Annotated in this window: 54 protein-coding genes (2 of these 54 only partly in view); 25 read left to right on the top strand and 29 right to left on the bottom strand. The window is 61.9% G+C overall.

The window, feature by feature from the left end; genetic code table 11:
* Positions 1-790, bottom strand: partial view of a cyanate transporter gene (locus QMZ29_RS12130; RefSeq protein WP_282980711.1) — the 5' portion only. The gene continues 410 nt to the left of window position 1, outside the view; the window shows 790 of its 1,200 coding nt (coding positions 1-790); its start codon is at positions 788-790; its stop codon lies beyond the left edge, outside the window.
* A gap of 126 nt (positions 791-916) precedes the next feature.
* Here QMZ29_RS12130 and QMZ29_RS12125 point away from each other — a divergent pair, with 126 nt between their 5' ends.
* Positions 917-1,771, top strand: a complete 855-nt coding sequence (locus QMZ29_RS12125) for a LysR family transcriptional regulator (protein WP_164099870.1) — start codon at positions 917-919, stop codon at positions 1,769-1,771.
* Between the two features lie 6 nt (positions 1,772-1,777).
* Here the strand turns inward: QMZ29_RS12125 and QMZ29_RS12120 are convergent, their stop codons facing one another.
* Together QMZ29_RS12120 and QMZ29_RS12115 are read right to left on the bottom strand one after the other, a co-directional pair.
* A complete protein-coding gene (locus QMZ29_RS12120; protein ID WP_060434876.1) occupies positions 1,778-2,218 on the bottom strand; it encodes a hypothetical protein in 441 nt (146 codons plus the stop codon).
* Positions 2,169-2,789 (bottom strand): nucleotidyltransferase domain-containing protein, encoded by a 621-nt coding sequence (locus QMZ29_RS12115; protein ID WP_261426324.1) that lies wholly within the window; start codon positions 2,787-2,789, stop codon positions 2,169-2,171. The genes QMZ29_RS12120 and QMZ29_RS12115 overlap by 50 nt, the downstream gene beginning before the upstream one ends.
* A gap of 207 nt (positions 2,790-2,996) precedes the next feature.
* Between QMZ29_RS12115 and QMZ29_RS12110 the strand changes: the two genes are divergently transcribed.
* From QMZ29_RS12110 to QMZ29_RS12100, 3 genes are all read left to right on the top strand, one after another.
* On the top strand, positions 2,997-4,385 hold the full coding sequence (locus QMZ29_RS12110; RefSeq protein WP_261426331.1) for an amidohydrolase family protein: 1,389 nt from the start codon (positions 2,997-2,999) through the stop codon (positions 4,383-4,385).
* A gap of 100 nt (positions 4,386-4,485) precedes the next feature.
* On the top strand, positions 4,486-5,037 hold the full coding sequence (locus QMZ29_RS12105; protein WP_261426335.1) for a cysteine hydrolase family protein: 552 nt from the start codon (positions 4,486-4,488) through the stop codon (positions 5,035-5,037).
* A gap of 2 nt (positions 5,038-5,039) precedes the next feature.
* Positions 5,040-5,963 (top strand): GlxA family transcriptional regulator, encoded by a 924-nt coding sequence (locus QMZ29_RS12100; RefSeq protein WP_141996943.1) that lies wholly within the window; start codon positions 5,040-5,042, stop codon positions 5,961-5,963.
* On the opposite strand, the gene QMZ29_RS12095 is transcribed toward QMZ29_RS12100, so the two are convergent.
* Positions 5,958-6,950, bottom strand: a complete 993-nt coding sequence (locus QMZ29_RS12095) for an acyltransferase (protein WP_197835789.1) — start codon at positions 6,948-6,950, stop codon at positions 5,958-5,960. The genes QMZ29_RS12100 and QMZ29_RS12095 overlap by 6 nt on opposite strands.
* A gap of 217 nt (positions 6,951-7,167) precedes the next feature.
* Here QMZ29_RS12095 and QMZ29_RS12090 point away from each other — a divergent pair, with 217 nt between their 5' ends.
* Positions 7,168-8,415 carry an MFS transporter gene (locus QMZ29_RS12090; RefSeq protein WP_261426343.1) on the top strand — a complete coding sequence of 416 codons (1,248 nt, stop codon included), beginning with the start codon at positions 7,168-7,170 and terminating at the stop codon, positions 8,413-8,415.
* Positions 8,416-8,469: 54 nt separating this feature from the next.
* Here QMZ29_RS12090 and QMZ29_RS12085 read toward each other — a convergent pair whose 3' ends face one another.
* Positions 8,470-9,096, bottom strand: a complete 627-nt coding sequence (locus QMZ29_RS12085) for a LysE family translocator (RefSeq protein WP_173889404.1) — start codon at positions 9,094-9,096, stop codon at positions 8,470-8,472.
* Positions 9,097-9,217: 121 nt separating this feature from the next.
* Between QMZ29_RS12085 and QMZ29_RS12080 the strand changes: the two genes are divergently transcribed.
* Positions 9,218-10,129 (top strand): LysR family transcriptional regulator, encoded by a 912-nt coding sequence (locus QMZ29_RS12080; RefSeq protein ID WP_173889406.1) that lies wholly within the window; start codon positions 9,218-9,220, stop codon positions 10,127-10,129.
* On the opposite strand, the gene selB is transcribed toward QMZ29_RS12080, so the two are convergent.
* From selB to fdnG, 8 genes are all read right to left on the bottom strand, one after another.
* Positions 10,119-11,975, bottom strand: a complete 1,857-nt coding sequence (gene selB / locus QMZ29_RS12075) for a selenocysteine-specific translation elongation factor (protein ID WP_261426345.1) — start codon at positions 11,973-11,975, stop codon at positions 10,119-10,121. The genes QMZ29_RS12080 and selB overlap by 11 nt on opposite strands.
* The gene (gene selA / locus QMZ29_RS12070) at positions 11,972-13,366 is read right to left on the bottom strand and encodes an L-seryl-tRNA(Sec) selenium transferase (protein ID WP_141996937.1); all 1,395 of its coding nucleotides are present in this window, start codon (positions 13,364-13,366) and stop codon (positions 11,972-11,974) included. The genes selB and selA overlap by 4 nt, the downstream gene beginning before the upstream one ends.
* A 69-nt stretch (positions 13,367-13,435) precedes the next feature.
* The gene (locus tag QMZ29_RS12065) at positions 13,436-14,041 is read right to left on the bottom strand and encodes a glutathione S-transferase (protein WP_141996935.1); all 606 of its coding nucleotides are present in this window, start codon (positions 14,039-14,041) and stop codon (positions 13,436-13,438) included.
* Between the two features lie 40 nt (positions 14,042-14,081).
* Positions 14,082-14,729 carry a DcrB/PsbP domain-containing protein gene (locus QMZ29_RS12060; RefSeq protein WP_141996933.1) on the bottom strand — a complete coding sequence of 216 codons (648 nt, stop codon included), beginning with the start codon at positions 14,727-14,729 and terminating at the stop codon, positions 14,082-14,084.
* A gap of 114 nt (positions 14,730-14,843) precedes the next feature.
* Entirely contained in the window at positions 14,844-15,773 is a 930-nt protein-coding gene (gene fdhE, locus QMZ29_RS12055) for a formate dehydrogenase accessory protein FdhE (RefSeq protein WP_043140774.1), read from the bottom strand.
* Positions 15,773-16,408, bottom strand: a complete 636-nt coding sequence (gene fdoI / locus QMZ29_RS12050) for a formate dehydrogenase cytochrome b556 subunit (protein WP_004934017.1) — start codon at positions 16,406-16,408, stop codon at positions 15,773-15,775. Before fdoI ends, fdhE begins: the two co-directional genes overlap by 1 nt.
* On the bottom strand, positions 16,405-17,307 hold the full coding sequence (fdxH, locus tag QMZ29_RS12045; RefSeq protein WP_033649532.1) for a formate dehydrogenase subunit beta: 903 nt from the start codon (positions 17,305-17,307) through the stop codon (positions 16,405-16,407). Before fdxH ends, fdoI begins: the two co-directional genes overlap by 4 nt.
* Positions 17,308-17,319: 12 nt before the next feature.
* Positions 17,320-20,367: a formate dehydrogenase-N subunit alpha gene (fdnG, locus tag QMZ29_RS12040; protein WP_261426357.1), complete on the bottom strand. Its 3,048-nt coding sequence runs from the start codon at positions 20,365-20,367 to the stop codon at positions 17,320-17,322.
* 417 nt (positions 20,368-20,784) lie between these two features.
* Here fdnG and sodA point away from each other — a divergent pair, with 417 nt between their 5' ends.
* The 4 genes from sodA to QMZ29_RS12020 all read left to right on the top strand — a co-directional run bounded on the left by sodA (position 20,785) and on the right by QMZ29_RS12020 (position 25,111).
* The gene (gene sodA / locus QMZ29_RS12035) at positions 20,785-21,405 is read left to right on the top strand and encodes a superoxide dismutase [Mn] (protein WP_004934003.1); all 621 of its coding nucleotides are present in this window, start codon (positions 20,785-20,787) and stop codon (positions 21,403-21,405) included.
* A gap of 125 nt (positions 21,406-21,530) precedes the next feature.
* The gene (locus QMZ29_RS12030; protein ID WP_261426359.1) at positions 21,531-23,459 is read left to right on the top strand and encodes a methyl-accepting chemotaxis protein; all 1,929 of its coding nucleotides are present in this window, start codon (positions 21,531-21,533) and stop codon (positions 23,457-23,459) included.
* A gap of 98 nt (positions 23,460-23,557) precedes the next feature.
* A complete protein-coding gene (gene yiiM / locus QMZ29_RS12025) occupies positions 23,558-24,229 on the top strand; it encodes a 6-hydroxyaminopurine reductase (protein WP_025304787.1) in 672 nt (223 codons plus the stop codon).
* A gap of 102 nt (positions 24,230-24,331) precedes the next feature.
* Positions 24,332-25,111, top strand: coding sequence for a class I SAM-dependent methyltransferase (locus tag QMZ29_RS12020; protein ID WP_043140768.1), 780 nt, complete (start codon positions 24,332-24,334; stop codon positions 25,109-25,111).
* A gap of 11 nt (positions 25,112-25,122) precedes the next feature.
* On the opposite strand, the gene QMZ29_RS12015 is transcribed toward QMZ29_RS12020, so the two are convergent.
* Both QMZ29_RS12015 and QMZ29_RS12010 read right to left on the bottom strand, forming a co-directional pair.
* A complete protein-coding gene (locus tag QMZ29_RS12015) occupies positions 25,123-25,485 on the bottom strand; it encodes a YibL family ribosome-associated protein (protein ID WP_025304785.1) in 363 nt (120 codons plus the stop codon).
* A 73-nt stretch (positions 25,486-25,558) separates the two neighbouring features.
* On the bottom strand, positions 25,559-27,025 hold the full coding sequence (locus tag QMZ29_RS12010) for an aminotransferase-like domain-containing protein (RefSeq protein ID WP_049204677.1): 1,467 nt from the start codon (positions 27,023-27,025) through the stop codon (positions 25,559-25,561).
* Between the two features lie 142 nt (positions 27,026-27,167).
* On the opposite strand from QMZ29_RS12010, the gene QMZ29_RS12005 reads away from it, so the two are divergent.
* Complete coding sequence (locus QMZ29_RS12005; protein ID WP_049204676.1) at positions 27,168-27,776, top strand: LysE family translocator; 609 nt, start codon at positions 27,168-27,170, stop codon at positions 27,774-27,776.
* Here the strand turns inward: QMZ29_RS12005 and QMZ29_RS12000 are convergent.
* From QMZ29_RS12000 to QMZ29_RS11965, 8 genes are all read right to left on the bottom strand, one after another.
* Positions 27,773-28,324 carry an MltR family transcriptional regulator gene (locus tag QMZ29_RS12000; protein WP_016929575.1) on the bottom strand — a complete coding sequence of 184 codons (552 nt, stop codon included), beginning with the start codon at positions 28,322-28,324 and terminating at the stop codon, positions 27,773-27,775. The genes QMZ29_RS12005 and QMZ29_RS12000 overlap by 4 nt on opposite strands.
* 94 nt (positions 28,325-28,418) lie before the next feature.
* Entirely contained in the window at positions 28,419-29,564 is a 1,146-nt protein-coding gene (locus QMZ29_RS11995; RefSeq protein ID WP_230489516.1) for a mannitol-1-phosphate 5-dehydrogenase, read from the bottom strand.
* Positions 29,565-29,622: 58 nt separating this feature from the next.
* Positions 29,623-31,542 (bottom strand): PTS mannitol transporter subunit IICBA, encoded by a 1,920-nt coding sequence (locus QMZ29_RS11990; RefSeq protein ID WP_025304781.1) that lies wholly within the window; start codon positions 31,540-31,542, stop codon positions 29,623-29,625.
* Positions 31,543-32,081: 539 nt separating this feature from the next.
* Positions 32,082-32,801: a DUF3053 domain-containing protein gene (locus QMZ29_RS11985; RefSeq protein WP_025304780.1), complete on the bottom strand. Its 720-nt coding sequence runs from the start codon at positions 32,799-32,801 to the stop codon at positions 32,082-32,084.
* 308 nt (positions 32,802-33,109) lie between these two features.
* Complete coding sequence (gene glyS, locus QMZ29_RS11980; RefSeq protein ID WP_049207117.1) at positions 33,110-35,179, bottom strand: glycine--tRNA ligase subunit beta; 2,070 nt, start codon at positions 35,177-35,179, stop codon at positions 33,110-33,112.
* 9 nt (positions 35,180-35,188) lie between these two features.
* Positions 35,189-36,106, bottom strand: a complete 918-nt coding sequence (gene glyQ, locus QMZ29_RS11975; protein WP_043140757.1) for a glycine--tRNA ligase subunit alpha — start codon at positions 36,104-36,106, stop codon at positions 35,189-35,191.
* 221 nt (positions 36,107-36,327) lie between these two features.
* A complete protein-coding gene (locus tag QMZ29_RS11970) occupies positions 36,328-36,507 on the bottom strand; it encodes a hypothetical protein (RefSeq protein WP_127146956.1) in 180 nt (59 codons plus the stop codon).
* A gap of 330 nt (positions 36,508-36,837) precedes the next feature.
* Positions 36,838-38,826 (bottom strand): autotransporter outer membrane beta-barrel domain-containing protein, encoded by a 1,989-nt coding sequence (locus QMZ29_RS11965; protein WP_197781342.1) that lies wholly within the window; start codon positions 38,824-38,826, stop codon positions 36,838-36,840.
* Between the two features lie 196 nt (positions 38,827-39,022).
* Between QMZ29_RS11965 and QMZ29_RS11960 the strand changes: the two genes are divergently transcribed.
* The 8 genes from QMZ29_RS11960 to ghrB all read left to right on the top strand — a co-directional run bounded on the left by QMZ29_RS11960 (position 39,023) and on the right by ghrB (position 46,464).
* A complete protein-coding gene (locus QMZ29_RS11960; protein WP_025304776.1) occupies positions 39,023-39,589 on the top strand; it encodes a DNA-3-methyladenine glycosylase I in 567 nt (188 codons plus the stop codon).
* Complete coding sequence (locus QMZ29_RS11955; protein WP_043140746.1) at positions 39,586-40,038, top strand: N-acetyltransferase; 453 nt, start codon at positions 39,586-39,588, stop codon at positions 40,036-40,038. The genes QMZ29_RS11960 and QMZ29_RS11955 overlap by 4 nt, the downstream gene beginning before the upstream one ends.
* A gap of 246 nt (positions 40,039-40,284) precedes the next feature.
* Entirely contained in the window at positions 40,285-40,947 is a 663-nt protein-coding gene (locus QMZ29_RS11950) for an OmpA family lipoprotein (RefSeq protein WP_016929583.1), read from the top strand.
* Between the two features lie 124 nt (positions 40,948-41,071).
* Complete coding sequence (locus tag QMZ29_RS11945; protein WP_025304774.1) at positions 41,072-42,106, top strand: LacI family DNA-binding transcriptional regulator; 1,035 nt, start codon at positions 41,072-41,074, stop codon at positions 42,104-42,106.
* A gap of 172 nt (positions 42,107-42,278) precedes the next feature.
* Positions 42,279-43,031: a sugar phosphate isomerase/epimerase family protein gene (locus QMZ29_RS11940; protein WP_261426381.1), complete on the top strand. Its 753-nt coding sequence runs from the start codon at positions 42,279-42,281 to the stop codon at positions 43,029-43,031.
* 7 nt (positions 43,032-43,038) lie between these two features.
* Positions 43,039-44,004: a sugar kinase gene (locus QMZ29_RS11935; RefSeq protein WP_025304772.1), complete on the top strand. Its 966-nt coding sequence runs from the start codon at positions 43,039-43,041 to the stop codon at positions 44,002-44,004.
* Between the two features lie 140 nt (positions 44,005-44,144).
* Positions 44,145-45,413 carry an MFS transporter gene (locus QMZ29_RS11930; protein WP_033639091.1) on the top strand — a complete coding sequence of 423 codons (1,269 nt, stop codon included), beginning with the start codon at positions 44,145-44,147 and terminating at the stop codon, positions 45,411-45,413.
* A 73-nt stretch (positions 45,414-45,486) separates the two neighbouring features.
* The gene (gene ghrB / locus QMZ29_RS11925; RefSeq protein WP_049204664.1) at positions 45,487-46,464 is read left to right on the top strand and encodes a glyoxylate/hydroxypyruvate reductase GhrB; all 978 of its coding nucleotides are present in this window, start codon (positions 45,487-45,489) and stop codon (positions 46,462-46,464) included.
* A gap of 1 nt (position 46,465) precedes the next feature.
* Here ghrB and QMZ29_RS11920 read toward each other — a convergent pair whose 3' ends face one another.
* Positions 46,466-46,618: a hypothetical protein gene (locus QMZ29_RS11920; protein ID WP_162837931.1), complete on the bottom strand. Its 153-nt coding sequence runs from the start codon at positions 46,616-46,618 to the stop codon at positions 46,466-46,468.
* 196 nt (positions 46,619-46,814) lie between these two features.
* On the opposite strand from QMZ29_RS11920, the gene QMZ29_RS11915 reads away from it, so the two are divergent.
* From QMZ29_RS11915 to QMZ29_RS11900, 4 genes are all read left to right on the top strand, one after another.
* Positions 46,815-48,878: an alpha-amylase gene (locus QMZ29_RS11915; RefSeq protein WP_261426383.1), complete on the top strand. Its 2,064-nt coding sequence runs from the start codon at positions 46,815-46,817 to the stop codon at positions 48,876-48,878.
* A 135-nt stretch (positions 48,879-49,013) separates the two neighbouring features.
* Positions 49,014-50,264 carry a valine--pyruvate transaminase gene (locus QMZ29_RS11910; RefSeq protein ID WP_089181469.1) on the top strand — a complete coding sequence of 417 codons (1,251 nt, stop codon included), beginning with the start codon at positions 49,014-49,016 and terminating at the stop codon, positions 50,262-50,264.
* Positions 50,265-50,338: 74 nt separating this feature from the next.
* Complete coding sequence (locus tag QMZ29_RS11905) at positions 50,339-50,560, top strand: ribbon-helix-helix domain-containing protein (RefSeq protein ID WP_025304767.1); 222 nt, start codon at positions 50,339-50,341, stop codon at positions 50,558-50,560.
* Entirely contained in the window at positions 50,560-50,940 is a 381-nt protein-coding gene (locus tag QMZ29_RS11900; RefSeq protein ID WP_025304766.1) for a type II toxin-antitoxin system VapC family toxin, read from the top strand. The genes QMZ29_RS11905 and QMZ29_RS11900 overlap by 1 nt, the downstream gene beginning before the upstream one ends.
* Before the next feature lie 10 nt (positions 50,941-50,950).
* On the opposite strand, the gene QMZ29_RS11895 is transcribed toward QMZ29_RS11900, so the two are convergent.
* From QMZ29_RS11895 to ibpA, 3 genes are all read right to left on the bottom strand, one after another.
* On the bottom strand, positions 50,951-52,609 hold the full coding sequence (locus QMZ29_RS11895; protein WP_049204658.1) for a putative transporter: 1,659 nt from the start codon (positions 52,607-52,609) through the stop codon (positions 50,951-50,953).
* 167 nt (positions 52,610-52,776) lie between these two features.
* A complete protein-coding gene (gene ibpB / locus QMZ29_RS11890; protein WP_004933922.1) occupies positions 52,777-53,205 on the bottom strand; it encodes a small heat shock chaperone IbpB in 429 nt (142 codons plus the stop codon).
* A gap of 106 nt (positions 53,206-53,311) precedes the next feature.
* Positions 53,312-53,725, bottom strand: coding sequence for a small heat shock chaperone IbpA (gene ibpA, locus QMZ29_RS11885; protein ID WP_004933919.1), 414 nt, complete (start codon positions 53,723-53,725; stop codon positions 53,312-53,314).
* A 309-nt stretch (positions 53,726-54,034) separates the two neighbouring features.
* Between ibpA and QMZ29_RS11880 the strand changes: the two genes are divergently transcribed.
* Positions 54,035-54,382, top strand: a complete 348-nt coding sequence (locus QMZ29_RS11880; protein ID WP_016929593.1) for a YceK/YidQ family lipoprotein — start codon at positions 54,035-54,037, stop codon at positions 54,380-54,382.
* Positions 54,383-54,412: 30 nt separating this feature from the next.
* Here the strand turns inward: QMZ29_RS11880 and QMZ29_RS11875 are convergent, their stop codons facing one another.
* Together QMZ29_RS11875 and QMZ29_RS11870 are read right to left on the bottom strand one after the other, a co-directional pair.
* Positions 54,413-55,693 carry a YidR family protein gene (locus QMZ29_RS11875; RefSeq protein ID WP_049204656.1) on the bottom strand — a complete coding sequence of 427 codons (1,281 nt, stop codon included), beginning with the start codon at positions 55,691-55,693 and terminating at the stop codon, positions 54,413-54,415.
* Entirely contained in the window at positions 55,614-56,162 is a 549-nt protein-coding gene (locus QMZ29_RS11870; protein WP_282980776.1) for a hypothetical protein, read from the bottom strand. Before QMZ29_RS11870 ends, QMZ29_RS11875 begins: the two co-directional genes overlap by 80 nt.
* A 17-nt stretch (positions 56,163-56,179) precedes the next feature.
* On the opposite strand from QMZ29_RS11870, the gene QMZ29_RS11865 reads away from it, so the two are divergent.
* A protein-coding gene (locus tag QMZ29_RS11865; protein ID WP_049295018.1) for a threonine/serine dehydratase crosses the window boundary here: on the top strand, positions 56,180-56,765 show its 5' portion. It continues 383 nt past the right edge of the window; 586 of the gene's 969 nt are visible here — the first part of the coding sequence; it begins with the start codon at positions 56,180-56,182; its stop codon lies off the right edge, out of view.

The following is a 56,765-nucleotide window of genomic DNA, read 5'->3' as shown; positions in this document are numbered from 1 at the left end:
CCACGACCTGGCCAAAGGTCATCAACGCCAGCAGCGAACCGCTGGCCTGCGGCTGCCAGCCGAGCTGCATGTAATACGGCGGCAGCCAGGCGATCAGGCTGGTATAACCGCCGTTGATCAGGCCGAAATAGGCGCCGAGCAGCCAGGCGCGCCGGTTGCGCAGCAGGCCTGGCCCGCGGTTTTCGCCCGCCGCGCCCAGGCGAGACAGCCCGCGGCTGACCGGCCACCAGGCCAGCAACGCCACCAGCGCCGGCAACGCCCACCAGGCCAGTGCGCTGTGCCAGTCGTGCCCTACGCTCATCAGCCACGGGGTGATCGCCGCCCCCAACCCACCGCCGCCCATCAGCGCCGCCGACCACAGACCGGCCACCAGCGCCATGCTGTTGAGGAAATGATGCTTGATGATGCCGGGCATCACCGCCTGGATCACCCCGATGCCGAGCCCGCCCAGCACCGCGCTCATCAGCAGTTGCACGCTGCCGGGGGCCAATTCGCGCCAAAGCGCGCCCAGCCCGATCGCCAGCAGGCTCAGCGTCACGGCGCTGCGTTCGCTGAACAGCCGGTTGATCGCGCCGCCCGCCAGCGCCATCAGCCCCATCATCAGCACCGGCAGCGTGGTCAGCAGCGCCGCGCCGCCAAAGCTCAGCCCGGTAGCCCGGCGCAGCGTCGGCAGCAACGGGCCGATCGAGGTCAACAGCGGCCGCATGTTCAGGCCGATCAACACCAGCGCCAGCAACAGGGGGTTGAACCAGCGGCGCGAGGAAGGTGAATTAACAGAATGATTTAACAAGGTATATTCCTGGTACTGCGAAATGAAGAGTGCGGCGTCACAGCGCGATCGCCGCAGCGTTGCGTTACTGTAGGCAACGCCGCTAGTATTGGGAAATTAAATAATAAAATAGCCAACAGTGGGAAAATGAATCGCTACCCGATGTTCAATCCGCAGCTGCTGCTCAGCTTCGTCGCCGTATGCGACAGCAACAGCTTCACCCGCGCCGCAGAGCGGGTGTTTTTGTCGCAGTCCACCGTTAGCCAGCAGGTACGCCGGCTGGAAGAGATGCTGGGCAAGCCGCTGTTTGAGCGCTCCTCGCATCAGGTGCTGCTGACCGAAGAAGGCGTCAAGCTGTTGAGCTACGCGCGCCGCATTATCGCGCTAAATGAAGAAGCCCACGACGCGCTGACCGGCATCTGGCGCGACGGCGTGCTGCGGATCGGCATGCCGGAAGATTTCGCCGTGCCCACCACCGAGCTGCTGGCCGACTTCAGCCGTGAGCACCCGCACCTGCGGCTGGACGTCGCCAGCGGCCTGAGCGCCGATCTGCACAGCGCCTACGCGCGTGAAGAGCTGGATCTGATCCTGGTGAAACAGCGCCGCCGGCAACCGCCGCGCGCCGCGCGGCCGGAACCGCTGCTGTGGCTGGACAGCCTGGCCTTCCCGGCCATCGAGCAATCGCCGGTGCCGCTGGCGGTGTTTCCGCTCAACGGCCTGTACCGCGAAGAGCTGTGCCAGGCGCTGGACACCCTCGGCAAACGCTGGCGCATCGGTTACAGCAGCGCCAGCCTGGCGGCGCTGACCGCCGCTTCCGCCGCCGGGCTGGGCGTCACCCTGCTGCCGGCCGGCTGCCGTCTGCCCGCGCACCGGGTTCTGGGTGAGGCCGAAGGATTACCGCCGATAGACAGCTTCGAACTGGCGCTCTACTACCGCGACGGCGCCCCCGCCGCCACGCTGGCGCTGGCCCAGCGGCTAACGGTGTTTTGCGGGTTGAAATGAGACCACTTACGCCACTATCTGCGGATATTCGCGCTGCAGCCAGTCGATAGTCCGTACCCACAGCGCTTCTGTCTGCTCAAGGCAAGCCTGTACCGCCGCATCCGTCACCAAATCACCGGAGTAATCCGCCACATTGCGCTGTTTTCGCAATGCATCCAGGCAGATCATTGCCTCGCGCGGCAACCCTACAGTGAGCGGCAACGTTTGGATCATGGTCTGGTGATGACCAAGCCTGCTGGTCAGCGTACGGTATCCCTTGGCGTGCAAAGCGGCATTAGCCATTTGCATGACCGCCTTATATGCCATGTCGAAACGGCTCTCATTGCTGAGCTGAGTGATACCCGCATCGCGTCGGTTGCGAGCGGCGGCGGCCAGCAATTTTTTAATCGCCCCCGCGTCAGGCGTTATCACCTCCAGTCCCAGCCCGACCAGATTGTCCAGCGTCATCCTTGTCTCCCGCAATCCAGAGTTGGGGTTTCTGCATAATGTCCTGAATAAACGCGGAGTTCTCGGCCAAAGCCGCTCGCCACTCTTCCGGCGAGTACAGTTTGGGGTTAATTTCCCGACCCAGCGTTGCCTGCAGCGGATAAACCGCCTGAATTACATCCGCAAAAGACAGTTTACCGACGATCAGAACATCGATATCACTGGCCGCCGTCGCTTTGCCGCTGGCGACGGAACCAAAGATGAAAGCCCGTTCAATGTCCTCCCCAAATCCTGCCAGCACCTGCCGTAAGCGCGCAGCCGGGCCGCAGGTCTTGCGGAAAATCGCCGCCAGCTCGGGAAAAATCAGGCAATCGGCGTTAGCCTGATAGCAAATTTGGTTGCCCTGCCGCTTCCTGAGCAAGATGCCGCCTTCAGCCAGCCGGCTCAACTCTTTATGTAAAGTCCCGGCCTGAGTTGCGGTGCGCCGCGCAATTTCTCGCACATGAAACGCCTGCCCGGCTTCAATAAACAGCAGGCTTAGCACTTTTCTACGGTATTCGCTGAACAGTAATTCGAGCATCGGATCGTGCATCACGCTGACCTCAATGTAGCTTTAATGACTACAAATGTAGCCATTAAAGCTGCGAAAGAGCAAGCCAAGAGCACCCTTCCGCCGGCAGACGCCGATCATTACCAAATCGAATAGTCACCAGTGGCAAATGTCGCTGCCAACCGGTCGGTTCCTCTCCTAAATTGGGGGATGTTTTCACTCCCTCACCTCTGGATTAAGGAACCGAACGTGGAAAACCCTCAGCAACCGGGCCGCAGAGCCTTCCTCAGCCAAACCGGCAAACTCACCACCGCCTGCGCGGTGATCGGCCTGACCGGCGGCATGGCGCAGGCCGCGTCACCGGGCGACGGGCAATGTGCGCCAACGCCGATGACCCTGACCGATCGCCACTACTGCCTGAGTGAGGTGCGGCTCGAAGACGGCTTTGAATACGACGGCGAAACGGTGATCGGCACCCGCACCGCGCTGTATACGCTTGAGATCAAAGACGGCAAGATCGCCGCCATTCATGCCGCCAACGCCGCGCTGCCCGCCGGCGTGCCCCGCTATCAGGCGCAGGGCCAGCTGCTGCTGCCGGCGTTTCGCGATATGCACATCCACCTGGACAAAACCTTCTACAGCGGCCCGTGGCAGGCGCCGCGCCCGCGCCAGGGCAAAACCATCATGGACATGATCGCGCTGGAGCAGACGCTGATCCCGAAACTGCTGCCCACCTCACAGCAGCGGGCGGAAAATCTGATCGCCCTGCTGCAGTCCAAAGGCAGCACCGTGGCGCGCAGCCACTGCAATATCGATCCGGTCAGCGGCCTGAAAAGCCTGGAGCACCTGCAGCGCGCGCTGGAAAACCACCGGGCGGACTTCAGCTGTGAAATCGTCGCTTTCCCGCAGCACGGCCTGCTGCACTCCAGGGTCGATGCGCTGATGCGCGAAGCGATGCAGATGGGCGTGCAGTACGTCGGCGGGCTCGATCCGACCAACGTCGACGGCGCGATGGAGAAATCGCTGGACGCCATGTTCCAGATCGCCCTCGATACCGGCAAAGGCGTGGATATCCACCTGCATGAAACCAGCCCGGCCGGGGTCGCCGCCATTAACTACATGATCGCCACCGTGGAGAAAAACCCGGCGCTGCGCGGTAAGGTCACCATCAGCCACGCTTTCGCCCTGACCACCCTGACGCCGGGCGAACTGGCGGAAACCGCCACCCGGCTGGCGGCGCAGCAGATCACCATCGCCTCCACGGTGCCAATCGGCGGCCTGATGATGCCGCTGCCACAGCTCAGTGAGAAAGGGGTGTTCGTGATGACCGGCACCGACAGCGTGATCGACCACTGGTCGCCGTTCGGCACCGGCGACATCCTGGAGAAGGCCAATCTGTACGCCCAGCTGTACCGCGGTTCCGACGAGTATCACCTGTCGCGCGCCATGGCCATCTCCACCGGCGGCGTGCTTCCGCTGGACGATAAGGGGCAGCGCGCCTGGCCGAAAGCCGGCGATGCCGCCGAGTTCGTGCTGGTCAACGCCAGCTGCTCCGCCGAGGCGGTCGCCCGTCTGCCGGCGCGCAACGCCACCTTCCATCAGGGGCGCCTGGTCGCCGGCCAGGTGAGCAAAGCCTAAGGTCGGTCCGCTGTTGTCATCATGATGGCCGTTTTTGGCCTTCTGCCAGAGTCAGTAGCGGCGCAAGATGGTCGCTACACACACTGGCGGAGGGCCGAAAATGTCACAGAGCGCGTTATTGATCATCGATGTCCAGCAATCATTCCAGCACCGTCCATTCTGGCAGGAGGACGATCTGCCAGCGTTTCAACAGGCGCTGACCCGCCTGATTGCGGGCTGCCGACAGCGCGGCGCGGCCCTGGTCGACGTGCTGCACGTTTCGCCGCAGGGGCCTTTCTCGCTGGCTTCAGGCCATGTGCAGCGCCTGCCGTTCCTCACCCACCAGGCGGATATCACCGTGCATAAGCATGTGCACAATGCGCTGACCGAATCCGGCCTCGACGCCTGGCTGCGCGAACGGAATATCAACCACCTGATCGTCTCCGGCATCCGCACCGAGCAGTGCTGCGAAACCACCACCCGGGTGGCGTCCGATCTCGGTTATCGGGTGACTTTCGTCACCGAGGCGACGCTGACCTTCCCGATGCGCCATCCCGACGGCGAAGTCTTTACCCCCGCGCAGTTGAAACGGCATACTGAAACCGTACTGGTCGATCGTTTTGCCCGCATCGCCAGCGTGGATGAGGCGCTGGCGCAACTCGCACAGGAGTAACCATGTCGCAGGCCGTCTATTTTCTGCTGTTGCCCAACGTGTTGTCGCTGGACGTCAGCGGCCCGGCGGAAACCCTGCGCCTCGCCGGGCAGTTCACCCTGCGTTATCTCAGCCCGGCGCCGCAGATCGTCTGCTCCATCGGCATGACGCTGAGCGGCCTGCAGCCGTTGCCCGAGCGCCTGGAAGACGGCGCCATCCTGGTGCTGCCGGGCGTCGGCGATTCGCAGCGCTATTTCGCCGGGGAAGAGGCCGAGCAGGCGCGCCGCTGGCTGGCGACGCTGCGGCCCGACCTGCAGCGGCAGCGCATCACCCTGGTGTGCATCTGTTCCGGCGCGCTGCTGGCGGCGCAGGCCGGGCTGCTCGACGGCTATCAGTGCACTACCCACCACGACGTCATCGAACGTATCCGCCGGCAGGCGCCGGCGGCGCAGGTGAAAGAGAACCGTATCTTCGTCGAAGATCGCGGCGTCTACACCAGCGCGGGCATCACCACCGGCATCGATTTGGCGCTGCACCTGGTCCACCGCCACTGCGGTTCCGGCCGGGCGCGCGACGTCGCCCGCGATATGGTGGTCTATTTCCGCCGCGCCGGGGACGATCCGCAGCTGTCGCCCTGGCTGCGCTACCGCAACCACCTGCACCCGGCGGTGCACCGCGCGCAGGACGTGATGGCCGCCGAGCCGGAGGCCGACTGGTCGGTGCCGCAGATAGCGGAGAAGGCGCACGTCAGCAGCCGCCACCTGGCGCGGCTGTTTCGCAGCCACGTCGGCATCAGCGTGCGGGAATATCATGAGCAGCTGCGGCTGGCGGTGGCGCAACAGCGCCTGCAGCAAGGGTATGGCTTGGAGAAGGCCGCGCTGGCGGCCGGTTTTTCTTCCGGGCGGCAGCTGCGCCGCGCCCAGCAGCGTCAGCACTCGCCGCTATGACACCAGCCGGCGGGTATCCAGCCGCTGCAGGCCGACAGACAGCAGCAGGCTGAGCCCCAGCGCCACGCCGAACACCCAGAAGATATCCAGCAGCGGGTGGCCGGTGAAGTCCAGGTGCCGGCTGCGCATCACGTTGACGATAAGGGCGTGAAAACCGTAAATCGCCAGCGAATGGCGGGAAAACGCGCTCAACCAACCGATCGGCTGCGGCAGACAGTGTTTCACCCACACCAGCAGCGCCACCGCCGCCATAAACACCAGCGGGCCGCTGTAGATGTAGTAGGTATCGGCGAAGTTGCCGTTGATGAACAATTGGTGTTTGGTGCCGCGAGCGATCAGCGCCACGCACAGCGCAAATCCCAATGCCGCCAGCCAGCCCACGGCGCGCCCGCGCGCCTCCATCATGCCAATCGCCCGCCCGGCCAGCGCATACAGCAGGTAGTAGAAGGTATCGCCGTAGATATACAGGTTAACCGGCAGCAGGTGCGCGTTGCCGAAGGTCAGCTTATCGGTATTCGGGTTGGCGATCGCCGCCAACACCACCAGCGCGGCGGCCAGGTAGCGGCGCGACACCGGTTTGACGCTGATCAGCGGCGACAGCAGGTAAATCACCGCGATAGCGTAGAAAAACCACAGATGATAGAACACCGGCTTTTGCAACATGCCGCGCAGCGACGGCCAGAAACCGATCTTAGTGAAAGCCGCGATGTAGATCAGCGCAATGGCGCTGTAGAACAGAATGCAGCTGACGATGCGGGTGAAATGCCGGCGGCCGGCGCTCTTTTCGCCGAAGAACAGGTAGCCGGAAATCATAAAGAACAGTGGCACCGATACGCGCGACAGCGAGTTCAGCACGTTGGCGATGTCCCAGTTGTGCAACCCTATTGCCACGCCGTTGGTGACGTAATAGGTGGTGGCGTGGATCATCACCACCATCATGCACGCCATCGCCCGCAGGTTGTCTATCCAGCCGATTTTCTCGCTCAAACGCTCGCCCGATCTTGTGTCATATTGATATGTTAAGAAGAGGTTATCGGGCACGGCGTTCGGCGACAACCCAAAAGCGAAATATCAGAATGCACTTAAACAACACCTTATGATTGCGAAGGTGAACAATTGGCGGCAAAATAGCCGCCATAACTCGCTCAGTTTGCGCTTCCCGCCCTGGCAGTTCCTTTTTCTCTTTTACTATCAGTACAATAATATGAAAACGACATTACCACCTGCGGCACGTTTGGGCCGGCAGGCGCTTTTATTCCCTCTTTGTCTGGTGCTGTTCGAGTTCGCCACCTATATCGGCAACGATATGATTCAGCCGGGCATGCTGGCCGTCGTGGCGGATTTCAACGCCGGTGAAGAGTGGGTGCCTACCTCGATGACCGCCTATCTGGCCGGCGGCATCTTCCTGCAGTGGCTGCTCGGGCCGCTGTCGGATCGCCGCGGCCGTCGCCCAGTGATGCTGGCCGGGGTGGCGTTCTTTATCGTCTCCTGCCTGGCGATCCTGCTGGTCACCAACATCGAGCAGTTCATCGCCATGCGTTTCCTGCAGGGCATCGGCCTGTGCTTCATCGGCGCGGTCGGCTACGCCACCATTCAGGAGTCGTTCGAAGAGGCGGTGTGCATCAAAATCACCGCCCTGATGGCCAACGTGGCGCTGATCGCCCCGCTGCTCGGGCCGCTGGCCGGCGCAGCGCTGATCCACATCGCGCCGTGGCAGAGCATGTTCGTGCTGTTTGCGGCGCTGGCGGCCATCGCCTTCTACGGCCTGTGGAAAGCCATGCCGGAAACCGCCACGCTGCAGGGCGAGGCGTTTTCCGCCGCCAATCTGTGGCGCGACTACCGCCAGGTGCTGGGCAACCGCCGCTTCCTGTGCGGCGCGCTGGCGATCGGTTTCGCCAGCCTGCCGCTGCTGGCCTGGATCGCCCAATCGCCGGTGATCCTGATCAGCGGTGAGTCGCTGTCGACCCTGGACTACGGTCTGCTGCAGATCCCGGTGTTCGGCGCACTCATCCTCGGCAACCTGACGCTGGCGCGCCTGACCGGCAAAAACAGCGTAGAGCGCCTGATCAAGCTGGGCGCAGGCCCGATGCTGTTGGGGCTGTTGATCGCCGCGCTGGCGACCCAGTTCTCCAGCCACGCCTACCTGTGGATGACCGCCGGCCTGAGCCTGTACGCCTTCGGCATCGGCCTCGCCAACGCCGGCCTGTACCGCCTGACGCTGTTCTCCAGCAACGTCAGCAAAGGCACCGTTTCCGCCACCATGGGCATGCTGAGCATGATGGTGTTCACCGTCGGCATCGAGCTGGCCAAGGTCGCCTACGTCTGGGGCGGCAGTGGGCTGTTCAACCTGTTCAACCTCATCAGCGGCCTGTGCTGGCTGACGCTGGTGGCGCTGTTTATCGGCAAACGCCGCGGCGGCGACCCCACGCCGCAGCCGAACGGCGCGGCTTAAGCGCGACGATAAAACGCCGGTCCGGTTTCCCGACCGGCGTTTTTTTATGCGGCCTCAGCCGAGCAGCTCCCACAGCGCATACCCCGCTCCCACTACCGCCACCCCCAACAGCAGCAACGCCGACAGGACAGAGATCGCCCGCCGCGCGCGCTGCAGCGCCGTTCCCGACAGCAGGGTGATATAGGCCAGCAAGATGGCGAAATCCGCCAGCACCCACAGCGCGGTCAGCAGCGTCAGGCTGGCGCCGATCGAGGGGGTGACGGCGATGAACTGCGGAAAAAAGGCGACGAAGAAGATGATGTCCTTGGGGTTGGCGATGCCCACCAGAAAGCCGTTCGCGATCGCCGAGCGTTTTTGCGACGGCGCAACGGGCTGCGCATCGGGGGTTCGCGCGGATAAATCCTCATACAGCGAGACGATCGCCATGCGGCCGATAAACAGGCAGCCCAACAGGCCTACCCACTGCAGCATGCGCATATCCACCGCGAACAGCCCGGTGACGATCAGCGCGGCGATGCCGATCAGCAACAAAGAGGCCCCATTGCTGCCCAGCGCGGTCAACAACGCGCGCCGGGCGCCAAAGCGCGCCGCGGTGTTGGCGACCATCACCACCACCGGCCCCGGCGTGGCGATCAGCATGAAAATGGCGGCGAAATACGCCGCCAGCAACGACAGGTTCATCTTTATTTCACTCACATTCAGGCGGTTGGCGTCGGATCATTATGATGCCGTAGCCCCCGCCTTGAAAAAGGAGTAATCCTGTCGTTTACTGTGAATCAGACTCATTCTTAGAGACGCCGCGATGGCCAGTTCCCTTCCGCCGCTTTACGCCCTGCGCGCCTTCGAGAGCGCCGCCCGCACCGGCTCGTTCACGCTGGCTGCCGACGAGCTGCATCTCACCCCGAGCGCCGTCAGCAAACACATCAAAACGCTGGAGCAACACTTCGGCTGCCGGCTGTTCCAGCGCAACGGCCCGCGCATCGAGGTCACGCCGCAGGGGAAAATCTTCGCCGCCGAGCTGCAGCAAGGGTTTGGCCGCATCGAGCAAGCCTGCGAGCTGTTCAGAAGCCACCGCGATCTGCTGCGGCTGAAGGCGCCCTCCACCCTGACCCTGCGCTGGCTGCTGGACTGCCTGAGCCGATTCCGGCAAACGGTGCAGGCGTTCGAAGTGCAGGCAGCCAGCGTCTGGATGGACATCGACAGCGTGGATTTTTTCAGCGAACCCTACGACTGCGCCATCCTGCTCGGCAACGGCCATTTCGGCGCCAACACCGCCGCCGCCAAACTGTTCGACGAATGGCTGATCCCAATTTGCGCCCCCGCGCTGCTCGCCGACGCGCAGCGCGATCTCGCCACCTGCCCGCTGATCCATCCTTCGCCCGATCGGCGCGACTGGCGGCGCTGGCTGCAAAAAAGCGGCATCGCAGCCCCGATCGATCTCACACGCGGCCAGGTATTTGATTCGCTGGAACAGGGCAACGCGGCGGCCATCGCCGGGCACGGCGTTTCGATCGGCGATCTGGCGCTGAGCCTGCGGACGATTGAGGAGGGGTTATTGGCGCTGCCTTGTGACGCCGCCGTGCGTACCGGCGACGGTTACTATCTGGTTTGGCCGGAAGAATCGGCAAAACGGCCGCTGATCGAACGTTTACAGGCGTTTCTCACCGCCCAAACGCCCGACGTCAGCCGGGCCGCCGTCAGGTTTATCGGGTAGGGGACTCGCTACCGAACAGCCCGCCGTCGCGCAGCAGATGCTCGTTGCCCTTGCGGCGGGTAAAGCCGCTGCGATCGAAGAACTCCAGCACCTGGATCGCCAGCTTGCGCCCGACGCCGAGCCGATCGCGGAAATCGGCGGCGTTGGCGCCCCCGCGCTCCGCATCCAGCTCGCGGATCAGCGCCGCGAACTGATCGATGCGCCGGCTGAAGTAGTAGCGATCCACCACCACCGCCGTCACATGGCCCAGCTGAGCCGCCTTGCGCAGCAGCGCCCGTACCCGGCTCTCTTCCTCGCCCAGTTCGCTCGCCAGATCGCGCACCCACCACGGCTCGTCGCCGAACAGCGGTTCGATGCGCGCCCACAGCGGCGCCTCGTCGGCGCTGAACGCCAGGCCGTGTTCCGGCAAGTGCAGCCAGCCGCGCGTATTGCGCAGCGCGCCGGCCTTCAGCAGCCGCTCGATCATCATAAACACCAGCGCTTCCGGCTGCTGAGGCAGCGCCATGCGCCGCAGGCGGGCGCGTCCTAACCCCAGCTGGTCGGCGTGCTGTTGGTGGTACTCCGCCAGCACCTGTAGCAGGCGGCTCTCCGCCTGTTGCACCTGCTCCTGCGCCAGCGCTCGGTCACCGACGATCAGCAGATCGCGGTTCGCCAGCAGTGCCGCCAGGCCGTCGTCGGTCAACTGACGCGCCCAGGCGAACGCCACCAGCGACAACGCGCCGTGCGGCAGCTCAAGCGCCAGCGCCCGCACGTCGTCTTGCGCCTGCGCCAAGGCCTGCAGCCATGCCAGATAGTCCGGCTGACGCTTGCCGCGCTTGGGCGCATTCAGCCTGAGCACCCGGGCCGCGCCCAGCGTTTGCCGCGCGCCGATATCGCGCAGCACCAGCCGATCGTTTTCCGCCAGCCACAGCGGGCGATCGAGGATCAGTTCCGCCAGTCCGTCGTTCAGCAGCGAAATGCGCCCGGTGATGTGGCTGGCGGCATGGTGCAGATGCAGCGGCTGCCAATGGCGGATCGGCCGATCCGTCTCAAGCGCCACCAGAATGCGTTCCGCCGCCTCCGGCGGGCGCTGCGCCAGCAGCCAATCGCCGCGCGCGATCCGATCTTTATCGACATCGCCGCTGATGTTAAGCGCGATGCGTTGCCCGGCCTGCGCCTGTTCCACGGTTTGATTCTGGGCATGCAGGCCGCGCACCCGCACCGGCGCGTCGGCGCCGGTCAGCCACAGCGTATCCCCCACCTTCACCCGGCCGCCCAGCGCGGTGCCGGTCACCACCAGCCCCGCCCCTTTGACGCTGAACGCACGGTCTACCGCCAGGCGAAAACGGCGCGTCAGCGCGTGCTCGCCGGGCGACAACGCCAGCAAATGCGCGCGCAGCGCCTCGATGCCCTCTCCCGCCGCCGCAGCGGTGACAAACAGCGGCGCATCGGGCCAGCCCTGGCGCGCCAGCTCGTCGCGCACTTGGCGGCGTACCTCGTCAACACGCGCCGCCTCCACCCGGTCGGCCTTGGTCAGCGCCACCGTCAGCGCCGGGCGCCCGCTCAGGCGCAGGATCGCCAAATGCTCGCGGGTCTGCGCCATCACGCCGTCATCGCAGGCCACCACCAGCAACGCATGGTCGATGCCGCCGACGCCCGCCAGCATATTGGCGAGGAATTTCTCGTGGCCGGGCACGTCGATAAAGCCCAACACCCGGCCATCCGGCTGCGGCCAGTAGGCGTAGCCCAGATCGATGGTCATGCCGCGGCGCTTCTCTTCCGGCAGGCGATCCGCATTGATCCCCGAGATCGCCTGCAGCAGGGTGGTTTTGCCATGATCGACATGGCCGGCGGTGGCGATGATCATGATGCGCTCAACGCGTCGATCAGCGCCCCTTCATGTTCCAGACAGCGCAGATCCAGCCACAGCCGGCCGTCGCCGAGGCGGCCGATCACCGGCTGCGGCAGGCGGCGCCAGCGCTCAGCCAACGCTTCCAGCGTGGCGCCGCGGCCGTCGCGCGGCGTGAAGGTCAGCGCATAGCTGGGCAGGCGATCCACCGGCAGCGAACCGCTGCCAATCTGCGACCAGCACGGTTCGGCGCGCAGGTCGAAATCGGCGGTGAACCGTGGTCTCAGCGCCGCCAGCAGCCGCTCGGCCGCCTGTTGCATCTCCTGCTGCGGGCGGGTCAGCAGCCGCAGCGTCGGCAGCTGCTCAGCCAGTTTTTCCGGCTGCAGATAGAGCCGCAGCGTGGCCTCCAGGGCCGCCAGCGTCAGCTTGCCGACGCGCAGCGCGCGCTTGAGCGGATGCTGCTGCAGGCGAGCGATCAGCGCCTTTTTGCCGACGATGATGCCGGCCTGCGGGCCACCCAGCAGCTTATCGCCGGAGAACGTCACCAGATCGACGCCGGCGGCCAGCAGCCGCTGCGGCATCGGTTCGGCGGGCAGGCCGTACTGCGCCATATCGATCAGTGAGCCGCTGCCCAGATCGGTAGCGGTCGGCACGCCCTGTTCGGCCCCGAGCAGCGCCAGTTCAGCCTCGTCGACCGCCGCGGTAAAGCCCTGAATGCTGTAGTTGCTGGTGTGCACTTTCATCAACAGGCCAGTCTGCTCGCTGATGGCCTGGCGGTAATCTTTCAGATGGGTGCGGTTGGTGGTGCCGACTTCCACCAATTGGCAGCCGGCCTGACGCATCACGTCGGGAATGCGAAACGCGCCGCCGATTTCCACCAGCTCGCCGCGCGACACCACTACCTCTTTGCCGGGGGCGATCGCCGCCAACATCAGCAATACCGCCGCCGCGTTGTTATTGACGATGCAGGCGTCTTCCGCGCCCGTCAGCCGGCACAGCAGACTCGCCACAGCCCGATCGCGATGACCGCGCCCGGCGCCGTCCAGATCGTACTCCAGCGTCACCGCCTCTCCCATCACCGCGCTGACCGCGTCCTTCACCGGCTGCGCCAGCAGGGCGCGCCCGAGGTTGGTGTGCAGCACGGTGCCGCTGAGGTTGAACACCGGCAATAACGCCGGGCGTTGCTGCCGGGCCAGCTCCGCCCGCAGCGCCTGCGGCCAGTCGCCGCACCAGGCCGGTAAACGTTGCTGTTGCTTGATAGCGTCGCGCGCCTGGGCCTGCAGCCGGCGCAACAGTTCGCCGATCAGCGTCTGGCCATGCTGAGCCACCAGCGGTTCAATCGCGGGTTCACGCAGCAGACGGTCGATGGCGGGCAGTTGACTGTAAAGAAGGTGGGATTCAGTGCTCATGGTCGCTCGGTTTTCAATTTAGACGTATCGGCATAGCAAAACCCCGCCGCGGCGGGGAGAAAAGAACGTTCAGGGCGGTGCCGTGCGGGCGAAACTTTCGCGGGCGAACAGGCGTTCGGCCAGCTTGACCAGCGCCGGACGTTGGACGCACCAGTTGGGCAGAATGTGGCGGAAATTGAGGTAGCCCAACGCGCAGCCGGTGGCGATATCCGCCAGCGTCAGCCGCTCGGCATTGAGCCACGTTTTTTCCTGCGCCAGCGCCTCCAATGCGTCCAGGCCCTGCGTCAGCTTGTCACGCTGGCGCAGCATCCAGTTTTCGTCCTGCTTTTCCGGCGCGCGCCGGCTTTCGCGGAACAGCGTCGCCGCCGCTTCAGTCACGCCGTCCGCCAGTGCCGCCACCCGGCGGACGCGCAGCGCGGTGGCGCGATCGGCCGGCAAAAACGCCGGCTCCACCGTCAGCAGTTCGAGGTATTCGGCCACGATCGGCGAGTCGTAAAACACCTCGCCATCATCGGCGATCAGCACCGGCACTTTGCCGAGCGGGTTCTGCTCCTTCACCCGGCTGCCGGGCTCATACGGCGGATCGTTGACGAATTCAAACGCAATCCCCTTCTCCAGCAGCATCACGGAAATCTTGCGCACAAAGGGGCTGGTGTAACTGCCGATAAGCTTCATCCGGTCTCCTCCGCTTCGTCCTGGCCGCGGCGCAATGCCCTTACTTCACCGCCAGAGTATCGATAATCCGCTGCACCAGCGCCTGATGCACTTCCGGCGTTTTGGCCGGCGACAGCATTTGCAGCGTCACTACTCGCTTGTTGAACACCGTCAACACCAGGGTGGAAACCACCTTTTGCCCGTTGACGGTCTGCTCGGTATCCACCCGGCGAAACTTTTGTTTGCCGACGGTGAAATTCTCTTCTTTGGTGGTCTGGATATTCTGATAGCGCTCGGCCAGCACCGTAATGGCGCTCTGCGTCAGCTCTTTCAGCATTTTGTCGCTGGTATTGATCTTCATGCCGTCCGGCGGGATCACTTCGGACGAAACCGCGCTCTGGCGCGACTTGCCATCGAGGAAGCGCTGGATAGTGGAGGTACTGTCATTGATGATGCCGCTGTTCAGCGTTTGATCGCTAAAGCCTGACGGCAACTCGAAGGTGATTTTGCCCTTCTGCAGCGACACGTTCAGCCCCGGCGGCGCGGGCGGGGTTTCTACCGGCGCAGGCGGCGGTGGCGCGGGCTGCGTCACGGTCGGTTTGGTATCCGGTGGCGGCACCGCCGGTTTGGTGTCGTCCTTGTTGTCGCAGGCCGCCAGCCCCATCGCCAGCACAGCGACCGCGGTCAGTTTTGCCAGGGTATTTAACATCGTGGTTCCTTTCGCTTGGCGCGTCATGGCCTAAACGTAGCAACTCGCCCGGGCGAATGCCAGAAGCCCGTTCTTAAATTGCGGGTCCGGCCCCGCGCGAACGGGGCCGGGCGGTTACTCCGCCGGGAACAGGAACGGATTGATGCTGCTGCGGCCGAAGCCTTCCTCTTCCATGCGGGCGTCCAGCACCAGCGAAGCCAGATCGTCGGCCACCGCTTCAACCTGCGGGTCTTTTTCCTGATAGAGGATCTTCAGGTAAGTGCCGCAGTCGCCGCAGCTTTCCGCCTTCACCGCCGCCTGTTCGCTGTCCAGCGACCAGTAGTTGAGATCGCGGGTCTGCTCACAGTTGCTGCACTTCACCCGCACCACGTGCCATTCGCTTTCACACAGGTTGCAGTGCAGGTAGCGCAGGCCGTTGACGGTGCCGATATGCACCATGCTGGAGACCGGAATGCTGCCGCACACCGGGCAGAACTGACGCTGCTCGCCGTATTCGGCGCGCGCCTTGCCGGGGATCAGGCTGGCCATCTGCGCCCAATAGAGCGACAGCGCGGCCCAGAGGAACGGCGCCTTCTCGCTGCCCACCTTGCCGAACTCGCGGTTGAGCAAGGCGTCGGCCATCAGCTCCAGCTCGTGCGCCGAGGCTTTCTCCAGGTTGTCCAGCACCGTCAGAATGTGCTCCGGCGCCTGCGGGCGCAGCTCGGCGATCAGCGACGTCAGCAGCTTGCGCCAGTGCTCGCTGCGCGGGAACACGCTCAGATCGAGCGGCGGTTTGCCGCTGGCGGCGCCCTGCGCCAACGCTTCGCTCAGATCGAGCGCCAGCGGATTATCGTGCAGCGCATGCTGCTGCGCCTGCGCCAGTTCGGCGGCGAAGTTAAGGTAGTCGCCCAGCGGGTTGTCGACCGCCAGCTGACGCAGACGGTCGGCGCGGCGGCTGTACAGGCTTTTCAGGTTGGCGAAAAGTAACGGCGGGATGTTCTCCGCCGTTGTGGACTTCTCACGCTGTGCCCCTAACTGCTCTTTAGGAACGATGCGGATACTCATCAGGGTTTATCTTCCTGTCGTTTCTCGCGGACCTCACGGTACCAGCGCGGATGATGTTTCTTGGCCCAGGCCGCCGGCACCCAGCCTTCCACCATCGCGGTAATGGTGCCTTTTACCCACAATGCGGCGTAAATGTGCACCATAATCACGATGATAAGGCCGACCGCGGCCAGCGAATGCACCAGCAGCGCGATGCGGATCAGCGGGATGGAGAACGACGGCGCGAAATACGGCCGCCAGATCACCACGCCACTGGCCAGCAGCAGCACCAGGCTGATAATCGCCGCCCAGAACACGCACTTCTGGCCGAAATTATAGCGCCCGGTGTCACCCACTTCCTCGTTCATGGCGATTTTGTGAATGTTCTTGGCCCAGACGATATCTTCCCGGTTGATCAGGTTATGCTTCCAGTAGCGCAGGAACATCAGCAGGAACGCGGCGAACATGATCACCCCGACAAACGGGTGCAGAATGCGCGCCAGCTGCGGCGTCCCGAAGATGTTCATCAGCCAGTTGAAGGAGGGGAAGAAGAACCCCAGCCCGCTGATGGCGGCGAACACGAAGCAAAACGCCACGATCCAGTGGTTGATGCGCTCCGGTGCGCTGTAACGCTGAATGGGCTTTTCCTTTCTCATTTGCGCGTCTCCTCGTCATGCGACTCGTCGTGCTCGTCCTCATCGTCGACGCGGTTAGGCCCGACGCCGACATAGTGGAACACGCTGGCCGCGAAGGTGGCGGCAAAACCGATGGCCGCCAGGGGTTTCCACACGCCCTTCCAGAAGGTCACCGCCGGGCTGATGCTCGGGTTGTCCGGCAAACCGTGATACAGCTGCGGTTTGTCAGCGTGGTGCAACACGTACATCACGTGCGTGCCGCCCACCCCTGCCGGATCGTACAGACCGGCGTTCTGGTAGCCGCGGGTGTTCAGCTCGCTGACGCGATCCGCCGCCACCTGCTTCATCGCTTCCTTGGTGCCGAAGTGAATGGCGCCGGTCGGGCAGGTTTTCACGCAGGCCGGTTCCTGGCCGACGTCCACGCGGTCGACGCACAGGGTGCACTTGTACACCCGGTTGTCGTCCTTGTTCATGCGCGGTACGTCGAACGGGCAGCCGGCGATGCAGTAGCCGCAGCCGATGCAGTGCTCGGACTGGAAGTCGACGATGCCGTTGGCGTACTGAATGATCGCGCCTTCCGACGGGCAGGCCTTCAGGCAGCCCGGATCGGCGCAGTGCATGCAGCCATCCTTGCGGATCAGCCATTCCAGCTTGCCGTTTTCCTCCACCTCGGAGAAGCGCATCACCGTCCACGACTTGGCGGTCAGATCGGCGGGATTATCGTACACCCCGACGTTGTGCCCCACCTCGTCGCGGATGTCGTTCCATTCGGAACAGGCCACCTGACAGGCCTTGCAGCCGATACAGGTGGTGACATCGATCAGTTTGGCCACTTCTTCCTGGTGGTCACGGGCGCGCGGCGCCGGCGTGAAACCATTGGTGGCGGATTTACGAATGATGTCTTGAGATTGCATGGCCATGATTCGTCTCCGTTACACCTTTTCCACGTTGACCAGGAACGCCTTGAACTCCGGCGTTTGCGTATTGGCGTCGCCGACGAACGGCGTCAGCGTGTTGGCGATAAAGCCTTTCTTCGCCACCCCTTCGTAACCCCAGTGGATCGGGATGCCGATGGTGTCGACTTCCTGGCCGTGCACCTGCAGCGTGCGAATACGTTTGGTCACCACCGCCTTGGCCTTGATGTAGCCGCGGTTGGAGCTGACCTTCACGGTATCGCCCTGCTTGATGCCCTTCTTCTCCGCCAGCTTTTCGCCGATCTCCACGAACTGCTCCGGCTGCGCGATGGCGTTCAGCCGCGCGTGCTTGGTCCAGTAGTGGAAGTGCTCGGTCAGACGATAGGTGGTGCCGACGTACGGGAACTTGTCGGATTTGCCCATCGCCGCCAGATCGTCCTTGAACACGCGCGCCGCCGGGTTGGACACCACGTTCGGGTGCAGCGGGTTGGTGCCGAGCGGCGTTTCGAACGGCTCGTAGTGTTCAGGGAACGGCCCTTCCGCCATCTTGTCGGTGGCGAACAGGCGGCCCATGCCTTCCGGCTGCATGATGAACGGCCCGACGTCGCTGCCCGGCGCAGCGGTGCTGTAGTCCGGGATATCGGCCCCGACCCACTTGGCGCCGTCCCACTCCAGCAGCTGGCGTTTCGGATCCCACGGTTTACCCTGCGGATCCGCCGAGGCGCGGTTGTACAGAATTCGGCGGTTGAGCGGCCATGCCCAGGCCCAGCCCAGCGTGTTGCCGAGGCCGGACGGATCGGCGTTGTCGCGCCGCGCCATCTGGTTGCCGGCCGGCGTCCAGCTGCCGGCGAAGATCCAGCAACCGCTGGCGGTGGTGCCGTCGTCGCGCAGCTGCGCGAACGAGCTGAGCAGCTCGCCTTTTTTCACCACCACTTTGCCGTCGGCATCCAGCAGATCCGCCAGCGCCTTGCCGTTGTTCTCCTGCGCCACCTCTTCCGGCGCCGGGTTGTCCGGCGTCAGGTAGTCCCAGCGCATGTTCAGCACCTGTTCAGGCACCGCACCGCCGTCGCGCGCATACATCTCGCGCAGGCGGCTGAAGATGCCCGCCAGGATCTCGCCGTCGTTCAGCGCTTCGCCCGGGGCGTCCGCGCCTTTCCAGTGCCACTGCAGCCAGCGGCCGGAGTTGACGATCGAACCGTTCTCTTCGGCGAAGCAGGTGGACGGCAGGCGGAACACTTCGGTCTGGATCTGCGAAGGATCCACCTCGTTGAACTCGCCGTGGTTCTGCCAGAAGTTGGAGGTCTCGGTGTTCAACGGATCGATGGTCACCAGGAACTTCAGCTTGGACAGCGAAGCCACTACCTTGTTTTTGTTCGGGAACGACGCCACCGGGTTAAAGCCCTGGCAGAAGTAGCCGTTGACCTTGCCCTGCGCCATCATCTCGAAGTACTGCAGCACGTCGTAGCCTTTGTCCCACTTCGGCAACCAGTCAAAGCCCCAGCTGTTGTCCTTCTGCGCCTTATCGCCGTAGAAGGTCTTCATCATGCTGACGAAGAATTTCGGGTAGTTGCCCCAGTAGTTTACCTGGCCCGGCAGCAGCGCCTTCGGCGTGTTGGCCTTCAGGTAGGTGTCGAGATCGGTCTGTTTCTCCGACGGCAGCGTCATGTAGCCCGGCAGGCTCTGCGACAGCAGGCCGAGATCGGTCAGACCCTGGATGTTGGAGTGGCCGCGCAGCGCGTTGACGCCGCCGCCCGCCATGCCCATGTTGCCAAGCAGCAGCTGGATCATCGCCATGGTACGGATGTTCTGCGCGCCGACCGAGTGCTGAGTCCAGCCCAGGGCGTACAGGAACGAAGCGGTTTTATCCGCGACGCAGGTTTCGGCGATGTATTCGCACACCTTGAGGAAATCGTCCTTCGGCGTGCCGCAGATGTTGGTCACCACGTCAGGCGTGTAGCGGCTCACGTGCTGCTTCAGCATGTTCCACACGCAGCGCGGATCCTGCAGCGTGACGTCGCGCTTGGCGAAGCCGTTCTCGTCGAACTGGTAGTTCCAGGTGGTTTTGTCGTACTTGCGGTTATCCGCGTCGTAGCCGCTGAACAAGCCGTCTTCGAAGGCAAAGTCTTCCCGCACCAGCAGGCTGGCGTTGGTGTAGGCCTCGACGTACTCGCGGTTAAACTTGTTGTTGGTCATCAGATACAGCAACACGCCCGACAGGAAAGCGATGTCGGTCCCGGAGCGGATCGGCGTGTAGAAGTCCGCCACCGATGCGGTTCGGGTAAAGCGCGGATCGATCACGATCAGCTTGGCATTGTTGTGTATTTTGGCTTCCATCGCCCAGCGGAACCCCACCGGATGCGCTTCCGCCGCATTACCGCCCATGACGATAATCAAATTCGCGTTCTTGATATCAACCCAGTGGTTGGTCATCGCACCGCGACCAAATGTTGGAGCAAGACTTGCTACCGTTGGTCCGTGTCAGACACGCGCCTGGTTGTCTACGGCAAGCATGCCGAGAGCGCGACTAAATTTTTGCGACAGAAAACCGGTTTCGTTGCTGGCGGCCGAGGCGCACAGCATGCCGGTGGTCAGCCAACGGTTGACGGTAACGCCCTGGTCGTTGGTTTTGATGAAGTTGGCATCGCGGTCTTCTTTCACCAGCTTGGCGATGCGGGTAAAGGCGTCGTCCCAGCTGATGCGTTGCCATTTGTCCGACCCTGGCGCCCGGTATTCCGGGTACTTGAGGCGGCTTTCGCTGTGGATGAAGTCAACCAGGCCGGCACCTTTCGGGCAAAGCGCGCCGCGGTTTACCGGGTGATCCGGATCCCCTTCGATATGGAAAATGCTTTCTTTGGCGTTCTTGGCGCCATCACCAAGGCTGTACATCAACAGCCCACAGCCGACGGAACAATACGTACAGGTATTACGGGTCTCACGGGCGCGCAGCAGTTTGTACTGCCGGGTTTCCGCCAACGCCACTTCGGGGGCAAAGCCCAGCGCGGCCACCGTCGTTCCTGCCATACCGCCAGCGCAGATCTTAAAGAACTGCCTTCTGCTGACCTGCATGGGGGTCTCCTTTACTCTCGATTGTCACATTGTTCAAATGCGCCTGCCCCGCTAGCGCGGCAAACGCGAATGTCACTGTTGTTATGCTTGCTACGAACGCCGGCCATATTACCACAGCGTGCTTGTGGTTGTTACACACTCGTGCTCATTCAGTGAACGCATTGGCACATTTCGATACATTTCGACCTTGGCGCTCCCTACAGTATAGAGAGTAACCCACGTGCCGGGGCGATGGCTTGACGCGGCCACCCGCCGCCCTCTTCTATCAGTATGTTAGCGCATCGATTTGTACATTAACCACACACTTCACAGGGCATTGATAATCATTTTCAATATCATTTAATTAACTATAATGATCCGACTGCTTACGCGGTGCTCGCCCTTTGCGCCGCCCATACACCACTGGAGATGATGATTATGAGTTATTCACTGCCATCCCTGCCGTACGCTTACGACGCACTGGAACCGCATTTCGACAAGCAGACGATGGAAATCCATCACACCAAACACCACCAGACCTACGTCAACAACGCCAACACCGTGCTGGAAGCCTACCCTGAGCTGGCCAAATACAGCGTTGAAGAGCTGATCCAGGATCTGGATAAAGTGCCTGCCGACAAACGCACCTTCATGCGCAACAACGCCGGCGGCCACGCCAACCACAGCTTCTTCTGGAAAAACCTGAAAACCGGCACCACGCTGGGCGGCGATCTGAAAGCGGCCATCGAGCGCGATTTCGGCAGCGTTGAGAAATTCCAGGAAGAGTTCGAGAAAGCCGCAGCCACCCGCTTCGGTTCCGGTTGGGCCTGGCTGGTGCTGAAAGACGGCAAACTGGCCGTGGTGTCTACCGCTAACCAGGACAGCCCGCTGATGGGCGAAGCCGTCGCCGGCGCTTCCGGTTTCCCAATCATCGGTCTGGACGTGTGGGAACACGCTTACTACCTGAAATACCAGAACAAACGCCCTGACTACATCAAGGCGTTCTGGAACGTGGTCAACTGGGACGAAGCCGCCGCACGCTTCGCCGCGAAGAAGTAATTCGCTCCCGTTGATGAAGATGCCCGCCACCGGCGGGTATTTTTTTGCCTGAAATCCGCTAAAGTTTGACCACTTCTTGCCGATGGTTTGTTCAATTGACGTTCGCCCGGAGAAGGAAAAACGCTATGGCGGCATTGCAAGCATTGGCAGGAAAGTTCACTCATCTCACCGTAGGTAAAAAGCTCGGTCTCGGCTTCGCGCTGTTGCTGCTGTTGGCGGTCGTCATCGCCGGCACCGGGGCGCAATATCTGCATATCATCGAATCCCGCGCCGATCGCATCGACTTCAGCAACCGGCTGAACGAGGAGATCAACCAGGCCAAATACAACCGCGCCATGTACGGCCAGACCTACCGGTCGGAGTATCTGCAGAACAACCGCGCCAATATTGAAAACGCCGTCAAACTGATAGACCAGGGGCAAGCGCTGGACTGGGATGCCCAAAGCCGCAAGGATCTGCAGCGCCTGGTGACGCTGATCGGAGAATATCAGCAGCAGCAAAAAGTCTTTGAGCAGGCGGTCTCGGCGAAAGACGCGGTGCGCCAGAGCTGGAACATGTCGGAAGTGCAGGCCAGCCTGAGCCAGGTGGAGCGCCAGCTCACCAACGGCGATCTGCAGTTGGCCTTCATTCAACTGAACCAGAAGCTGACCCAGGTGCGCTACGGCGCGCGCGGTCTGCTGCTGAGCCTGAACAAGGAAACCGAAGCGCCGCTGATGGCGGCCATCGACGACGCGCGCGACGCGGCCAACGCCCTGAGCCGCCGGGTCAGCGACGCGCAGCGCCCGCAGCTGCAACCGCTGCTGGCCGCCCTGGACGATTACAAAAACCGCATCGCGGCCTACCTGCCGGCCTATGAGCACGAACAGCAGATCAGCCGGCAGCTCGGCGAACGCGCGCATGAGATCGGCACGCTGGTGAACGCCTTTATGCAGGACGAACTGGCGCAGACGCGCAGCAACATCAACCTGGCGCAGCTGCAGATGGGCATCACCACCCTGATCGCCATCATCGCCGGGATACTTATCGCCTGGCGTATCACGCTGCAGATCACCCGTCCGCTGCACAGCACGCTGGCGATGGCGGAACGCATCGCCAGCGGCGATCTGCGCCAGGCGCAGACCAGTACCCGCCGCGACGAGCTGGGACAACTGCTGAACGCGGTGGCGGCGATGAGCCAAAATCTGCGCACTATGATTGAGAAGATCCAGATGGGGGTCAGCCAGGTCTCCACCGCCTCCGCGGAAATCGCCGCCGGCAACACCGATCTCTCCTCCCGCACCGAACAGCAGGCGGCGGCGGTTGAAGAAACCGCGGCCAGCATGGAACAGCTGACCGCCACGGTGAAACAAAACGCCGACAATGCCCATCACGCCAATCAGCTGGCCACCGACGCTTCGCAGACCGCGCAACAGGGCGGCAAGCTGGTGGAGAACGTGGTCAGCACCATGCGCGATATCTCCAGCAGTTCGCAGCGTATCGCTGAAATTACCACCCTGATCAACGGTATTGCCTTCCAGACCAACATCCTGGCGCTCAACGCCGCGGTGGAAGCGGCGCGCGCCGGCGAACAGGGACGCGGCTTCTCGGTGGTCGCCAGCGAAGTGCGCAGCCTGGCGAGCCGCAGCGCCCAAGCGGCCAAGGAGATCGAAGGGCTGATCGCCGAGTCGGTCAGCCGGGTGAAAACCGGCACCGAACTGGTGGAAAGCACCGGCAACACCATGGAACAGATCGTCCGCTCGGTCACCCACGTGCGCGACATCATGGCTGAAATCGCCGCCGCCTCCGATGAGCAGACGCGCGGCATCGCCCAGATTGGCCAGGCGATCGTCGAGATGGATCACACCACCCAGCAGAACGCCGCGCTGGTGGAAGAGTCCGCCGCCGCCGCCGATTCGCTGGAAGAACAGGCCGACATGCTGCTGCAGAGCGTTTCGGTGTTCCGTTTGGCGGAACAGACCGAACCCACCGCCGTGAAAACCGCCGCGCCGAAAGCGCCTGCCGTAAAAACCGCGGCCGCCAACGCCGCAGCGGAGGAGAACTGGACCACCTTCTGACGCCACGCCCCCGCCCGAGGATTTTCGGGCGGGTTGTTATGTCCCCCTGACACAACTCAGGCTATGCTGAGCCCTCGACGCGAGACACGGAGGCGCACATGCATCACCCAGACGTTTACATCGGCAATATTCAACCCTATGAAGGCGGGCGCCCCAGCGCCATCGCCAAACGCCAGGTGGATGGCGCCATCCGGCTCACGCCGCTCGGCCTGGAAGGCGACGAGCAAGCCGAGAAAAGCTACCACGGCGGGCCGGACCGCGCGCTGTGCCACTACCCGCGCGAGCATTATGCCCACTGGCGCGAACAGTTTCCGGCGCAGGCCGAGCAGTTTTGCGCCCCGGCCTTCGGCGAGAATATCTCCACCGAAGGACTGACCGAACACAATGTGTTTATGGGCGACATCTTCCGCTGGGGCGAAGCGCTGATCCAGGTCACCCAGCCGCGCTCGCCGTGCTTCAAGCTCAACTACCACTTCGCCATCGAGGATATTTCGGTGCTGATGCAGCAAAGCGGCCGCTGCGGCTGGCTGTATCGGGTGGTCTCGCCGGGTGCGGTCAGCGGCGATCGTCCGCTGGAGCTGGCGGCGCGCAACAGCGACGTGTCGGTGGCCGAAGCCATCGCCATCGCCTGGCACATGCCGTTCGACGCGGAACAATATCGCCGCCTGTTGGCGGTTGCCGGCCTCTCCGCCAGCTGGAGCAAGACCATGCTCACGCGGCTTGCCGAAGGGCGCCTCGAGGACTTCAACCGTCGCCTGCTCGGCCGTTGAAATCGCTGGCGGAAAAGATGAAAAACGTGCGCCGAATGCCGCGTTAACCCTCTTCTTCCGCCTATACTGTAGCCGCGTGTTTTTCAGCCAGGAGCCAGGTATATGACCACCCCGACCCATTCGATTCATCACGCCGCCGCCGAAGGCTATCAGGCCAACGCCGATCGCTATGTGAAAGGCCGGCCGGATTACCCGCCGGAAATCGCCGCCTGGCTGCGTGAGTCTATCGGCCTGCACGCCGGCATGACGGTCATCGATCTCGGCGCCGGTACCGGCAAGTTCACTCCGCGCCTGCTGGAAACCGGCGCGCAGGTGATCGCCGTCGAACCGGTGCCGCAAATGCTGGAAAAATTGTCGGCGGCGCTGCCGCAGGTGAAAACGCTGGCGGGCACCGCCGACGCGATCCCGCTACCGGACGAGTCGGTCGATGCCGTGGTGTGCGCCCAGTCCTTCCACTGGTTCGCCACGCCGCAGGCGCTGGCGGAAATCCAGCGTATTCTCAAGCCCGGCGGCAAACTCGGTCTGGTGTGGAACATGCGCGATGCGCGCGTCGGTTGGGTGCGTAAACTGAATCAGATCGTCGACAGCCACGAAGGGGATGCGCCGCGTTTCTATACCGGCGAATGGCGCAAATTCTTCCCGTTCAAAGGCTTTGAACCGCTGCAGGAGCAGGTCTTTATGCTGGGCCACCGCGGCGCGGTGGAGGACGTGATCTACAACCGGGTACGTTCAACCAGCTTTATCGCCGCACTGCCACAGGCGCAACAGGAGCAGGTTATCGATCGGTTGCGCCAACTGGTGGCGGAAGAAGAGGAGTTGCAGGGCCAGGACACGGTCACCGTGCCCTATCAGACCAAGGCGTATTTCACCACCAAGGTCTGACGCCCGGGGGTTCAGAACGCTTTCTTGGCGTAACCGGTGACCGCTTTCAGGCCCATCTCGCGGCCCAGCGCGGTCATCGGGTGCACCACGATCAGCCCGCGCGCGCTTTTCTTCAGCGCGCCCATATCGGCCTGCTCTTTCTTGGTGATCTCGCGGCTGAACGGCAGCTTGCTCAGCTTCTGCGCTTCGGCGCTCAGCTTCTCGCCACGCACGTCTTTCAGGCGCTCGATCTCCGTCGCCAGTTTCTCTTTTTCTTTGGTGTGCTGCGCGATCAACTCAGGATTGCCCTGTTGGATCACGGTCGCGTCTTTGTGGTTCAAGGCGTCCAGCAGGTCGCTCAGGCGCTTGATCTCTGCCTTTTCTTTCTCTTTCATGGTCTCTGGCCCGTTGTGCCCAAAATGGCACGCTAATCAATGATACCGGCATTGTAGCAAAAGGCGCGCGCCGTTACCCGTCCTGCGCAATGCCGGGCGGCAGGCCGCTCATCTCGCAGGCCCTGGCGCCGAGCCGGGCCAACGCCTGGGTGTAGCGCGCGTTGAATGGGTAGCAGCAGGAGAGCCGCAGCGCGTTGCGGTAGCGCCCGCTCGGGGAATACAGGGTGCCCGGCGTCAAGCAGATCTGCTCCTCCAGCAGCTGATGGAACAGCGCCACGCTGTCCACGCCGGGAGGGAATTCGACCCAGAACACGAAGCCGCCCGCCGGCTGCGTGGCCAGCGTGCCGCGCGGGAAATGCCGGGCAATCAGCGCCCGCGCCTCGTCGACCTGGGCCGCATAGCGCTTGCGCAGGTTGCGCAAATGGTGATCGTAGCCGCCGCTCTCGAGGAAGGTCGCCAGCGTTTCCGACAGCAGCTGCGATTCGGACATCGACGACACCGCCTTCAGCTTGCGCAACGCCTCGTGGAAACGGCCACCGCAGATCCAGCCGACGCGAAAATCCGGCGCCAGCGTTTTAGTAAAGCTGGAGCAAAACAGCACCCAGCCGTCGCGATCGAACGCCTTCACCGCCGGCGACAGCGCGCCGCCGAACTGGATCTCGGCATACAGCCCGTCTTCAATCAACGGCACCTGATGATCGTTCATCAGCCGCGCCAGCCGCTTTTTCGCTGCCAGCGGCATGGTGCAGCCCAGCGGGTTTTGCACCGTCGGCATGGCGATCACCGCGTTCAGCCGCTTCTCGTTCAATAGCAACTCGAGCGCGTCCAGCGACAGCCCCAGCTGCGGATCGGTGGGGATTTCCAGCGCTTTCAGCCCCAGGCTGGCCAGCAGCGGCAGCAGATAGAAATAGGTTGGCGACTCCAGCCCGACGCAGTCACCCGGTTTGGTGGTGACGCGCAGCGCCAGCTGCAGCGCCTCCATGCAGCCATGGGTCAGCACCACGTCGCCCGGCTCCAGCAACATGCCCAGCGTCATCGAGCGGCGGGCGATCTGCTGGCGCAGCCGTAGGCTGCCGGGCGGCAACGGATACTGCCCGATCAGATCCGGCTGGCGGCGCAGCTGAGAAGACAACATACGCCCCAGCTTGCCGCCGGGATAGAAGTCGCTGGTCTGCGGGCAGGCCAGCGCAATGTTAGTGAAGGCCGGATTCTGCTGGGCGGCGAATACCGTATCGATCAGCGCCAGCACGTCGTCCGCCGGCGGCTCGATGCGGCCGCTGGGCGCCGAGGCCATCTTCAGCGCCGGCAGCGTGCTGCGGACATAAAACCCCGACTGCGGTCGCGCTTCGATCAGCCCGCGATCCTCCAGCGTGCGGTAAGCCGACACCACGGTATTGATGCTGACGCGGTGCGTTTGCGCACAGCGCCGCACCGAAGGCAAGCGGTCACCGGGTAGCAGCGTGCCGCGTCGAATGGCCTCGGCCAACGTATCCGCCAGCTGCAGGTAACGGGTATCCGGGGTTTCATCGAGCAAGGTCACAGTTTCTCTCCAAGTAATGGGTACAGTTTACATTTTGCACAACTGTAACCATGACAATATCCGATTTGTGGTTCTGTCACCATCCCATTGCAGCGATTATGCTGATCCTCTCGTTATCACCGTCATTTTCAAGGAACCTGCCATGCTGGACTCCGCCTTTGTCAGCTACGTCACCGTCATGTCGATCACCCCCGGCCCCAACAACCTGCTGCTGGCCTCGTCGGGCGTCAACTTCGGCCTGCGCCGCACCCTGCCGATGCTGTTTGGCATCTGTGTCGGTTGTGCGGTACAGCTGGCGATCATTATCCCGCTGCTGGCGCTGGCGTTGAGCTGGGCCGGCGTCATCCGCCTCCCGCTGGCGGTGATCGGCTGCGCCTATCTGCTGTGGCTGTCATGGAAGCTGTTTCAGGCGGCCTCGCCGGACGCCAAAGAGCAGGCGCAGCCGATGAGCCTGCTCAACGGTGCACTGTTTCAGGCGGTCAACCCCAAAGCCTGGCTGATGGTGATCAACGTGGCGATCCTGTTCACCCCGCGCGAAGGCGTCACCTTCGTCCATACGCTGTCGGTCATCGCCGGTTTCGCGCTGCTGAACCTGCCGTGCGTGCTGCTGTGGGCGGTGCTGGGCGACCGGTTGCGCAACGCGCTGCGAGTGACCTGGAAACTGCGCGCCTTCAACGGCGTGATGTCCGGACTGATGGCCGCCACCGCGCTGTGGCTGTTGTTCGACGAGTGGCGCGCGGCCTTTGCTTAGCCGCGGCCGAGAGGAGAGAGTCGGGAAGGTTGTTTGGCGCCGATGCCGGCGATCAGATCGGTAATGGACAGCACCATGGTGGAGCGCACCATCTGCTGATAGCGCTGGCGCTGCATGGCGATCAGCGCTTCATCCGCCTCGCCTGGCTGCAGGAAGGTCGGCACCGGCGGCAGCGCGGCCACGCAGTGCAGCTCGCCGAACGGCCCGAGAATTTCGTCATCGACGAAGCGGTATTCCGACCCGTCGTGGTTCAGCTCTTCGCGCATCGCCATCAGCAGCTCGGCATCTTCATATTCGTGGCGGGAAATCACCCCCAGGCCGTACATCAGCTTCAGGCGCACCGACAGCTCCCCCAGCGGGCCGCTGCCGGACAATAGCGGTTCGACGGCATATTTCACCGCGTAGTCATCCTTGCGGAATACCTGCACCACCAGCACGTTGAGCGCTTCCGCCAGCAGCTCTACCGCTGCGATCAGGAAGCTGCGCACCGTTTTGCCCGCGTTCAGCTTTTCCAGAACCTGGTTTTCAAATGCCTGTGCTTCTTCCATCGTCGCTTTTCGAAAGGCGTGGGGAGGGCCGTCGATGCCGAACTCGGGTTGCAGGAGCGCAGCAAGCTGCGCTCGGGTGTTCATCATCACGATTCTACTTGTGCATGGCGTTATACACAGCAACGGCCTCTTCTACAACCTCGCTTTCCGCCGGCAGGCCGGAAATTTGCGCCAGCGCGGCTTTCGGCCCGAGCGTGTTCAGCAGTTCCGCCAACTCCAGCGCCTGCGGATCCTGTTCGCTACGGTAGCTCATGGCGGCGGCGATGCCCTGGATCAGGTTGGCATGCGGCAGGCCGTATTCCAACGTGCCCAGCAGCGGTTTGATCAGGCGATCGCCAGCGCTCAGTTTGCGCAGCGGCTGACGGCCCACGCGCTCGACGTCGTCGTGCAGATACGGGTTTTCGAAGCGGCCGAGGATTTTGTTGATGTAGGCGGCGTGCTTGTCGGCGTCGAAGCCGTAGCGTTTGATCAGCACCGCGCCGCTCTCTTCCATCGCCCCTTTCACCACGCGGCGGATCGCCGGGTCGAGAATGGCGTCGCGAATGGTTTGCAGCCCGGCCTGTTGGCCGAGGTAGGCGGTGATGGCGTGACCGGTGTTGAGGGTGAACAGCTTGCGCTCGACGAACGCCATCAGGTTATCGGTCAACTCCATGCCGGCGATCGCCGGAGGCTGGCCTTTGAACTGGGTCTGATCGACGATCCATTCGCTGAAGGTTTCCACCGTCACTTCCAACGGGTCGTTGCTGTCCGCCGGCGGCACGATGCGGTCGACCGCCGAATCGACGAAGCCGACATGCTGCTCAACCCATGCCTGCTCATCCTGCGGCAGCGCGGCGAACACATGCTGCTTCAGCTGGCTGGTGCCGCGCACCATGTTCTCGCAGGCGATGATGTTCAGCGGTTGCACATTGCCCTGCTGATGGCGCAGCACCAACCCTTTGGCGATCGTGCCGGCGATTTTGGCGAGAATTTGCGGGCCAACGGCGGTGGTCACCAGATCCGCTTCGGCGATCAGCGCCACCGCAGCCTCGCTGCCGCTGTTGACGGCGCTGACGTTGTTGACGCTCTCCACGCGTTCTTGCTCGCCCACCACGTGCACCGCATAGCTTTTACGGCTGTTCAGCAGATCCAGCACCGTTTGATTGACGTCGGCGAAGGTCAGTTCAACCCCGGCGTCCGCCAGCAGCTTGCCGATAAAACCGCGGCCGATATTCCCTGCGCCAAAATGTAATGCTTTCATAACTCTACCTTCTTAATGTCGAAGGGTGCAGCAAGCTGCACCCTTTAAAATGATTCTGTTATCCGGCTTTTTTGCCGCCGAGCAGGTCCAGCACTTCCTGGACGCTGGTGGTATTCGCCAGCCGCTCAATCACGCTCTCGTCATCCAGCGCGTTGGTCAGGCTGGTGATCACCTGAATATGCTCGTTGTTGCGTGCGGCGATACCGATCACCAGGCGCGCCACTTCATCCTCTTCATCGCCAAAACGCACGCCTTGCGGGTACTGGCAGAACACCACGCCGGTGCGCAGCACCCGGTCTTTGGCCTCAATGGTGCCGTGCGGCACGGCGATCGACTCGCCCAGGTAGGTGGAGGTGAGCTTTTCGCGCTCCAGCATCGCCGGCACGTATTCCGCCTCGACATAGCCGCCTTTCACCAGCTGCTCGCCGGCGAAGCGGATCGCCTGCTCTTTGTCACTGGCCTGCAGGTTGAGGAACACGTTGCTCTCGCTCAGCTTGAACAGGTTCGGTTCCCCGGCTTCGAAGCTATCGTCCAGCGCGCCCAGCACCTTCTGCTGGTTGTCGGTGGTTTTGTTGACCGCCACCAAACGGTCGACCAGATCGCTGTACAGCTTGCTGTCGAGGAAGTTGGTCAGCGAGATGTGCTGGGCCTGCGGCGCGTGGCGCATCGCGCGTTCGGTCAGATCGCGGTGCGTGATCACCAGATCCACATCGTCCGGCAGGCTGTTGATGGCGCTGTTAGTCACCGAGATGTTCTTCAGCCCGGCGTCCGCCACTTTCTTGCGCAACACCCCGGCGCCCATGGCGCTGGAACCCATGCCCGCATCGCAGGCGACGATGATTTTGCGCACGGTGCTCAGATCGCCGTCGACCGACGCTGGCGCCGCTGCGCCGCCTTTGGACTGCGATTTCATCTCTTGCATGCGGCGGGTCGCGGCTTCCAGATCGTCATCCTCTTTCACTTTGGAGGTTTTCAGCAGGAAAGCGGACACCACGAAGGAGACGGCAAAGGCTGCGCACACCGCCGCAATGTTGGCGAAGTAGGCGCCTTTCGGCGTCATCGCCAGCACCGCCAGGATCGAACCCGGGGAAGCAGGAGAAACCAGGCCGCCGTTCAGCATCGTCAGGGTGAATACGCCGGTCATGCCGCCCAGGATCACCGCCAGCAGCAGACGTGGATTCATCAGCACGTAAGGGAAGTAGATTTCGTGGATGCCGCCCAGGAAGTGAATGATCGCCGCACCGCCGGCGGATTGCTTGGCGCTGCCGCGGCCGAAGAACATGTAGGCCATCAGCACGCCCATGCCCGGGCCTGGGTTGGCTTCAATCAGGAAGAACACCGACTTGCCGGCTTCCGTGGCCTGCTGGATACCCAGCGGCGAGAAGATGCCGTGGTTGATGGCGTTGTTCAGGAACAGGATTTTCGCCGGTTCAACGAAGATGGACGCCAGTGGCAGCAGGTTGTTCTTCACCATCACGTGCACGCCCGCCGCCAGCAGCTTGGAGAGCACCTCCACCAGCGGCCCGATGCCCAGGAAGGCCAGGATCGCCAGCAGCATGCCGATGATGCCGGCGGAGAAGTTGTTCACCAGCATTTCAAAGCCGCTTTTGATCTTACCGTCCACCCAGCGGTCGAAATGCTTGATAGCCCAGCCACCCAGCGGGCCGGCGATCATCGAGCCGAGGAACATCGGCATGTCGGCACCGACGATGACGCCCATGGTGGTGATGGCACCCACGACGCCGCCGCGATCGCCGCCCACCAGCCGCCCGCCGGTATAACCGATCAGCAGCGGCAGCAGGTAGGTGATCATCGGGCCGACCAGCTTGGCTAAGGTTTCATTCGGCAGCCAGCCGGTTGGAATGAATAGCGCGGTGATAATCCCCCAGGCGATAAAGGCGCCGATGTTGGGCATCACCATGTTGCTCAGGAAGCGGCCAAAGTTTTGCACTTTAACCTTGATGTCTGGTGAAAACATAAAACACACCCCTATTGTTACGCGCTGACAATAGAGCGCGTGATTATTGTTGTGACGATCCAGCCGTGTTGCCGCTGTATGCGAAACGGACTCTATCACGCTGTTTTTGTCACGCGAACTTCACGAATTTTTTGTGATACAAGTCACATACAACACCCCAACAAACCCTCATTTATAGTGATAAAGATCACATTTATGACGTGTAAAAAAAGCACAGTGAGAAAAAAGTCGCCACAAAACTCCCAATAAAGTGACTATGATCACATTTTTAAATTGACGTTTTGTTTTTGAATTGTGACATTAGTCACAATTTATTTTTAGCTGCAGCGCCGATCGCAACGCTCTGTTTGATCTTCCCTGTGAGCACTCATCCCGCCGGGAACTAGCGAAGTGATGAATGAAAGAAAACTACATTGCCGAATGAATGGATTAATTGAAGTGTAGTACAGAAGCCTGCGCAATAAACCAGCAAGCTATTGGAAACGCTGAGGGGAAATAAAACAGGCCGGCAATGCCGGCCTGTTTCGCGCCTGGACGCGTTATTGCGTCACGCTTTGAATGGTCTTCTGCGCATTCATCAGGTTCTGCTGTTTGGCCACCAGATTCGACATCATGGTGTTGTACTGCGCCACCTGCTGCGCGGTGCGGAACTGCACACCGTTGTTGTTGAAGCTGACCTGATTGCCCTGGCTCTGCAGGAAATCGCCGACCTGCACCAGATCCTGCACAAAGCTGGCGGTGGTCGGGATCGCCGGCATCAAGGCGTTGGCCGGTGCGGTGACGATTTTGTCATAGGCCTGGTTGTACACCGCCTTCAGATCGTCAGGCTGTTTCAGCGCCGCGTGGGCAGTATCCGCCTGCGATTTGGCAGACTGGATCTGCTGGCCCAGCAGGTTCAACGCCCCGACCGATTGCTGCAGCGCGTCGCGTTTGTTCAGGTAGTCCTGCGCGGTGCGGATCTGGTTAATCTGATCCAGCGCCGGGGTCAGGCTGGCGCCGACCGATTTGGACAACTGCTGCGAAAAACCGACCAAAATCGCGTAATCGCCGGCATAGTTGCCGAACTTCTGCTTCTGATCTTCGCTCAACGTGGGGATATTCGCCCCGCTGCGCATCACGGTATTCTGTAAGTAATCGATAAATGCTTTGCGCTGTTCCGGCTCTTTATCGCCGCAGGCGGTCAATTGCATGACCACCAACAATGCCAATACCGGTGCCAACCAACGCGCGAAACCTCTGCTCTGGATCCCTACCGCCATGTGACATAACTCCTGTTATAAACCTGCTTTTTCATTGGACTCCGCCCCTTTTTGCGCACTCCGTGCGCCTATAAGAATAGATCAACTGGCGGCGTTCCGATACGCGATTCCGTTTGCGATGAGCATTGCCCCGGCCGGATGCGGTTGAAAATCGTGCGCAAAACGCACTGAGGTTCATTGCCGTCGGCGACCGGACGCTTCAATTTCCCCAAGTAGCCCCCCCAAGTCGCCAGGCGACCTTGCCTTCGCACCCAGGAAACGGAAATAAAAAAGGCGCCCGCAGGCGCCTTTTCACAGCAGAGAATCGCTTACTGCAGCACGGAGATATCCGCCACCTGCAGGAACAGTTCGCGCAGCTTGCTCAGCAGCGTCAGGCGGTTTACGCGCACTTCCGCATCGTCCGCCATTACCATCACGTTGTCGAAGAACGCATCCACCGGCTCACGCAGCGCGGCCAGTTCCACCAGCGCTTCCTGGTAGTTGCCCGCCGCGAAGTACGGCTGCAGCTTGTCGCGCAGCACCACCAGGTGAGTCGCCAGCTGGATCTCCGCCGCGTCCTTCAGCACCGAGGCGCGCACGCTGTCGTTCAGCGTTTCGGTAGACTTCGCCAGAATGTTGGAGACGCGTTTGTTGGCCGCAGCCAGCGCCGCCGCCTCGTCCAGCGTGCGGAAGTGGGATACCGCCTTGACGCGCGCGTCGAAGTCGGCCGGCTTGGTCGGACGGCGCGCCAACACCGCCTGAATGGTATCGACCGCGTGGCCTTCTTCCTGATACCAGGCGCGGAAGCGGCCCAGCATGAATTCCACCACCTCGTCGACTACCTTGGCATTGGTCAGCTTGCTGCCGTACAGGCGCACGGCCTCTTCGGTCAGTGTCTGCAGATCCAGCGGCAGGTTTTTCTCGACGATGATACGCAACACGCCCAGCGCGGCACGGCGCAGCGCAAACGGGTCTTTATCGCCCTTCGGATGCTGACCGATGCCGAAGATGCCGGCCAGGGTGTCCATCTTGTCGGCGATCGCCAGGGAACAGGCCACCAGCGACTGCGGCAGCGCATCGCCGGCGTAGCGCGGCTGATACTGCTCGTTCAGCGCAACGGCGACGTCTTCCGCCTCACCGTCGTGGCGCGCGTAGTGCATGCCCATCACGCCCTGGGTGTCGGTGAATTCGAACACCATGTTGGTCATCAGGTCGCACTTCGACAGCAGGCCCGCGCGGGTGGCGTGGTTGACGTCAGCGCCGATCTGGCCGGCAACCCAGCCCGCCAGCGCCTGAATGCGGTCGGTCTTGTCGCGCAGGGTGCCCAGCTGCTGTTGGAACAGCACGGTTTCCAGGCGCGGCAGGTTGTCTTCCAGACGCTTCTTGCGGTCGGTGTTGAAGAAGAACTCGGCGTCGGCCAGACGCGGACGCACCACCTTCTCGTTACCGGAGATGATCTGCTGCGGGTCTTTCGACTCGATGTTGGCTACGAAGATAAAGTTCGGCAGCAGTTTGCCCGCGGCGTCGTACACCGGGAAATACTTCTGGTCGCCCTTCATGGTGTACACCAGCGCTTCCGCCGGCACCGCCAGGAATTTCTCTTCGAATTTGGCGGTCAGCACCACCGGCCATTCCACCAGCGAAGCCACTTCTTCCAGCAGGCTTTCACTCAGATCGGCCTTGCCGCCAATCTTCTGCGCCGCCAGTTCGGCATCGCGCTTGATGAGGGCTTTACGCGCTTCGTAGTCGGCGACCACTTTGCCGCGCTCCAGCAGGATCTGCGGGTATTGGTCGGCATTGTCGAGGGTGAACTCGGCTTCGCCCATGAAGCGGTGGCCGCGCACGGTGCGCGCGGATTCGATGCCCAGCACGGTGCCTGGGATCAGATCGGCGCCCAGCAGCATCGTGACGGTGTGCACCGGACGCACGAACTGCACGTCGGAATCGCCCCAGCGCATCAGTTTCGGGATCGGCAGCTTGCCGAGCGCGGTGCTGACCATGCCGGCCAGCAGTTGTTGCGCCGACTGACCTTTGACGTGGGCGCGGTACATCAACCACTCGCCCTTGTCGGTCACCAGGCGTTCAGCCTGATCGACGGTGATGCCGCAGCCGCGCGCCCAGCCTTCGGCCGCTTTGCTCGGTTTACCTTCGGCGTCGAACGCCTGGGCGATCGCCGGGCCGCGTTTTTCAATTTCGCGATCGGCCTGTGCCGCGCTCAGGTTGGCCACTTTCAGCGCCAGGCGGCGCGGTGCGGCGAACCAGCTCACGTCACCGTGTTCCAGGCCGGCGTTGTCCAGCTCGGCGGTGAAGTTGGCGGCGAAAGATTCCGCCAGGGAACGAAGCGCCTTCGGCGGCAGCTCTTCCGTGCCTATTTCCACCAGGAAAGTCTGTTGAGTCATGGCTGCCTCTTAGTTCTCGTTCTTCTTGTTGCACATCGGGAAGCCCAGCGCTTCGCGGGAAGCGTAGTAGGCTTCGGCAACGGCTTTGGTCAGCGTGCGGATGCGCAGAATGTAGCGTTGACGCTCGGTCACCGAAATCGCCTTGCGCGCGTCCAGCAGGTTAAAGGTATGGCCCGCCTTCAGGATGCGTTCGTAGGCCGGCAGCGGCAGCGGTTTTTCCAGCGCCAGCAGCGATTGGGCTTCTTTCTCGTACTGCTCGAAGCAGGAGAACAGGAAGTCGACGTCGGCGTATTCGAAGTTGTAGGTGGATTGCTCCACTTCGTTCTGGTGGAACACGTCGCCGTAGGTGGTGACACCCAGCGGGCCGTTGCTCCACACCAGATCGTATACGCTGTCCACGCCCTGGATGTACATCGCCAGACGCTCCAGACCATAGGTGATCTCGCCGGTCACCGGCTTGCACTCCAGGCCGCCGACCTGCTGGAAGTAGGTGAACTGCGTCACTTCCATGCCGTTCAGCCACACTTCCCAACCCAGGCCCCAGGCGCCGAGCGTCGGGTTTTCCCAGTTGTCTTCCACGAAGCGAATGTCGTGGATGGTCGGATCCAGACCCAGCTCTTTCAGCGAGCCCAGGTAGAGTTCCTGAATGTTGTCCGGCGATGGCTTAATCACCACCTGGAACTGGTAGTAGTGCTGCAGACGGTTCGGGTTTTCGCCGTAGCGGCCGTCGGTCGGGCGACGGGATGGCTGCACATAGGCGGTCGCCATCGGCTCCGGCCCCAGTGCGCGCAGGCACGTCATCGGGTGTGAGGTTCCCGCGCCGACTTCCATGTCCAATGGTTGAACGATGGTGCAGCCCTGGCGCGCCCAATAATCCTGCAGTGTCAGGATCAGGCCCTGGAAGGTCTTGGTATCAAACTTTTGCATGTTGAATTCGCACGCGATACAAGTGGATTTAGATGGAATGCGCCAGTATACCCTTTGACCGTAAGATATACAGCCAGAATCCGGCAACAAGTGCGAATCGGGGTGAGAAGCGCTGGATTTTCACGCGGCGGGCACCGAGGGAAGGACAACGCGCCGGCCGGTCGCCTCGCCGTCCAGAAAGACACACCCGGCAAAAACATTAGAGTATCTAAACAAAAATATCACTCACCGCCGTTTAAATAGTCAATTAGCTGAACGCTATTTCTCCCCTCGCCGGTCAAATTCAGGCTGATTTCCGTGCGTGTATCTTTATATTTGCCACGAGATAAAGTTGCGACAATGTTATTTTTGTTAATTTTATCAACTAAAAAACTCCCCTCATCGAGAGATAATGTGATCAAGTGCCAGATTATTTCTTATTATCGTGAACAATAAGGCGATATCACGCGGCGTGCCGACGGTCGGGGCATGGGAGGAACGGCCAGGGATGAAAGACGGCGCTAACGGGCCACAGAAACAAATTGACAGTTAATCTTTGGTTATACAATAATAAATAAAATTTTCCCTGGTGTTGGCCAAGTGGCTACCTGATCCTTTCATAGGATCAGTTTTTTTTTGTATTTCCGCCAACGTCATTGCGGCCCGCATAATTCCCCCCAGGCCGCCTTCCTCATAAATCCCTTATCAGACCTTATGACTATCCTGCGCCCTTGAGCGCGCCGATGACCAATTCAAAAACGCGCGCTGACGCCGACGTTATACATAAACTGCTCGCCGCTGCTCAGCCCGCCGGTTTGCGAAACGGTGGCGAAGGCCGATACCCTGTCCGTCAACGGCATGTTGGCCCCCAGCGTGACATCCACCCAGTTTTTGTCCTGGCCCGCACTGTCGCGGGTAAACGAGGTTTGCGTCGATTTCAGGCCGCCGCCGGCGCGGTAGACGTCGTCGCCGAACTGATGCTGATAACTCACTTCCGCATAGGGGTTAAACACGCCGAATTGCGTATCCAGCCGCCAACCCAGCGCGCCGATCTGCGAGTGATAGGTTTGATCGTTGAAGCGCATGGCGGTGCTGTCATCGCCGTCTTCACCGTAGCCGGAAACGCGGCTGTAATCCCAGGCGAACTGCGCCACCGGCCCGGTGGTCAGGTAAGAGGCGATCGGGAAGTCATAACCGGCGGTCACGCGCGCGCCCCACTGCTTGCCGGTGGTCGACCCGGTTTCGGTACGCGTCAGCGGCCCCAGCCGCATGCTGCGGCGGATGTCGTCATAATCCATCCTCGCATAGTGCAGATCGGCGTTGACCCAACCGTGCTCGAACAGCGCCAGCGAACTGAAGGCTGACAGCAGCAGCCCACGCGCCTTGTAATCAAAACGGCTGGAAGGATGCTGATCGTCGTTGGAACCGGCGATCAACGCACCGATCAACCAGCTGTCGGTCAGTTGATAGTCCACGCCGACGGTCAGGTTGTGGGTGGTGGCGTTGCCGTCCCCCGCCGCCCGATTATCGGCATAGTCGTAGTGCTGGCCGGCGTAGCCGCCGAACACGCCCAGCGAGCCCTGCGGGTTGTCGCCGTTGCGCAGCTGCTGGAAACGGCTGTCGAGCGTGGCGCGGCTGTCACGCGCCATCGCCGCCGTCGCCTGATTCAGCGCCACCACCTGCGCCGGGCCATCCAACACCGCCTGAATATAATCCGTAATCAGCAGGTGCGCCTGCGGGCTGGGGTGGAAATGGTCGGAGAACAGATAGGACTGGCCGGCGTCGAAGCCGGGCATGTCGGAACGGCAAACCGCCGAGGAAACGCCCGCCGGGCAAGCCATGCCGGCCGTATTGGCGAAGCCGAACTGCGCCGGATTGGCGATCGCTTCGGCGAACAGCTTGTTGACGTCCACCCGCACGATATTGCCGCCCCCCTGCGCCAGCAGACGGTCTTCACTTTGATTATAGAAATCGGTCAGCTGAGCGGCCTGCGCGCTCAGGCTGTCATACGCCGCGATAAGCTGCGCGGCGATCGCCTGCTGCACCTGAGGAATGGCGCTGCCCTGCTTCGCCGCGGCGGCCAACGCCGCGTGGATCGCCTGCGTGCGCGAAGCGTTGTCCGGGGTAGCCACCGAATTAAGCGTGGCATAGGCCGCCTGGATCGCCGCCCCCTGTACCGGCGGCAGCGCCTGCTGAATGATCAGTTCCATCAGCTGCGGCGTGGAGCCGATGTTCGGCACCGTCGGCACGATCACCGTGCCGGCACCGGCGTTCAGCAGCGAATGCACCTGCGCGGCGGCGGCCGCGGCACTGTTATAGGCCACGCCGGGCGCGGTAGCGGCATTCAGCGCCGCCGCCGCCAAATCGTTACCGCCGATCCAGTGAATATACAAACCGTCGCCATCGGCCTGGCCGTTAACCCGATTCAGGTAGCGCTGCACCTGATCCTGGGTGTTGTCGACCGGGTTCAGGCCCGGCACCGCCACGGCGCCGCCGGCGGCGTAGTTTTCACCGCCGTTGTCCGAGGCCACCAGCGCCGCGCCGATGCGTTGCGCCAACGCTTCGTCGTACAGCAGGTGCTGACTGCCGTCATAGGTGAACCGGCCGTTGTTGCCGGTATCGCTCAGGCTATCGCCAAAGACGTACAGTTGATCGTACGCCTGAGCCGGAAGGGTCATACTGCAAAGCAACGCCACTGCAAGCGCCGCCGGGCGGGGCATGCACGTTATTTTTAGAGGCATGAATCGACTCCTGAGAGCCTGCAAATGAAGGCAATGTCGTTTTTATCGTTGGCCGGTTTTCCACCGGCCATGTAGTAACTATTGTCGGCTTTTTCACCACGTCAAGCGGGCTGATGACAAAACAATCAGAGGCTTGCCAAGTTCGGCGCTTCGAGCGATGATTACTGTTCATAAACACAGCATAAGGACAGTCAGGATGGCAGACGAACGTTGCGGTTGGGTGACGGCCGATCCGTTGTATCTCGAGTATCACGACAAGGAATGGGGCGCGCCCACCACCGACGCGCGCGAGCTGTTTGAAATGCTGTGCCTGGAGGGGCAGCAGGCCGGCCTTTCCTGGATCACCGTCCTGAAAAAGCGCGAGAATTACCGGCGTGCTTTCCATGGTTTCGATCCGCAGCGGGTCGCCGCCATGACCGAGCAGGACGTGGAAAACCTGCTGCAGGACAGCGGCATTATCCGCCACCGCGGCAAGATAGAAGCCATCATCACCAACGCCAAAGCCTATCTGGCGATGGAGGCGTCCGGCGAGAATTTCGTTACCTTCATCTGGGACTTCGTCGGCGGCCGGCCGCAGCTCAACCGCTGGCAGGCGCTGAGCCAGGTGCCGGCTAAAACCGAGCAGTCCGACGCCATGTCCAAAGCGTTGAAAAAGCGCGGCTTCAAGTTTATCGGCTCCACGATCTGTTACGCCTTCATGCAGGCCAGCGGGCTGGTGAACGATCATCTTACGGGGTGCATGTGCTACCCAAAGCCACGGTGATCCGCCCCTGTGGCCCAGAGGATATCGAACGGCTGATGGCGCTGTGGCTGCCCAGCACCATCGCCGCCCATCCGTTCGTGGCGGAAAAATACTGGCATGAGAGCGCCGCACTGGTGCGGGAAAACTACCTGCCGCGCGCGCAAAGCTGGGCCTGCTGGCATAACGACGAGATCGTCGGCTTTATCAGCGTGCTGGACGAGCAGTTCATCGGCGCGCTGTTCGTCGATCGGGCGTATCACGGCCGCGGCGTCGCCCAGGCGCTGATGACGCACGTGCAGCAGCGCTACCGCCGGCTCAGCCTGGAGGTGTATCAGCAGAACCTGCGAGCCTGCGCGTTCTACCACAAGCACGGTTTTCAGGTGACGCAACGTCTGTTTAACGACGAAACCCAAGCCTATACGCTGATCATGAACTGGCCGGCAATCGAGAATTCAACCGGTTACGGTTAAAAAAGGCGCATTCGCGCCCTGGCGGCGCGCAATTAGGAATCCGCTGCATGGCGCCGCCCGGCGTTTTATCGCATAACTCCCCCAGCACTTACCCGCGCTCATCATTTGTCACGTTTTTCTCCGGAACTGCCGGCGAGCCAACGCGTCATAGTAGCGCGGTGATGCGGGCCCCACCTGCGTCGCCTACTTTTTGCGCCCCCGTGTTGGGCCGGCGCGTACAGAATTGATGCCATTAAGGACAAGAACATGAAAAAACGCATTGCAATTATTGCCGGCGCAGTGAGCGTCGCGCTCACGCTGTCGGCCTGTACCACCAACCCTTACACCGGCGAATCCGAAGTCGGTAAATCCGGCATCGGCGCGGGCCTCGGTGCCGCACTGGGCGCCGGCGTCGGCGTGCTGTCCTCTTCCAAGAAAGATCGCGGCAAGGGCGCGCTGATCGGCGCAGCGGCCGGTGCAGCCCTCGGCGGCGGCGCAGGCTATTACATGGACGTGCAGGAAGCCAAACTGCGCGACAAGATGAAAGGTACCGGCGTCAGCGTCACCCGCCAGGGCGACAACATCGTGCTGAACATGCCGAATAATGTGACCTTCGACAGCAGCAGCGCCACGCTGAAACCGGCGGGCGCCAACACCCTGACCGGCGTCGCCATGGTGCTGAAAGAGTATCCGAAAACCGCGGTCAACGTGGTCGGCTACACCGACAGCACCGGCTCCCGCTCGCTCAACATGAACCTGTCGCAGCAGCGCGCCGACGGCGTAGCCAGCGCGCTGATCACCCAGGGCGTGGCGGCGAACCGTATCCGCACCACCGGTGCCGGCCCGGACAACCCGATCGCCTCCAACAGCACCGCGGAAGGCAAGGCGCAAAACCGCCGCGTCGAGATCACCCTCAGCCCGCTGCAGTAATCCCGTGCGGGGCGCCACCGGTGCCCCGCCTCTACCTCCCGACTTTCTCCTTATCCTTCAACATTCCCGCTCGCACATCGGGTATGGTAGTCTCCTTGGCAATTAACCGCAGGAGGGATCGGCTGTGAGCACAGGCAAGGCAACGCGCACCTCAGGACGCGCTACCATCAGCGATGTGGCCAGCATCGCCAAAACCGGCAAGACCAGCGTGTCGCGCTATCTGAATGGTGAACAGCACCTGCTTTCCGACGATCTCAAACAGCGCATCGAACAGGCTATCCAGCAGCTCGACTACCGGCCAAGCCAGATGGCGCGCAGCCTGAAGGGCGGCCAGACCCGCCTGATCGGCCTGATCCTCGCCGATATCACCAACCCCTATTCGGTGGACGTGATGCGCGGCATCGAGGCCGCCTGCCGTCAACACGGTTTTACCCTGCTGGTGTGTAACACCAACAACGAAGTCAATCAGGAACAGCACTACCTGCAGCTGCTCAGCAGTTACCGGGTAGAAGGCATCGTGGTCAACGCGGTCGGCATGCGCGAGGAAGCATTATCCACGCTGCAACAGTCGATGCTGCCGATGGTGCTGATCGATCGAAAAATCCCCGACTTCGCCTGCGACGTGGTGGGCCTGAACAACCGCGAAGCCGCCACCGTCGCCACCGAACACCTGCTGCAACAAGGTTTCGAAGCGATCCTGTTCCTCAGCGAGCCGCTCGGTACGGTCAATACCCGTCTCGAACGCCTGCACGCCTTCAGACATACCATGGCGCAGCACCCCGCGCTGTTGGCGGAGCAGGCCGAAACGCCGCTCAACGATCGGCAGAAGCTGGAGCAGGTGCTGAGCGATTTCAGCGGCCGCCATCGCGGCATGCGCAAAGCGGTGATCTCCGCCAACGGCGCCCTGACGCTGCAGGTGGCGCGCGCCATGCGTCGGCTCGGCATCCAGTGGGGCAACGACATCGGCCTGCTGGGCTTTGACGAGCTGGAGTGGGCGGAGCTGGCGGGCGTCGGCATCACCACGCTGAAACAACCTACCTACCAAATGGGACACGCGGCGCTGGAGCGGCTGGTGCAGCGCATTCAGGGCCTGGCCACCCCCAGCGGCGAGCAGATGTTCTCCGGCGAGCTGATCGTCCGCGGCTCCACCACCCGCTAATCCACCTTCTCCGGGGCCGTTGACTGCCCCGCCTCTATCTGAATCGGCTGTTTTTTGCTCAGCTTCGTGATTGCGATCATATTTTTACACTCTGTCGCTTTTCGCTGGAACCGGTTCCATTTAACGTACCGGTAACAGCAGCGGCGGCGACAATGCCGCCTCAGGAGTCAAAATGAAAACAGAAATCATCGTGGTCACCGGCGCCTACGGCACCGATACCGTCAAACAACACGGCGGCCAGCGCGCGCTGTTGCCCATCATCGCCGGCGCGGGCGCCGACGGAGTGGAGATCCGCCGCGAACTGTTCACCGCCGGTGAACTGGACAGCCTGCCGGCGCTGGCGCAAGAGATCGATCGCCAGCAGCTGTTCGCCGTCTATTCCGCCCCTGAGGCGCTGTTCACAGCGCAACATACGCTGAACCCCAACCTGTCGGCGCTGCTGGCGGAAGCGCAGGCGCTGAACGCGCGCCAGCTGAAGCTCTCCCTCGGCCATTTCCGCCCCGGCTTTGATTTTACCGAGTTGAAAGTGGCGCTGGAGCAACACCCGGTCAAGCTGGTGGTCGAGAACGACCAAACGCCGGACTGCGGCATTTTGTCGATGCTGAACGCCTTTTTCCACGCCGCGGAAGATAGCCACCTGCCGGTCAGCATGACCTTCGATATGGCCAACTGGCTGTGGGTGGGGCAAGACGCCTTCGCCGCCGCCGAACGCCTGGCCCGCCACGTCGGTTACGTGCACGTCAAAGCCGCCACCCAAGGCCCGCGCGGCTGGCGCGCCGTCGCGCTGGACGAGACCGACGGCAGCTGGCGCGACCTGCTGGCCCGCCTGCCGCACGATGTGCCGCGCGGTATCGAATTCCCGTTGCAGGGCGATGACCTGGAAGCCGTCACCCGCCATTACGTCAATATCTTGCGTGCGGAGTAACCCCATGATGACAACGTTAACGGCAACAACGGCGCAGCAGGCGCCCCTGGATGTGGTCACGCTGGGTGAAGCCATGGCGATGTTCGTGGCGGCACAAACCGGCGATCTGGCGGAGGTGGAAACCTTCACCAAACGCATCGCCGGCGCCGAACTGAACGTGGCGATCGGCCTGGCGCGTCTGGGTATGAACGTCGGCTGGGTCAGCCGCGTCGGCAACGATTCGTTCGGGCGCTTCACCCTGCAGCAGTTGAAAAAAGAAGGCATCAATTACCGGCAGGTGACGGTCGACGGCCACTACCCCACCGGTTTTCAGGTGAAATCCAAAACCACCGATGGTACCGATCCCAGTGTGGAGTATTTCCGCAAGGGCTCGGCGGCCAGCCACCTGTCGATTGCCGATTTCAACCGCGAGTATTTCGGTTCCGCACGCCACCTGCACCTGAGCGGCGTGGCGGCAGCGCTGTCCAGCGAATCGCTGGCGCTGTGCCACCATGCGGCGCGCGAGATGCGTGCCATGGGTAAAACCATTTCGTTCGATCCCAATCTGCGCCCGGTGCTGTGGCCCAGCCGCGAGGTGATGATCGAGCAGCTGAACCAGCTGGCGTTCGCCGCCGACTGGGTGCTGCCGGGGTTGAAAGAGGGACAGATCCTCACCGGCCAGTCGACACCGGAAGGCATCGCCGATTTCTATCTGGAGCGCGGCGTGCAGGCGGTGATCATCAAAACCGGCCCGGACGGCGCCTGGTTTAAAACCGCCGCCGGCGATAAAGCGGCAGTGGCCGCGGTCAAGGTCGACAACGTGGTGGATACCGTCGGTGCCGGTGATGGCTTTGCCGTTGGCACCCTCAGCGCCCTGTTGGAAGGTAAAACGCTGATACAGGCGGTGCAGCGCGGCAATAAAATCGGCTCGCTGGCGATCCAGGCCATCGGCGACAGCGAAGGCCTGCCGACCCGTGCGGCATTGGCCGAATAACAATAAAAAAAACGACTTCTCCGCATGACGTCAGCCTCTGGCCCTACAACCGGGACGCGTCGGGAGAGCATCTGCCCCTTCGTCTTTCACGCCCAGCGTGCCGGGCGAAGGGGATGCAACACCACTGAAGGATACTGAACATGAACAAAGCGACTGTCGCGGCCAAACGCTGGTGGTACATCATGCCCATCGTGTTTATCACCTACAGCCTGGCCTATCTCGATCGCGCCAACTTCAGCTTCGCCTCTGCCGCCGGTATCAATGAAGATCTCGGCATCACCAAAGGCATGGCCTCGCTGCTGGGCGCGCTGTTTTTCCTCGGTTATTTCTTCTTCCAAATTCCCGGCGCTATCTACGCCGAACGTCGCAGCGTCAAAAAACTGATCTTCTGGTGCCTGATCCTGTGGGGCGGCTGCGCCTCGTTGACCGGCGTGGTCAGCAATATCCCGATGCTGGCCGCCATCCGCTTTATCCTGGGTGTGGTGGAAGCGGCGGTGATGCCGGCGATGCTGATCTACATCAGCAACTGGTTCACCAAATCGGAGCGGTCACGCGCCAATACTTTCCTGATCCTCGGCAACCCGGTGACGGTGCTGTGGATGTCGGTGGTGTCCGGTTACCTGATCCACGCCTTCGGCTGGCGTGAAATGTTCATCATCGAGGGCATTCCGGCGGTTATCTGGGCGTTCTGCTGGTGGGTGCTGGCGAAAGACAAACCGGCGCAGGCCGGCTGGCTGAGCGCCGATGAGAAACAGGCGCTGCAGCAGCAGCTGGACGAAGAGCAAAAAGGCATCAAGGCCGTGCGCAACTACGGCGAAGCCTTCCGCTCACGCAACGTGATCCTGCTGTGCGTGCAGTACTTCGCCTGGAGCATCGGCGTGTACGGCTTCGTGCTGTGGCTGCCTTCCATCCTGCGCAGCGGCATGCAGATGGGCATGGTGGAGGCCGGCTGGCTGTCGGCGGTGCCTTACCTGGCGGCGACCATCGCCATGATCGTGGTCTCCTGGGCGTCGGACAAAATGCAAAACCGCAAGCTGTTTGTCTGGCCGCTGCTGCTGATCGGCGCGCTGGCGTTCTTCGGTTCTTACGCCGTCGGCGCCAACCATTTCTGGATCTCCTACGGCCTGCTGGTGGTCGCCGGCGCCGCGATGTACGCCCCCTACGGGCCGTTCTTCGCCATCATTCCGGAAATGCTGCCGAAAAACGTCGCCGGCGGCGCTATGGCGCTGATCAACAGCATGGGCGCGCTGGGTTCGTTCTTCGGTTCGTGGTTCGTCGGCTATCTGAATGGCGCCACCGGCAGCCCGGCGGCTTCCTATATGTTCATGGCCATCGCACTGGTGGTGGCGGTGGTGCTGACGCTGATCGTCAAGCCCGCCCGCAACGAGATCCAGCCGCAATTGGCTTGATCCGGTTATACTTTTTATCTGTTAACCCAACCGGGGGGGCACCATGCCCCCTTTGGCCCAGCTGGAGTTCGTGATGAAGCCTTCTATCGTATTGTACAAAAGCCTGCCCGCCGATCTGCTTGAACGTCTGGAACAGCACTTCACCGTGCACGCCTTCAACGGCCTGCAGCCGGAGAACCGCGACGAACTGCGCCAGGCGTTGCAGCAGGCCGAAGGGATCATCGGTTCCGGCGGTAAAATTGACGAAGCCTTCCTGCAGCAGGCGCCCAAACTGCGCGCGGCCTCGACCGTTTCCGTCGGCTACGACAACTTCGACGTCGAGGCGCTCAACGCCCATAACGTGCTGTTGATGCACACCCCGACGGTGTTGACCGAAACCGTCGCCGACACCATCATGAGCCTGGTGCTGGCGACCGCGCGCCGGGTGGTGGAAGTGGCGGAGCGGGTGAAGGCCGGCGAATGGCGCGGCAGCATCGGGCCGGACTGGTTCGGCGTCGACGTGCACCACAAAACCATCGGCATCCTCGGCATGGGCCGCATCGGCCTGGCGCTGGCGCAGCGCGCGCACTTCGGCTTCGGCATGCCGGTGCTCTACAACGCCCGCCGCACGCACGAAGAGGCGGAGCAACGCTTCAACGCCCGTCGCTGCGATCTGGATACCCTGCTGGCCGAGTCGGATTTCGTTTGCATCACGCTGCCGCTGACCGAACAAACCTTCCACATGATCGGCCGCGAACAGCTGGCGAAAATGAAGAAAAGCGGCATTCTGATCAACGCCGGCCGCGGGCCGGTAGTGGATGAGCAGGCGCTGATCGAAGCTCTGCAAAACGGCGTGATCCACGCCGCCGGGTTGGATGTGTTCGAGAAAGAGCCGCTGCCGGCCAACTCGCCGCTGCTCAGCATGCCGAACGTGGTGGCGTTGCCGCACATCGGCTCCGCCACCCATGAAACGCGCTACGGCATGGCCGCCTGCGCGGTGGATAATTTGATCGCCGCGTTGACCGGCACGGTGAAAGAAAACTGCGTCAACCCGCAGCTGTTGCGGAAATAACTCAGCGCGGCCGGTGGTCTGAGGATAACCGGCCGTGTTGCTCTTCCTGCTGCGGCGCGAACAGCGCCTGCAGCTGATGTTCTTCGGCGAAGTGCTGCAATTCGGCATCCTGAATTGCCTGAACGATCTCTTCTCGCCAGTTTTTGTCCGTCATCGCTAACCTCCTTTGATGTTCACCGTTTAATCTGCCGCAGCGCGCGCACAAAGCCAAGCCGAATCAATCCGAAAACGCTCCGCCCTTCCTCTCCTCCTCGAAAAACCCTCGCAGGGAGGAGGCCATTTTTCCGTCGTTTGCCACACTGGGCGCTACCCTGCGAGAAAAACGCTTCCTGCCGCGCGTAAGGAGAGCCATGAAACTGTTACCCCTGCCCTTATTGATGCTGCTGTCGCCTTCGGCGCTGGCCAGCTGGACACTGCCGGGTTTCCCGGCCCTCGACGAAACGGCCGCCGGGCTGTTCACCAGCCAGGCCACGCTGCCCAAAGGCCAGCTGCCGCTGCGCCTGTATCAGGATAACCACTGCTGGCAACCGGCGGAGGCGATAAAACTTAACCAGACGCTGTCGCTGCACCCGTGCGGCGCCAACCCGCCGGTCAGCTGGCGGCAGTTCCGCGCCGGCGACTATCAGGTGCGCGTCGATACGCGCAGCGGCACGCCGACGCTGCAGCTCAGCCTAAGCAGCGTGCCGGAAAGCGCCGCCGTTGCCGTCCGCAGCTGCCCGCGCTGGGACGGTAAGCCGGTCACGGTCGACGTCACCTCCACCTTCACCGAAGGCGAAACGCTGCGCGATTTCTATTCCGGCCAAACGGCGCAGGTGAGCCAGGGAAAAATCACGCTGCAGCCCGCCCCCGCCAGCGGCGGCCTGTTGCTGCTGGAATCCGCCGCCACGGCGAAACCGGCGGCGTTCAGCTGGCATAACGCCACGGTCTACTTCGTGCTGACCGATCGCTTTGAGAACGGCAATCCGGCCAATGACCACAGCTACGGGCGCCGCAGCGATGGCCTGCAGGAAATAGGCACCTTTCACGGCGGCGATCTGGCCGGCCTGACGCAGAAGCTGGATTATCTGCAGCAGCTCGGCGTCAACGCCTTGTGGATCAGCTCGCCGCTGGAGCAGATCCACGGCTGGGTCGGCGGCGGCACCCAAGGTGATTTCCCGCATTACGCCTATCACGGCTATTACGCGCTGGACTGGACTCGCCTCGACGCCAACATGGGCACCGAACAAGAGCTGCGCACGCTGGTCGAGCAGGCGCATCGGCGCGGCATTCGCATTCTGTTCGACGTGGTGGTGAACCACGTCGGCTACGCCACACTGGCGGATATGCAGACGTTCCACTTCGGCTCGCTGTACCTGCAGGGCGCGGAGGTGGAGAAAACCCTGGGGAAAAACTGGAACGACTGGCGCCCCGGGCCAGGGCAAAACTGGCACAGCTTCAACGACTACATCAACTTCAGCGACAAGGCGGGCTGGCGCCCATGGTGGGGGAAAAACTGGATCCGCACCGACATCGGCGACTATGACTCACCGGGCTATGACGACCTGACGATGTCGCTGGCCTTCCTGCCGGACATCAAAACCGAAGCGCCCGGCGCCAGCGGCCTGCCGCTGTTCTATCGCCACAAACCCGACACCGCCGCGCGCGACATGCTCGGCGCCACCACTCGCGATTACCTGACCGTCTGGCTCAGCCAGTGGGTGCGCGATTACGGCATCGACGGTTTTCGCGTCGATACCGCCAAGCACGTGGAAAAACCGACGCTGGCGCTGTTGAAACAGCGCGCCACGGCGGCATTGGCGGCGTGGAAAGCGGAGCATCCGCAGCAGGCGTTGGATGATGCGCCGTTTTGGATGACTGGCGAGGCCTGGGGCCACGGGGTGATGAAAAGCGACTATTACCAAAACGGCTTCGACGCGATGATCAACTTCGACTTCCAGGACCAGGCGGCGCAGGCATTGGGCTGCTTCGCCGACATCGACGCCACCTACCGGCAGATGGCCGAGCGGCTGCAGGATTTCAACGTGCTGAGCTACCTCTCTTCGCACGACACCCGGCTGTTCTTCGCCAGCGACGCCAAAGGCTCGCTGCCGCTGCAACAGCGGGCGGCGAACCTGCTGTTGCTGGCGCCGGGCGCGGTGCAGATTTACTACGGCGATGAAAGCGGCCGCCCGCTCGGCCCAACCGGTTCCGATCCGCTGCAGGGTACCCGCTCCGACATGAACTGGCGTGAGCTACAGGGGGAAAAAGCCCCGCTGCTGGCCCACTGGCAACGGTTGGGGCAGTTCCGCGCTCGCCACCCGGCGATCGGCGGCGGCGTGCAAACCCCGCAGGCGCACGCCGCCTATTACGCCTTCAGCCGCCGGCTCGGCGACGATAAGGTGATGGTGGTGTGGGCCGGCGAACGGTCACAATAATCCAGCGTAATATGCTGCTAATCGGCCAATGAGCGAAGTTTGTGCCCATTGGCCGATTTGTCGGCCGCATTGCAGCGGGATTTGTCTGGCGGTATGGTGGGTGATTACCTGCTAAGAAACAGTACTGCTGCACCTATGACTTTCTCACTTTTCGGCGAAAAATTTACCCGTTATGCGGGCATTACCCGTTTGATGGACGACCTGAACGAAGGCCTGCGCACCCCCGGTGCCATCATGCTCGGCGGCGGCAATCCGGCGCAGATCCCAGAGATGGAAGCCTACTTCACACAGCTGTGCCAGGAGATGCTCGACCAGGGCAAACTGACCGAGGCGCTGTGCAACTACGACGGCCCGCAAGGCAAGGACGCGCTGCTGAAAGCGCTGGCCAATCTGCTGCGCGACGAGCTCGGCTGGGAGATTTCGCCACAGAATATTGCACTGACTAACGGCAGCCAAAGCGCGTTTTTCTACTTGTTCAACCTGTTCGCCGGCCGCTACGCCGACGGTTCGCGCCGCCGCGTGCTGTTCCCATTGGCGCCGGAATATATCGGCTATGCCGACGCCGGGCTGGACGAAGGGCTGTTCGTCTCCGCCAAACCGAACATCGAGCTGCTGCCGGACGGCCAGTTCAAGTATCACGTCGATTTCGAACATCTCACCATCGGCGATGACATCGGCATGATCTGCGTTTCACGGCCGACCAACCCGACCGGCAACGTGATCACCGACGAAGAGCTGATGAAGCTCGACCTGCTGGCGCAGCAGCGTGATATTCCGCTGGTGATCGACAACGCCTACGGCGTGCCGTTCCCCGGCATCATCTTCAGCGACGCCACGCCGCTGTGGAACCCGAACACCATCCTGTGCATGAGCCTGTCCAAGCTCGGCCTGCCGGGCTCGCGCTGCGGCATCGTGATCGCCGACGAGAAGGTGATCACCGCGCTAACCAACATGAACGGCATCATTAGCCTGTCGCCAGGCAGTATGGGGCCGGCGATGGCGACGGAAATGATCGCGCGCGGCGATCTGCTGCGCCTGTCGAACGAGGTCATTCGCCCGTTCTACAAACAGCGCGTCGAGCACACCATCGAGATTATTCGCCGCTACCTGTCGCCGGAGCGCTGCCTGATCCACAAACCGGAAGGGGCTATCTTCCTCTGGCTGTGGTTCAAGGATCTGCCGATCACCACCGAAGTGCTGTATCAGCGCCTGAAAAAGCGCGGCGTGCTGATGGTGCCGGGCCACTACTTCTTCCCGGGGTTGGAGCATGAATGGCCGCACACCCACCAGTGCATGCGCATGAACTACGTGCCCGATCCGGAGAAAATCGAGCGCGGCGTGGCGATCCTGGCGGAAGAGATCGAGCGCGCACATCAGAAAGGCTAACGCCGACTGATTGAAAATTGACCGACAAAGATATACGATGCATATATCGTATATCTTTTTTTGGAGGGCCAACGATGACTCGCATCGTGATCGATTTACCTGAAGAAGACCTGCGGCAGCTCGATAATCTGAAAAATATCCGCCACGTTCCGCGGGCCGAGATCATTCGTCAAGCAGTCTCCCGCTATCTGACGGAGAACCACGTGGAAGATCCCAGCAACGCTTTCGGGCTCTGGTCCGGGGCGATGGGAGATGGCGTGGAGTACGAAAATCGTCAGCGCGAGGAGTGGGAATAATGGTGGCTCAACGGGCGTTATTCGACACCAATATCCTGATCGATTATCTCAACGGCATTCCTCAAGCCAGGGACGTTCTGGTCGAGTATCACATCAATCCGGCCATCAGCGCCATCACCTGGATGGAAGTGATGGTAGGTGCTAAAAAACAGGGTCCGGCACTGGAGCTGAAAACACGTCAGTTTTTAGGGCAATTTCTGCTGCTGCCTATTACCGATGAAGTCGCTGAACGCGCCGTAGAACTGCGCCACTCACAGCATGTGAAACTGCCAGACGCCATTATCTGGGCCACAGCGCAGGTGGGATTCCGGATGCTCATCTCCCGCAACCCCAAAGATTTCGGCACTGACAATGGCGTGTTGATGCCTTATCGGCTGTAGACGATCCGCACTACAGCGTCCAGAACAGCACCGCCAGCAGCTGCGGCGACATGATGCGCAGGAACATCGCCAACGGATACACGGTGGCGTAAGACAGCGCGGCGGCGCCGCTGGTGGGATGCAGACCGTTGGCGAAGGCCAGCGCCGGCGGATCGGTCATCGATCCCGCCAGCATGCCGGACAGCGTCAGGTAGTTCATCTTGCCCACCGTGCGTGCCAGAATACCGACGCTCAGCAGCGGAATGGCGGTGATTAACGCGCCATAACCAATCCATGTCAGCCCCTCGCCGTGCAGCAACGTATCGATAAAATTGCCGCCCGATTTCAAACCGACCACCGCCAGAAACAGCACGATGCCCAGTTCGCGCAGCGCCAGGTTGGCGCTCGGCGGCATAAACCAATACAGCTTGCCGATACTGCCGATGCGCCCCAGGATCAGCGCCGCCACCAACGGCCCGCCGGCCAGCCCCAGCCGCAATGCCGCCGGGAAGCCGGGCACGAACAGCGGAATGGAGCCCAGCAGCACCCCGAGACCGATGCCGATAAAGACCGGCAGCATCTGCACCTGCTGCAGTTTTTGTTGGGCGTTGCCGACGATTGCCGTCACCGCGTCGATGGCCTCCGGCCGGCCGACCAGGTTGAGAATGTCGCCAAACTGCAGCGTCACGTTGCTGCCGGCCACCAGCTCGACGCCGGCGCGGTTGAGGCGTGAAATCACCACGTCATACTTCTGCTTCAGGTTCAGATCGCGGATTTTCTTGCCCAGCACCTGCTCGTTGGTCACCACCGCCCTCACCACCTGCAGCGCGGTGCCGCGCGTCGACAGCGAGGCGTCCACCTCTTCGCCGATCACCAGCCGGGCGTTCTCCAGATCTTCACGCTTGCCCACCAGATGCAGGTAGTCGCCAAGTTCCAGCCGCTCGTGCGGCGCCGGCACCATCAGCAGCTCTCCGCGCTTGAGGCGCGAACAGACGATCGCTTCACCGTTGAGCAACGGCACCTGCTTAATCGCCATGCCCTGCAGGTTGGGATTGCGCACCGCCACGTTGATGGCGTGCAGCAGCTCACGCTGATTGCCCAGGCTGTTTTCAAACGCCTGCGCCTCGCGCTCGATGTTGATGCGGAAAACCAATCGGATCAGCCACATCACCAGCAAGATGCCGCAAATGCCGAACGGGTAGGCCATGGCGTAGCCCATCCCCATGCCGTCCACCAACGCCGGATCGGAACCGAGATCGGTCAGGATTTGTTGACCGGCGCCCAGCGCCGGGGTGTTGGTGACCGCGCCGGAGAACACGCCGAGGATGATCGGCAGCGGCACGTCGAACAGCTTGTGCACCGCCGCCGCCACTGCGCCGCCGGTCAGTACCAGCAGCACCGCGAAGGCGTTGAGGCGCAGACCAGAGACGCGCAGCGAAGAGAAGAAACCGGGACCGACCTGGATGCCGATGGTGTAAACGAACAGGATCAGGCCAAACTCCTGGATAAAGTGCAGCATGTCACCATTCAGGCTGATTTGCCCGCTCTGGGCAAAGTGGCCGACCAGAATGCCGCCGAACAGCACGCCGCCGATGCCCAGCCCGACGCCGTACAGCTTCCAGTTCCCCATCCACAGCCCAATGACGGCCGCCAGCGCCAACATGCTGACGGTCAGGGCGATATCGCTCATAGGTCACATCCTTGCCAAAGTTGAACATGGGATTTGCGGACAAAGACACACAATTAACAAGGATTATGGCATCGGGCAGACGGGGGGACTGTGGCGTGCGCCACATAACGCAACGGGGGAGATCCGTCTGGATCTCCCCCGCATGATGATGACCGTTTTTCAGTCGGTTATTTGGCTTCCAGCTCCGGCGTCGCGCCGATGGCAATGCGCTGAGGCTGCAAGGCTTCCGGCACCTGACGCACCAGATCGATGTGCAACAGGCCATTTTCAAATTTGGCCTCGGATACCTGCAGGTGTTCCGCCAGAGTGAAGGTCAGCTGGAACTCTTTGCACACCAACCCCTGATGCAGGTACTCGACCTGTTTTTCCGGCGGCGTGGGTTTACCGCTGACGGTCAGCCGCGGCCCTTCCACTTCGATATTCAGTTCGCTCTGCCGGAAACCGGCCAGCGCCAGAGAAATGCGGTAGTGATTGTCATCGCTTTTCTCGATGTTATACGGCGGGAACCCCTGGGGTTCCTGGCCGCCCATTGAACTGGCCAATTTATCAAAACCAATCCATTGACGCAGAAGCGGGGATAGATCGTAATTACGCATAGGAACAACTCCTTTCATTAAGCGAGATGTGTTTATTCAGCCCCCTGACGGCAGGCGGATTGTTACTGCATATTTGCCGACAGCGTTCCTGCCGGCGAAAAGGGAATTATTTAATTTCGATACGGCGCGGTTTTAATGTTTCCGGCACGATGCGCTGCATATCGATATACAGCAGGCCGTTTTCCAGTTTGGCGCCTTTAATTTGAATATGTTCAGCCAGCTGGAATTTACGCTCGAAATTACGCTCAGCGATGCCCTGATATAAATAGGTTTTTTCTGCCGGTTCGTTATTGTGCGCACCGCGCACGATCAGCAGATTATCTTGCGTGGTGATCTCCAGCTCCTGCTCGGCAAACCCGGCTACCGCAATGGCGATGCGATAATGATTTTCGTCCACCAGCTCGACATTATAAGGAGGATAACCGCCGTTGCCCTGGCTCTGGCCGGCCTCCAGCGCGTTGAACAGGCGATCGAAACCAATGGCGGAACGGTATAGTGGAGAAAGATCGAAATTACGCATAAAACAGCCTCCTAAGGCACTTCAGCGAGGTTGAAATAAATACGCCTTCCATTCTGGACAGGCTAATTAAGCCAGAATTCCCTTACGGCAAATTCTCAATCCGGCTCTGATGATAAAATGGGGGTTGATTTCATCAATTCAACGGGCGAGGATCAAAAAAAGCGCTTTTCGGTTAGGTGAAAGTTTTTTTACCACTTACACTAAAGTGAGAGAGCCGCCACAGAGCGGGATTTTGCTTCTTTTAAAGCAGCAACAGGATGTTATAAATCAGCTTAATTTAGGGGCACAGCAACCCTGCAGGATGGATTAATGACGACGATGAAAGCGATAGCGACGGGCTGCATGTTGTTGGCGACCAGCGGTTGCTCCAGCGTGATGAGCCATACCGGCCCGAATCAGGGTTACTATCCCGGCACCCGCGCCAGCGTGGACATGCTGAAGGACGACAACACCAGCTGGGCGATGATGCCGCTGGTGGCGCTGGATCTGCCGTTCTCCGCAGTGATGGATACCGTGCTGCTGCCTTACGACTATCTGCGTTCAGGCAATGACGCCACCGCAGACTCGCCAAAAGCGCGCATCCTGCGCAGCGAGCAACAGAATCTGGCGGCAACCGGCAACCCCGGCGAAGGCAACGACAGCACCGCCACACACTAATCACGCACGCAGCGGGCCATCAGGCCCGCCTTACGCCTCAACCACAAAGATCTGGTTGAATCCGGCAATCTCGCGCATAAACGCCACTTTCTTGCCATCCGGCGAAAACACCACGGCATCTCCCGACGGCGGCTGCAGGCTGCGCTGCGTTAAACGCTGCAGGCGGCCGCTGGCGACCTCACACAGCATCACGCTGTTGTCACACACCAGGGCTATCGCCCCGCCCTGCGGGTGCCAGCTGAACGCCGACTGGATGTCATGCTCGGCGCGGCTGACCTGGCGCGGCTCACCGCCGTTCGGCGACACCGTCCACAGCTGTACCACGCCGCCGTCATCCTTCATCAGAAAAGCTATCTGGCTGCCGTCCGGCGAGCTGCGCAGCCAATGGCGCGGCGCACCGGCGACGCCCGGAAAACGACGCTCCCCGGTAAAGGTTACCCGCCGCTGCCTGACGCCAAGCGGCGGCGCCGGCAGCTCGCTTTCCGTCCCCTGCAGCGGCAGAGCACCCGCCCTGGCGTAGTCGGCGTCGTTCTCCGGCAGATCGACGATAAACACCTCCGGCAGCTTTTCGCCGGCGGCGGACAGCGTATCGCCGATAAATGCCAGCGCCCAGCGCTGCCGGCGGCCGTCGGCCTTACGGTAACCTTCGCGGCCAATCCAGCCCTCTTCGTAGGCGCGATTGATTTGATCGCTGCCCGGCTGCGGCTGCGGCACGGTCTCGCTGACCAGCACGCAATAGTGGCTGCCGTCATACTCACGGGGATGCTGTTTCGGCGGATTGACCCCGTGCAGCGGCACAGCCACGCCGACGTTGCGCAGATCGCGCGCCGGATCGCATTCATGCATCACGTGATCGTTGTAGGTAAAGCTGAGGCGGCTGCCGTCCGGGCTGAAAACGTGCACATGGCTGCCGCCGCGCAGCGCACCGGGCGTGTAGGGCGCCGTGATATCCAGCGCGTCGAGGGTAATGGCCAACTCGCGATCCGGTTCGCTGACGATCACCCCGCGGCGGTGGTGAAAATCATACTGCCAGGCGCTGTCCGGGTGCTCCGGGCCGTGGATGAAGACGTAGCGCGCCGGCGCATCGGGGCTGACCGTAACCACACCGACGTGGGCACCGTGCTGGGCGCGATAAACCACCTCCACCGCGCCGCTGGTGACGTTGACCCGCTCGATGCTCAGGCCGGTGAAAGAGGCGCCGCGCGGGCGCACGTCATAAGCCAGCCATTGGCTATCCGGCGTCCAGACGTTGATATTGGTTAACTGATGCCCGCGTGGGTCGAAAGTCAGTTGTTTTTCCCGATGGCTCATGGCGGCTCTCCTGCGCATGCTGGCACTGAACGGCCATCTTACCGGATCGGCAGCCGCGTTTCATATGGCCGGCGAGAGGCGCTCGGGGGCATTTTGGGGGCAAGATGGCGCAATTATTTTTCAGCGTCTTATCATTTAAGCCGCTCGGCAGCGCCGGCAGGAAATAAACGCCCGGGTAGGCGGCTGCATTCCAGGCAGCGAAACTCAGCGGCGCCCATGCCGTATAGGCAGATGCCGCGAGCGCTATTTTTTCATTCTCATATCCTTCATCAAAATAATTCAGCGGCAGCACCTTCCTTAACGCAAATAAATAAAAAATCGTGTCGCTAAACGACAGGTAATGTTTATTTTCACCGCCAACCCGATGCGCTTCTCCGGCCGTTGCCGCTTGTTGGCCGGCCTGCCCGCCGGTCGGGCGACGGGGTTTACAATCAATACAAAAAAGTACAATATGGATTTTTAAGTCCAAAATATTCTGGAGCCGGTATGAATCCCCTCTTCAATGCCATTGTTTCTGCCCATCAGCAACTGCGCCCTCAGGTACGGGTCACGCCATTGGAGCGCAGCGTGCTGCTTTCTCAGCAATTGGGCTGCGAGCTGTATTTGAAATGCGATCACCTGCAGCACACCGGTTCCTTTAAATTTCGCGGCGCCAGCAACAAGCTGCGGCTGCTGGATAACGAGCAACGCCGGCGCGGCGTGATCGCCGCCTCAACCGGCAACCACGGCCAGGCGGTCGCCCTGGCGGGGCACCTGATGGGGGTTGGCGTCACGGTTTATGCGCCAGAGACGGCCGCGAGCATCAAGCTCGACACCATTCGTGCACTGGGCGGCACCGTGGAATTGGTGCCGGGCGATGCGCTGAACGCCGAACTGGCGGGGGAGCAGGCCGCACGCGAACAGGGAAAAACCTATATCTCGCCGTATAACGACGAGCAGGTGATCGCCGGCCAGGGCACCTGCGGCATGGAGCTGGTTGAACAACTCACCGATCTGGACGCGGTGTTCGTGGCGGTGGGCGGCGGTGGCTATATCGCAGGTATCGGCACCGTTCTGCGGCAACTGTCTCCGA

The organism is Serratia sp. PF-27 (assembly GCF_030053255.1).
Lineage (GTDB): Bacteria > Pseudomonadota > Gammaproteobacteria > Enterobacterales > Enterobacteriaceae > Serratia > Serratia bockelmannii.
The sequence above is the reverse complement of the archived record's forward strand: the minus strand, read 5'-3'. Positions and strand labels throughout refer to the sequence as shown.

Bases quoted from the DNA above. Each gene is read 5' to 3' on its own strand.
- QMZ29_RS12125 (WP_164099870.1), top strand. From the start codon at position 917: ATGAATCGCTACCCGATGTTCAATCCGCAGCTGCTGCTCAGCTTCGTC.
- QMZ29_RS12120 (WP_060434876.1), bottom strand. From the start codon at position 2,218: ATGACGCTGGACAATCTGGTCGGGCTGGGACTGGAGGTGATAACGCCT.
- QMZ29_RS12115 (WP_261426324.1), bottom strand. From the start codon at position 2,789: ATGCACGATCCGATGCTCGAATTACTGTTCAGCGAATACCGTAGAAAA.
- QMZ29_RS12105 (WP_261426335.1), top strand. From the start codon at position 4,486: ATGTCACAGAGCGCGTTATTGATCATCGATGTCCAGCAATCATTCCAG.
- QMZ29_RS12100 (WP_141996943.1), top strand. From the start codon at position 5,040: ATGTCGCAGGCCGTCTATTTTCTGCTGTTGCCCAACGTGTTGTCGCTG.
- QMZ29_RS12090 (WP_261426343.1), top strand. From the start codon at position 7,168: ATGAAAACGACATTACCACCTGCGGCACGTTTGGGCCGGCAGGCGCTT.
- QMZ29_RS12085 (WP_173889404.1), bottom strand. From the start codon at position 9,096: ATGAACCTGTCGTTGCTGGCGGCGTATTTCGCCGCCATTTTCATGCTG.
- QMZ29_RS12080 (WP_173889406.1), top strand. From the start codon at position 9,218: ATGGCCAGTTCCCTTCCGCCGCTTTACGCCCTGCGCGCCTTCGAGAGC.
- selB (WP_261426345.1), bottom strand. From the start codon at position 11,975: ATGATCATCGCCACCGCCGGCCATGTCGATCATGGCAAAACCACCCTG.
- selA (WP_141996937.1), bottom strand. From the start codon at position 13,366: ATGAGCACTGAATCCCACCTTCTTTACAGTCAACTGCCCGCCATCGAC.
- QMZ29_RS12065 (WP_141996935.1), bottom strand. From the start codon at position 14,041: ATGAAGCTTATCGGCAGTTACACCAGCCCCTTTGTGCGCAAGATTTCC.
- QMZ29_RS12060 (WP_141996933.1), bottom strand. From the start codon at position 14,729: ATGTTAAATACCCTGGCAAAACTGACCGCGGTCGCTGTGCTGGCGATG.
- fdhE (WP_043140774.1), bottom strand. From the start codon at position 15,773: ATGAGTATCCGCATCGTTCCTAAAGAGCAGTTAGGGGCACAGCGTGAG.
- fdoI (WP_004934017.1), bottom strand. From the start codon at position 16,408: ATGAGAAAGGAAAAGCCCATTCAGCGTTACAGCGCACCGGAGCGCATC.
- fdxH (WP_033649532.1), bottom strand. From the start codon at position 17,307: ATGGCCATGCAATCTCAAGACATCATTCGTAAATCCGCCACCAATGGT.
- sodA (WP_004934003.1), top strand. From the start codon at position 20,785: ATGAGTTATTCACTGCCATCCCTGCCGTACGCTTACGACGCACTGGAA.
- QMZ29_RS12030 (WP_261426359.1), top strand. From the start codon at position 21,531: ATGGCGGCATTGCAAGCATTGGCAGGAAAGTTCACTCATCTCACCGTA.
- yiiM (WP_025304787.1), top strand. From the start codon at position 23,558: ATGCATCACCCAGACGTTTACATCGGCAATATTCAACCCTATGAAGGC.
- QMZ29_RS12020 (WP_043140768.1), top strand. From the start codon at position 24,332: ATGACCACCCCGACCCATTCGATTCATCACGCCGCCGCCGAAGGCTAT.
- QMZ29_RS12015 (WP_025304785.1), bottom strand. From the start codon at position 25,485: ATGAAAGAGAAAGAAAAGGCAGAGATCAAGCGCCTGAGCGACCTGCTG.
- QMZ29_RS12005 (WP_049204676.1), top strand. From the start codon at position 27,168: ATGCTGGACTCCGCCTTTGTCAGCTACGTCACCGTCATGTCGATCACC.
- QMZ29_RS12000 (WP_016929575.1), bottom strand. From the start codon at position 28,324: ATGGAAGAAGCACAGGCATTTGAAAACCAGGTTCTGGAAAAGCTGAAC.
- QMZ29_RS11995 (WP_230489516.1), bottom strand. From the start codon at position 29,564: ATGAAAGCATTACATTTTGGCGCAGGGAATATCGGCCGCGGTTTTATC.
- QMZ29_RS11990 (WP_025304781.1), bottom strand. From the start codon at position 31,542: ATGTTTTCACCAGACATCAAGGTTAAAGTGCAAAACTTTGGCCGCTTC.
- QMZ29_RS11985 (WP_025304780.1), bottom strand. From the start codon at position 32,801: ATGGCGGTAGGGATCCAGAGCAGAGGTTTCGCGCGTTGGTTGGCACCG.
- glyS (WP_049207117.1), bottom strand. From the start codon at position 35,179: ATGACTCAACAGACTTTCCTGGTGGAAATAGGCACGGAAGAGCTGCCG.
- glyQ (WP_043140757.1), bottom strand. From the start codon at position 36,106: ATGCAAAAGTTTGATACCAAGACCTTCCAGGGCCTGATCCTGACACTG.
- QMZ29_RS11965 (WP_197781342.1), bottom strand. From the start codon at position 38,826: ATGCCTCTAAAAATAACGTGCATGCCCCGCCCGGCGGCGCTTGCAGTG.
- QMZ29_RS11960 (WP_025304776.1), top strand. From the start codon at position 39,023: ATGGCAGACGAACGTTGCGGTTGGGTGACGGCCGATCCGTTGTATCTC.
- QMZ29_RS11950 (WP_016929583.1), top strand. From the start codon at position 40,285: ATGAAAAAACGCATTGCAATTATTGCCGGCGCAGTGAGCGTCGCGCTC.
- QMZ29_RS11940 (WP_261426381.1), top strand. From the start codon at position 42,279: ATGAAAACAGAAATCATCGTGGTCACCGGCGCCTACGGCACCGATACC.
- QMZ29_RS11935 (WP_025304772.1), top strand. From the start codon at position 43,039: ATGACAACGTTAACGGCAACAACGGCGCAGCAGGCGCCCCTGGATGTG.
- QMZ29_RS11930 (WP_033639091.1), top strand. From the start codon at position 44,145: ATGAACAAAGCGACTGTCGCGGCCAAACGCTGGTGGTACATCATGCCC.
- ghrB (WP_049204664.1), top strand. From the start codon at position 45,487: ATGAAGCCTTCTATCGTATTGTACAAAAGCCTGCCCGCCGATCTGCTT.
- QMZ29_RS11920 (WP_162837931.1), bottom strand. From the start codon at position 46,618: ATGACGGACAAAAACTGGCGAGAAGAGATCGTTCAGGCAATTCAGGAT.
- QMZ29_RS11915 (WP_261426383.1), top strand. From the start codon at position 46,815: ATGAAACTGTTACCCCTGCCCTTATTGATGCTGCTGTCGCCTTCGGCG.
- QMZ29_RS11910 (WP_089181469.1), top strand. From the start codon at position 49,014: ATGACTTTCTCACTTTTCGGCGAAAAATTTACCCGTTATGCGGGCATT.
- QMZ29_RS11905 (WP_025304767.1), top strand. From the start codon at position 50,339: ATGACTCGCATCGTGATCGATTTACCTGAAGAAGACCTGCGGCAGCTC.
- QMZ29_RS11900 (WP_025304766.1), top strand. From the start codon at position 50,560: ATGGTGGCTCAACGGGCGTTATTCGACACCAATATCCTGATCGATTAT.
- QMZ29_RS11895 (WP_049204658.1), bottom strand. From the start codon at position 52,609: ATGAGCGATATCGCCCTGACCGTCAGCATGTTGGCGCTGGCGGCCGTC.
- ibpB (WP_004933922.1), bottom strand. From the start codon at position 53,205: ATGCGTAATTACGATCTATCCCCGCTTCTGCGTCAATGGATTGGTTTT.
- ibpA (WP_004933919.1), bottom strand. From the start codon at position 53,725: ATGCGTAATTTCGATCTTTCTCCACTATACCGTTCCGCCATTGGTTTC.
- QMZ29_RS11880 (WP_016929593.1), top strand. From the start codon at position 54,035: ATGACGACGATGAAAGCGATAGCGACGGGCTGCATGTTGTTGGCGACC.
- QMZ29_RS11875 (WP_049204656.1), bottom strand. From the start codon at position 55,693: ATGAGCCATCGGGAAAAACAACTGACTTTCGACCCACGCGGGCATCAG.